This is a genomic window from Streptomyces sp. NPDC054849 (genome assembly GCF_053610945.1).
In genome coordinates, this window is the sequence record NZ_JBSGZI010000035.1 from 4630 (window position 1) to 60259 (window position 55630).

At 72.2% G+C, this 55630-nt stretch carries 53 protein-coding genes and 1 pseudogene (1 of these 54 cut by a window edge); 28 read left to right on the forward strand and 26 right to left on the reverse strand.

Features of this window, described 5'->3' with window-relative positions; genetic code table 11:
- Positions 1 to 214: 214 nt before the first annotated feature.
- From ACWGIF_RS17595 to ACWGIF_RS17605, 3 genes are all read left to right on the forward strand, one after another.
- Complete coding sequence (locus tag ACWGIF_RS17595; protein ID WP_453497913.1) at positions 215 to 517, forward strand: Tn3 family transposase; 303 nt, start codon at positions 215 to 217, stop codon at positions 515 to 517.
- Positions 518 to 778: 261 nt separating this feature from the next.
- Complete coding sequence (locus ACWGIF_RS17600) at positions 779 to 1141, forward strand: CU044_2847 family protein (RefSeq protein WP_453497916.1); 363 nt, start codon at positions 779 to 781, stop codon at positions 1139 to 1141.
- Positions 1142 to 1146: 5 nt separating this feature from the next.
- Entirely contained in the window at positions 1147 to 5292 is a 4146-nt protein-coding gene (locus tag ACWGIF_RS17605; RefSeq protein ID WP_453497919.1) for an nSTAND1 domain-containing NTPase, read from the forward strand.
- Between the two features lie 139 nt (positions 5293 to 5431).
- Here the strand turns inward: ACWGIF_RS17605 and ACWGIF_RS17610 are convergent, their stop codons facing one another.
- The 6 genes from ACWGIF_RS17610 to ACWGIF_RS17635 form a co-directional block, all read right to left on the reverse strand.
- Positions 5432 to 6025 carry a 2'-5' RNA ligase family protein gene (locus tag ACWGIF_RS17610; protein WP_453497922.1) on the reverse strand — a complete coding sequence of 198 codons (594 nt, stop codon included), beginning with the start codon at positions 6023 to 6025 and terminating at the stop codon, positions 5432 to 5434.
- Positions 6026 to 6323: 298 nt separating this feature from the next.
- The gene (locus tag ACWGIF_RS17615; protein WP_453497925.1) at positions 6324 to 6863 is read right to left on the reverse strand and encodes a hypothetical protein; all 540 of its coding nucleotides are present in this window, start codon (positions 6861 to 6863) and stop codon (positions 6324 to 6326) included.
- A 234-nt stretch (positions 6864 to 7097) separates the two neighbouring features.
- Positions 7098 to 7880: a class E sortase gene (locus ACWGIF_RS17620; protein WP_453497928.1), complete on the reverse strand. Its 783-nt coding sequence runs from the start codon at positions 7878 to 7880 to the stop codon at positions 7098 to 7100.
- Positions 7881 to 8295: 415 nt separating this feature from the next.
- Positions 8296 to 8526, reverse strand: coding sequence for a response regulator transcription factor (locus ACWGIF_RS17625; protein ID WP_453497931.1), 231 nt, complete (start codon positions 8524 to 8526; stop codon positions 8296 to 8298).
- 176 nt (positions 8527 to 8702) lie between these two features.
- A complete protein-coding gene (locus tag ACWGIF_RS17630) occupies positions 8703 to 9458 on the reverse strand; it encodes a crotonase/enoyl-CoA hydratase family protein (RefSeq protein ID WP_453498063.1) in 756 nt (251 codons plus the stop codon).
- Between the two features lie 372 nt (positions 9459 to 9830).
- Positions 9831 to 10787, reverse strand: coding sequence for an alpha/beta fold hydrolase (locus ACWGIF_RS17635; protein WP_453497934.1), 957 nt, complete (start codon positions 10785 to 10787; stop codon positions 9831 to 9833).
- 125 nt (positions 10788 to 10912) lie between these two features.
- Between ACWGIF_RS17635 and ACWGIF_RS17640 the strand changes: the two genes are divergently transcribed.
- The gene (locus tag ACWGIF_RS17640; protein WP_453497936.1) at positions 10913 to 11539 is read left to right on the forward strand and encodes a TetR/AcrR family transcriptional regulator; all 627 of its coding nucleotides are present in this window, start codon (positions 10913 to 10915) and stop codon (positions 11537 to 11539) included.
- A gap of 76 nt (positions 11540 to 11615) precedes the next feature.
- Here the strand turns inward: ACWGIF_RS17640 and ligA are convergent, their stop codons facing one another.
- Complete coding sequence (gene ligA / locus ACWGIF_RS17645; protein ID WP_453497939.1) at positions 11616 to 13685, reverse strand: NAD-dependent DNA ligase LigA; 2070 nt, start codon at positions 13683 to 13685, stop codon at positions 11616 to 11618.
- Positions 13686 to 13941: 256 nt separating this feature from the next.
- Between ligA and ACWGIF_RS17650 the strand changes: the two genes are divergently transcribed.
- Positions 13942 to 14376: a hypothetical protein gene (locus ACWGIF_RS17650; RefSeq protein WP_453497942.1), complete on the forward strand. Its 435-nt coding sequence runs from the start codon at positions 13942 to 13944 to the stop codon at positions 14374 to 14376.
- Positions 14377 to 14407: 31 nt separating this feature from the next.
- Here ACWGIF_RS17650 and ACWGIF_RS17655 read toward each other — a convergent pair whose 3' ends face one another.
- Positions 14408 to 15169, reverse strand: a complete 762-nt coding sequence (locus ACWGIF_RS17655; RefSeq protein WP_453497945.1) for a GNAT family N-acetyltransferase — start codon at positions 15167 to 15169, stop codon at positions 14408 to 14410.
- Between the two features lie 349 nt (positions 15170 to 15518).
- Between ACWGIF_RS17655 and ACWGIF_RS17660 the strand changes: the two genes are divergently transcribed.
- Complete coding sequence (locus ACWGIF_RS17660) at positions 15519 to 15791, forward strand: hypothetical protein (RefSeq protein WP_453497948.1); 273 nt, start codon at positions 15519 to 15521, stop codon at positions 15789 to 15791.
- 127 nt (positions 15792 to 15918) lie between these two features.
- On the opposite strand, the gene ACWGIF_RS17665 is transcribed toward ACWGIF_RS17660, so the two are convergent.
- Entirely contained in the window at positions 15919 to 16446 is a 528-nt protein-coding gene (locus tag ACWGIF_RS17665; protein ID WP_453497951.1) for a DinB family protein, read from the reverse strand.
- 429 nt (positions 16447 to 16875) lie between these two features.
- On the opposite strand from ACWGIF_RS17665, the gene ACWGIF_RS17670 reads away from it, so the two are divergent.
- The 11 genes from ACWGIF_RS17670 (at position 16876) to ACWGIF_RS17720 (ending at position 28881) form a co-directional block, all read left to right on the forward strand.
- The gene (locus ACWGIF_RS17670; protein WP_453497954.1) at positions 16876 to 18159 is read left to right on the forward strand and encodes a phenylacetate--CoA ligase family protein; all 1284 of its coding nucleotides are present in this window, start codon (positions 16876 to 16878) and stop codon (positions 18157 to 18159) included.
- Between the two features lie 71 nt (positions 18160 to 18230).
- Complete coding sequence (locus ACWGIF_RS17675; RefSeq protein WP_453497957.1) at positions 18231 to 19709, forward strand: MFS transporter; 1479 nt, start codon at positions 18231 to 18233, stop codon at positions 19707 to 19709.
- Entirely contained in the window at positions 19706 to 20851 is a 1146-nt protein-coding gene (locus ACWGIF_RS17680; RefSeq protein ID WP_453497960.1) for a GNAT family N-acetyltransferase, read from the forward strand. Before ACWGIF_RS17675 ends, ACWGIF_RS17680 begins: the two co-directional genes overlap by 4 nt.
- A gap of 5 nt (positions 20852 to 20856) precedes the next feature.
- Entirely contained in the window at positions 20857 to 22005 is a 1149-nt protein-coding gene (locus tag ACWGIF_RS17685; protein WP_453498066.1) for a LuxE/PaaK family acyltransferase, read from the forward strand.
- Positions 22006 to 22007: 2 nt separating this feature from the next.
- Positions 22008 to 24518, forward strand: a complete 2511-nt coding sequence (locus tag ACWGIF_RS17690) for an acyl-CoA reductase (protein ID WP_453498068.1) — start codon at positions 22008 to 22010, stop codon at positions 24516 to 24518.
- Between the two features lie 505 nt (positions 24519 to 25023).
- Positions 25024 to 25671: a sortase domain-containing protein gene (locus ACWGIF_RS17695; protein WP_453497963.1), complete on the forward strand. Its 648-nt coding sequence runs from the start codon at positions 25024 to 25026 to the stop codon at positions 25669 to 25671.
- 294 nt (positions 25672 to 25965) lie between these two features.
- Complete coding sequence (locus ACWGIF_RS17700; RefSeq protein WP_453497965.1) at positions 25966 to 26232, forward strand: hypothetical protein; 267 nt, start codon at positions 25966 to 25968, stop codon at positions 26230 to 26232.
- Positions 26233 to 26450: 218 nt separating this feature from the next.
- On the forward strand, positions 26451 to 27434 hold the full coding sequence (locus ACWGIF_RS17705) for a cyanobactin maturation protease PatG family protein (protein ID WP_453497968.1): 984 nt from the start codon (positions 26451 to 26453) through the stop codon (positions 27432 to 27434).
- A 30-nt stretch (positions 27435 to 27464) separates the two neighbouring features.
- The gene (locus ACWGIF_RS17710; RefSeq protein WP_453497970.1) at positions 27465 to 27653 is read left to right on the forward strand and encodes a hypothetical protein; all 189 of its coding nucleotides are present in this window, start codon (positions 27465 to 27467) and stop codon (positions 27651 to 27653) included.
- Positions 27654 to 27779: 126 nt separating this feature from the next.
- A complete protein-coding gene (locus ACWGIF_RS17715) occupies positions 27780 to 27971 on the forward strand; it encodes a hypothetical protein (RefSeq protein ID WP_453497973.1) in 192 nt (63 codons plus the stop codon).
- A 58-nt stretch (positions 27972 to 28029) separates the two neighbouring features.
- Positions 28030 to 28881, forward strand: a complete 852-nt coding sequence (locus ACWGIF_RS17720) for a S8 family peptidase (protein WP_453497976.1) — start codon at positions 28030 to 28032, stop codon at positions 28879 to 28881.
- A 49-nt stretch (positions 28882 to 28930) separates the two neighbouring features.
- On the opposite strand, the gene ACWGIF_RS17725 is transcribed toward ACWGIF_RS17720, so the two are convergent.
- The 9 genes from ACWGIF_RS17725 to ACWGIF_RS17765 form a co-directional block, all read right to left on the reverse strand.
- On the reverse strand, positions 28931 to 29290 hold the full coding sequence (locus ACWGIF_RS17725; RefSeq protein WP_453497979.1) for a hypothetical protein: 360 nt from the start codon (positions 29288 to 29290) through the stop codon (positions 28931 to 28933).
- Between the two features lie 140 nt (positions 29291 to 29430).
- Positions 29431 to 30840 carry a sensor histidine kinase gene (locus ACWGIF_RS17730; RefSeq protein ID WP_453497982.1) on the reverse strand — a complete coding sequence of 470 codons (1410 nt, stop codon included), beginning with the start codon at positions 30838 to 30840 and terminating at the stop codon, positions 29431 to 29433.
- Positions 30837 to 31577: a response regulator transcription factor gene (locus tag ACWGIF_RS17735; protein WP_453497985.1), complete on the reverse strand. Its 741-nt coding sequence runs from the start codon at positions 31575 to 31577 to the stop codon at positions 30837 to 30839. The genes ACWGIF_RS17730 and ACWGIF_RS17735 overlap by 4 nt, the downstream gene beginning before the upstream one ends.
- A gap of 68 nt (positions 31578 to 31645) precedes the next feature.
- Complete coding sequence (locus ACWGIF_RS17740) at positions 31646 to 32233, reverse strand: hypothetical protein (RefSeq protein ID WP_453497987.1); 588 nt, start codon at positions 32231 to 32233, stop codon at positions 31646 to 31648.
- 112 nt (positions 32234 to 32345) lie between these two features.
- Entirely contained in the window at positions 32346 to 33128 is a 783-nt protein-coding gene (locus ACWGIF_RS17745) for a cytochrome c biogenesis CcdA family protein (RefSeq protein ID WP_453497990.1), read from the reverse strand.
- Positions 33125 to 33727, reverse strand: coding sequence for a TlpA family protein disulfide reductase (locus tag ACWGIF_RS17750; RefSeq protein WP_453497993.1), 603 nt, complete (start codon positions 33725 to 33727; stop codon positions 33125 to 33127). The genes ACWGIF_RS17745 and ACWGIF_RS17750 overlap by 4 nt, the downstream gene beginning before the upstream one ends.
- Positions 33728 to 33798: 71 nt before the next feature.
- On the reverse strand, positions 33799 to 34569 hold the full coding sequence (locus tag ACWGIF_RS17755; protein ID WP_453497995.1) for a thioredoxin family protein: 771 nt from the start codon (positions 34567 to 34569) through the stop codon (positions 33799 to 33801).
- Between the two features lie 306 nt (positions 34570 to 34875).
- Positions 34876 to 35433, reverse strand: a complete 558-nt coding sequence (locus ACWGIF_RS17760; protein ID WP_453497998.1) for a hypothetical protein — start codon at positions 35431 to 35433, stop codon at positions 34876 to 34878.
- 330 nt (positions 35434 to 35763) lie between these two features.
- Positions 35764 to 36597: a CAP domain-containing protein gene (locus ACWGIF_RS17765; RefSeq protein ID WP_453498001.1), complete on the reverse strand. Its 834-nt coding sequence runs from the start codon at positions 36595 to 36597 to the stop codon at positions 35764 to 35766.
- A 275-nt stretch (positions 36598 to 36872) separates the two neighbouring features.
- Between ACWGIF_RS17765 and ACWGIF_RS17770 the strand changes: the two genes are divergently transcribed.
- From ACWGIF_RS17770 to ACWGIF_RS17780, 3 genes are all read left to right on the forward strand, one after another.
- Complete coding sequence (locus tag ACWGIF_RS17770) at positions 36873 to 37598, forward strand: hypothetical protein (protein WP_453498004.1); 726 nt, start codon at positions 36873 to 36875, stop codon at positions 37596 to 37598.
- A gap of 110 nt (positions 37599 to 37708) precedes the next feature.
- Positions 37709 to 38047, forward strand: coding sequence for a PadR family transcriptional regulator (locus tag ACWGIF_RS17775; protein ID WP_453498007.1), 339 nt, complete (start codon positions 37709 to 37711; stop codon positions 38045 to 38047).
- Positions 38044 to 38937 (forward strand): hypothetical protein, encoded by an 894-nt coding sequence (locus ACWGIF_RS17780; protein WP_453498010.1) that lies wholly within the window; start codon positions 38044 to 38046, stop codon positions 38935 to 38937. The genes ACWGIF_RS17775 and ACWGIF_RS17780 overlap by 4 nt, the downstream gene beginning before the upstream one ends.
- Positions 38938 to 39004: 67 nt before the next feature.
- Here the strand turns inward: ACWGIF_RS17780 and ACWGIF_RS17785 are convergent, their stop codons facing one another.
- From ACWGIF_RS17785 to ACWGIF_RS17795, 3 genes are all read right to left on the reverse strand, one after another.
- Positions 39005 to 39805, reverse strand: coding sequence for a class I SAM-dependent methyltransferase (locus tag ACWGIF_RS17785; RefSeq protein WP_453498013.1), 801 nt, complete (start codon positions 39803 to 39805; stop codon positions 39005 to 39007).
- 230 nt (positions 39806 to 40035) lie between these two features.
- Positions 40036 to 40455: a DUF6841 family protein gene (locus ACWGIF_RS17790; protein WP_453498016.1), complete on the reverse strand. Its 420-nt coding sequence runs from the start codon at positions 40453 to 40455 to the stop codon at positions 40036 to 40038.
- A gap of 347 nt (positions 40456 to 40802) precedes the next feature.
- Positions 40803 to 41642, reverse strand: coding sequence for a dienelactone hydrolase family protein (locus ACWGIF_RS17795; protein ID WP_453498019.1), 840 nt, complete (start codon positions 41640 to 41642; stop codon positions 40803 to 40805).
- Positions 41643 to 41880: 238 nt separating this feature from the next.
- On the opposite strand from ACWGIF_RS17795, the gene ACWGIF_RS17800 reads away from it, so the two are divergent.
- The 4 genes and pseudogenes from ACWGIF_RS17800 to nadE all read left to right on the forward strand — a co-directional run bounded on the left by ACWGIF_RS17800 (position 41881) and on the right by nadE (position 44210).
- Positions 41881 to 42366 (forward strand): VOC family protein, encoded by a 486-nt coding sequence (locus tag ACWGIF_RS17800; protein WP_453498022.1) that lies wholly within the window; start codon positions 41881 to 41883, stop codon positions 42364 to 42366.
- Positions 42367 to 42384: 18 nt separating this feature from the next.
- Positions 42385 to 42606: pseudogene (locus ACWGIF_RS17805) on the forward strand (HAD-IA family hydrolase); the annotation flags it as partial.
- 45 nt (positions 42607 to 42651) lie between these two features.
- The gene (locus ACWGIF_RS17810; protein ID WP_453498025.1) at positions 42652 to 43155 is read left to right on the forward strand and encodes a hypothetical protein; all 504 of its coding nucleotides are present in this window, start codon (positions 42652 to 42654) and stop codon (positions 43153 to 43155) included.
- A gap of 224 nt (positions 43156 to 43379) precedes the next feature.
- A complete protein-coding gene (nadE, locus tag ACWGIF_RS17815) occupies positions 43380 to 44210 on the forward strand; it encodes an ammonia-dependent NAD(+) synthetase (RefSeq protein WP_453498028.1) in 831 nt (276 codons plus the stop codon).
- A gap of 174 nt (positions 44211 to 44384) precedes the next feature.
- Here nadE and ACWGIF_RS17820 read toward each other — a convergent pair whose 3' ends face one another.
- The gene (locus ACWGIF_RS17820; protein ID WP_453498071.1) at positions 44385 to 45215 is read right to left on the reverse strand and encodes an IclR family transcriptional regulator domain-containing protein; all 831 of its coding nucleotides are present in this window, start codon (positions 45213 to 45215) and stop codon (positions 44385 to 44387) included.
- Positions 45216 to 46087: 872 nt separating this feature from the next.
- Positions 46088 to 46666, reverse strand: coding sequence for an RNA polymerase sigma factor (locus tag ACWGIF_RS17825; protein ID WP_453498031.1), 579 nt, complete (start codon positions 46664 to 46666; stop codon positions 46088 to 46090).
- A gap of 590 nt (positions 46667 to 47256) precedes the next feature.
- On the opposite strand from ACWGIF_RS17825, the gene ACWGIF_RS17830 reads away from it, so the two are divergent.
- Positions 47257 to 49164, forward strand: a complete 1908-nt coding sequence (locus ACWGIF_RS17830) for a hypothetical protein (RefSeq protein WP_453498034.1) — start codon at positions 47257 to 47259, stop codon at positions 49162 to 49164.
- Positions 49165 to 49335: 171 nt separating this feature from the next.
- Here ACWGIF_RS17830 and ACWGIF_RS17835 read toward each other — a convergent pair whose 3' ends face one another.
- Complete coding sequence (locus ACWGIF_RS17835; RefSeq protein WP_453498037.1) at positions 49336 to 49938, reverse strand: hypothetical protein; 603 nt, start codon at positions 49936 to 49938, stop codon at positions 49336 to 49338.
- Positions 49939 to 50073: 135 nt separating this feature from the next.
- On the opposite strand from ACWGIF_RS17835, the gene ACWGIF_RS17840 reads away from it, so the two are divergent.
- Both ACWGIF_RS17840 and ACWGIF_RS17845 read left to right on the forward strand, forming a co-directional pair.
- Entirely contained in the window at positions 50074 to 50751 is a 678-nt protein-coding gene (locus ACWGIF_RS17840) for a response regulator transcription factor (RefSeq protein WP_453498040.1), read from the forward strand.
- Between the two features lie 85 nt (positions 50752 to 50836).
- Positions 50837 to 52195 (forward strand): sensor histidine kinase, encoded by a 1359-nt coding sequence (locus tag ACWGIF_RS17845; RefSeq protein WP_453498074.1) that lies wholly within the window; start codon positions 50837 to 50839, stop codon positions 52193 to 52195.
- Between the two features lie 22 nt (positions 52196 to 52217).
- Here the strand turns inward: ACWGIF_RS17845 and ACWGIF_RS17850 are convergent, their stop codons facing one another.
- Positions 52218 to 52529 (reverse strand): NIPSNAP family protein, encoded by a 312-nt coding sequence (locus ACWGIF_RS17850; RefSeq protein WP_453498043.1) that lies wholly within the window; start codon positions 52527 to 52529, stop codon positions 52218 to 52220.
- Positions 52530 to 52635: 106 nt separating this feature from the next.
- Positions 52636 to 53511 (reverse strand): thermonuclease family protein, encoded by an 876-nt coding sequence (locus ACWGIF_RS17855; RefSeq protein ID WP_453498046.1) that lies wholly within the window; start codon positions 53509 to 53511, stop codon positions 52636 to 52638.
- A 788-nt stretch (positions 53512 to 54299) separates the two neighbouring features.
- Between ACWGIF_RS17855 and fusA the strand changes: the two genes are divergently transcribed.
- Positions 54300 to 55630: the 5' portion of an elongation factor G gene (gene fusA / locus ACWGIF_RS17860; RefSeq protein WP_453498049.1), read on the forward strand. The gene runs 742 nt beyond the window's last position; 1331 of the gene's 2073 nt are visible here — the first part of the coding sequence; its start codon is at positions 54300 to 54302; its stop codon lies off the right edge, out of view.

Below are 55630 nucleotides of genomic sequence, written 5' to 3' on the forward strand. Positions count from 1 at the left end.
CGCGTCTTTTGTTTATACCACACACCCCCCCGGGGTACTTTGCGCCGCGGCCCACTGCGGGGGGGGTCCCCCGGCCACCCCCCGGGGCCACGCCATGCCCATGCCGTGCAGAAGGACAGCCGAAGGCTACTCGCGGCAATTCCCATCCTCGCCACGTCGGTGCTGCTGACCAGTTGCTCCTCATACGCCCCAGTGCAGGCATCGGCATGGCAACGTGACTATTGCGTCAAGCCGACCGCCTGACAGAGCGCCAGAGACGTCCGCCCTCCACTTGCTCCAGCCCGCCCTGGTCCACGTCAACACGCTGGGGCTGCAGCAGGTCCTCGCCGATCCGAAGGGGCCGACACCCTACGCCGACTGGCGGGCGCTGTCCCCGCTGCTCTGGACGCGTGGGAACCCCTACGGCCTGTTCGAGCTGGACATGAACAGCCGCCTCGACCTGGTCCTGACCGCCCGGGCGGCGACGGTAACCGACCCGCGCATCCCACACGGCGAAACCACTGCGGCCTCCACGTGACCGGCCCGGACGTACGGTGGAGGCATGATCGGCGGGTACGCCGCTGCGCGCGCTGCTGGAAGCCGTTGAGCCGATCCGTGCGTCTCCGTACCCGCCGCTCGCGCCCTCTCACGGTCGTACTTCGCCGCTCACCTGCCGAGGTGAACGGCGGTACACGTCAGGAGGGAACTCTCATATGGACCGCTCGGGGTGCGGCACAGGTCCCCGCGGTGAAGCCTGGTGGCGTTCCTATGGCGAGCCGGATCGAGAGGCGGGCGAGACGTGGCGACACCCGTGACGCGGATTCCGCTGGACGGCGGTGGCTTCATTCTGGTCGAGGAACCGGGCGCCGTGTGGCGGGAGGGGCCGGTGAAGGCCGGCCGCATCGGCGATGCCGTGCGCGAACTGCCGGTGACGCTGGAAGCCGCGCTGGCGCCGGTCACGGCCGTCGCACGCGCCGCCCTCGACCAGCTGCGCAAGGCGGGCCCCGACCAGATCGCCGTCGAGTTCGGCATCGACCTCGCGTTCGAAGCCGGGGCCGTGATCACGAAGAGCCAGGCCGGCTGCCATCTGAAGGTGACCGTGTCCTGGAACGGCGACGGCGGCGGCCCCGCCCGCCGAGGCGCAGAGGCCGCGGGGAGCTGATCCGGATGACCGGCACAGGGCAGGACACCAGCGGCGGCACCTCCGCGGATCTGGTCGCGGCGGTCGCGCAGATCCTCACCCCGGACGGGACGGTGGCCGGGGCGGGCTTCCTGGTCGCCGAGACCGTGGTGGTCACGTGTGCGCACGTCGTCGAGGCGGCCGGGAGCGGCCCGGGCGGCGCGGTCCTGCTGGCCTTCCCGCGCGTCGAAGGCGCGGAACGCGTGCAGGGGCAGGTGTCGGCCGAGCTGTGGCGCGGAGCCGAGCGCGAGGACGTGGCGTTCATCCGGCTCGGCAGCACGCCGACCGGTGCACGGCCGCTCCCGCTCGGTTCCGCGGACGGGTGCCGGGGGCATGAGGTGCGCTCGTACGGGTTTCCCGCGCAGGCCCCACCGGAAGGGCACTACGGATCCGGCGTCGCCAGCGATGTGCTCCCGGCCACGGACGGCCGGAGCGCCCTCCTGCAGCTGACCGACGCCAACGACCTGACCACTGGCTTCAGCGGCGGGCCCGTACTGGACGAGATGACCGGCCTGGTCGTCGGCATGCTGACCGAGATCACCGCGCCCGACCGGTTGGAACGGGGCCAGAACATCGCGTACGTCACGCCGACGCAGGTACTGCGGGAGGTGCTGCCGAAGCTGGCGGAGCAGGCGGTGTGCCCGTATCGGGACCTGGAGCCGTTCAAGGAGGAGCACGCCCGATGGTTCCAGGGCCGGGAGGACGCAGTCCGGCAGGTCGTGGCCAACCTGGCGCGCCAGCAGCGGCTGACGCTGCTGCTCGGCCCGTCGGGATCGGGGAAGTCATCGCTGATGCAGGCGGGGGTACTGCGTGCGCTGGCAGAGGGAGAGGTGCCGGGCGGTGACCGCTGGCTGACCGTGCTCGCGCGGCCGCGGCAGGATCTGACAGCGGAGATCGAACGGGCAGGGCTGCCCGGCGCAGGCACCGATGGGATCGGTGCGGCCGTCTCCCAACGGCTCCTGGCCGAACCGGGCCACCAGCGCATCTTGCTGGTCATCGACCAGTTCGAGGAGCTCTTCACCCATGCGGCCGATGGCCACGGGACGGTCGACGGCCGACGGATCAACCCCTCCGCCGTCGCGGACCAGATCGTCGAAGCGGTCGACTCGCATACCGGACTCAGCGTGATCCTGGTCATGCGCGACGACTTCTATCCCCAGCTGGCCGCTCTCGCCCCCGGTCTGCTGGCAGCGGCGACGCCGGGACTCCTCAACGTTCCAGGCACCTTGAGCGACCGGGACCTGCACGACATCATCGCCCTCCCCGCCGGGGACGTGGGCCTTCGGTTTCAGCCCGGGCTGCCGGAGCGGATCGTCTCCGACGTCCTCGCGGTCACCCCCGAGGAAGCGTCCGCCCGACAGGCACCCGCGACCGTGCTCCCCCTGCTGGAGCTGACCCTCAGCCAACTGTGGCGCCAGCGGAAGGACGGATACCTCACCCACGAGGCCTACCGTCGGATCGGAGCGGTCAGCGGCAGCCTGACGACCTGGTGCGACAGCGCCCTCGACGAGTTGTCACCCGCTCAACGGCCCATCGCCCGCCGTATCCTGACCTCCCTGGTACACCCCGCCGACCCCAGCCGTCGTATCCCGGCCGTCCGCGCCCAGGTCCCCTTGAGTGAACTGCGCGAGCTGGCCGTTGAACCCGACGAGACACCGGGCACTGACGTCGACAGCGTCATCGCCACGCTCACGCGCCACCGGATCATCATCACCCAGACACTGCGCGACCCGCGAAAAGCGGACGCACCTCCTGGCGAACCGGTGGCCGAACTGATCCACGACGCGCTCATCCGTGACTGGGGCACACTGCGCGAATGGGCGGCGCAGGACCGCCGCTTCCACGAGTGGCTCGACGCCACGAAAAAGCGGCAGGCCCGCTGGGCAGAGACGGCCGACCAGGGCGACCTGCTCGGCGGCACGGCACTGGCGGAAGGTCTCGAACTGGCGCAGAAACACCGCCTCCCCGGCGACATCGCGGCTTTCCTCACCGCCAGCCGAGACCGCCAACGGGCCGTCATCCGACGCAGCCGACGGCTCAACACGATCCTGGCCGCGTTGCTCGCTCTCGCTCTCATCGCCGGGGTCGGCGTCCTATGGCAGTGGCGGTCAGCGGTGACCGCACGTGAGGCAGCCCAGTCCCGTCAGCTCGCGGCCCAGTCCAACACCCTCATCACCTCGAACCCCGAGCTGGCCTCGCTCCTGGCCATCCAGGCGTACCGCGCGAGCCACACGCCCGAAGCGCAGGAGAGCCTGAGCAACGCCGCGGCTCTGCCACTGCACCGGCGTCTGTCGGGCCATGGCAGCGGCGTATACGCGGTGGCGTTCAGCCCGGACGGACACACCCTCGCGAGCGGAAGCGCAGACGGCACCGCACGGCTGTGGGACACGGCTACGGGGAAGGCCGGCATCCCACTCGACCACGTTTCCGTGGCCGTGGTTTCACTGGTTTTCAGCCCCGACGGCAGCGTCCTCGCCACCGGCAGCAACGAAGGGCCGGTGCGGCTGTGGAACGTGGCCACCGGCAAGCCCCTCGCCACGTTGACGGGGCATAGCAGCCAGGTGAATGCAGTGGCGTTCAGCCCCGACGGAAAGACGCTCGCCACCGGCAGCAACGACGCGACCGTGCGGCTGTGGGACGTTGCCGCCCGAAAGCCCCGCATCACCCTGCGTGAGCACACCGACATCGTGCACGCGGTGTCGTTCAGCCCCGACGGCCGCACGCTTGCCAGCGGCGGTGGCTCGACCGTGCGCATCTCGGACGTCGACAGCGGAGCGGCCCTCAGGACGCTGCCCGAGGGGGAAGGCCTCGTGGGCTCGGTGCTGTTCAGTCCCGACGGCCGCACCCTCGTCACCGAAAACGGCGACGGGTCGGTAGGGCTGTGGGACGTCGACACCTGGAAAACGCGCACCACGCTGTACGGCGATGGCAACCCCATCCACTCCATGGCGTACAGCCCTGACGGAACCATGCTCGTCATCGGAAGTGTCGATCACGGCGTGAAGATCTGGGACGTGGCCACGGGAGCGGTCCGCGCCACCCTCCTCGGGCACACCAACGAGGTGGAATCGGTGGCGTTCAGCCCCGACGGACGCACCGTCGCTTCCGGCAGTGTCGACTACAGCGTGCGCTTGTGGGATGTGGCAGACCGCAGCGTCTTGGCGGGGCACACCGGCGCGGTGCTGGCAGTGGCGTTCCGTCCCCACAGCAGTCTCCTGGCCACCGGCGAAGCCCTGGGGGCGGTCAAGCTGTGGGACGTGGTCTCCGGCAAGCCACACAGCACCCTCAACCACCGCGGCGCGGTGCTTTCGGCGGCCTTCACTTCCGACGGAGGCACCCTCGCCACCAGTCGCTGGGACAGCGAGGTACAGCTGTGGGACGTGGCCGGCGGCAAGGTCCGCAGCACCATCGCCGTCCCCGCGGACAAGGTGGACGCGGTGGCGTTCAGCCCTGACGGAAAGACCCTGGCGACCGGCGCGGACGACGGAGCGACAGCGCTGTGGAACGTGAAGACCGGGAAGGTCCAGACCGTCATGGGTGAGCACACCGCCTTCGTGGGTTCTCTGGCGTTCAGCCCCGACGGCCGCACCCTTGCCACCGGAAGCGGCGACCGTACGGCGCGCGTGTGGGACGTGGCCGCCGGCGAAACCCGCACCGCCCTCACCGGCCACACTGACGGGGTGACATCAGTGGCTTTCAGTCCGGACGGACGGACCGTCGCCACCGGCAGTTACGACCGCACCGTGCGGCTGTGGGACGCGGCAACGGGCAAGACGCGTCGCACACTGATCGGCCACACCAGCGACGTCAACGCGGTGGCGTTCAGCCCCGACGGCCGCACCATCGCCAGCGGAAGCACAGACGGCACCGTGCGGCTGTGGGACGTCGAGTCCGCCAAGACCCGCACCACACTGCTCGGGCACTCCGACAGGGTGGCGTCGTTGGCGTTCAGCCCCGACGGACGCACCGTCGCCTCCGGCAGCGACGACATGACGGCGCGGCTGTGGAAAGTCGCGCTCCCCGCGCCCGCCGCAGCCGTCAAGAAGATCTGCCAGTCCGTCAACCGCGACCTCACCCCGGACGAACGGACGGCGTACCTGCGGGGCCAAGCGGTCGGCCCCGTGTGCCCCTGAGCCGCGGGGTGCGCAGGGTGGTTCCACCGGGCGCGGTGCGGCCCACGGCCAGAGCCGCGACGGCGTGGCCCCCTGCCCCCGGCGCCCGCGCCGGCCCTGTCGGGCCGCCCGGTGAGGCGCCGCGCCGGACCCGGAGGCGTCACTTCGCACGGGGGACATCGGTGTGGCCGGGGCCGTGTGAGGTGTCGGAGTCGGCGTGCCAGTGCAGTTCGCCCGTGCCCAGGCTGATCGTCACACGGGGTTGCATGGGCTCCTCGTCGCGCCGGGAGAGCACCGCGACCTCGTGGACCTGCGCCGACAGGCTGCCGAGGCGGGCGCCGCACTCCGCGGCCAGGCGCCGCGGGTCGTGGGTACGTCCGAGCGACAGGTGCGGCGTGAACGACGGGAACCGGCCGCGGCATCGGGGGAAGGGCTCCACCAGGGCCCCCTGGAGGGCCGTCCACGGGGACAGGCCGGCCGCGGCGGGGTCCAGCCACACGGTGGCGTAGCTGCGGTGGCGGAAGGCACGCACTCCGCTGAGGCGGGCGGAGAAGGGCTCGATGCCGGCGGCAGCGGCGGCCAGCAGCGGGGCCGCGCCGGCGAAGTCGGCCTCCGGGACGAAGCCGAAGATCAGGTTCACATGCGGAGGCCAGCGGCGGATCTGGGGGTCGTGCTCGGCACGGATGCTCTGGATGGGAGGCCACAGTCCGGCCGGAGGCAGCCATACGACGGCGGTCCGAGGTGTGGGAGCCACCTCGAAGAACCGTGGGACGCCGGCTCCTCCACCGGCGGCCGGACACACCCTCATATGGTCATCATGCCCGTGCAGACCGTCGGACGGCAGCGCCGGGGCCGACCGGTGCTGCTGCACCGCGTTCGGTCGGCCGCCTCCCGGGATGGGACGCGCAGGGTCCGGAGCAGGCCCTGGAGCTCAGGCCCGCCCCGCCCTGCATGCGGTGATCTGCCCATCACGCGGATCCCTGGGGCGCCGGCGGGCGTGCGCGCCGTCGGCAGGTGCCCGGGAGGCGGCCGTGGTGAGCAGGTCCGCCGGATCAGCGGAACAGCATGGGCGCGTCCCCGGCCGGGGTGGCGACCGAGCCCGGACACAGGAAGCTGCCCGAGGTCTTGGCGGCGGTGAAGGCCCGGTTGACGTACTTCCTGCTTGCCCCGTCGCGGTCCCACACGATGTTCGTCGCCTTGTATCGGCAGGAGATGAAGCTCTGCCTGCCGGTGATGTCGATCAGATCGGTCCGCGCCGTGCCGGCGGCGTCGTCGAAGGTGAAGGCAGGGTTGTTGTTGAGGCTGGCGGCGATGCCGCCGCCACAGGCCAGGTTGCCTCCCGGCGCGTTGATCGTGGTGCGGTCGACGGTGAGGGGGGCGGGGGCAGCGGCGCTGGTGCTCGCGTTGGTCCAGCTGCAGCTGTTGCCGGCGACCACGATCACGCCGTCGACCTTCTGGTCGGCAGCCGAGGCGCCGGGGCTGTGGGCGAGGGCGGTGCCGGTACCGGTGAAGGCCGCCGCGACGACCAGTGTCGCGATCCCGGTGAGGCGGGCGATGCGGGTGCCGCGGGTCCTGTGCACGATGTGCTTCATGAATCGCTCCTCCATGCCACGTGCTGGTGGGGGTGGGCGAGGCGCTGGGCCTCTCAGAGGGTGCGGAGTGCGTGCCGGGAGAGTCCCACAGGGACCTTGAAGTGTCAGGAGCATGCCAGGCCTGAGCCGAGAATTGGCTGGAATTACCGGTCGGTACGCGTAGCGGCCGGGAGCCCACCAGCCAGGCGGCGGCTGGCCGAGCCGGGCGCCGGCGCGATCCCCACGGTCCGTGCGTCAGTGGGCGGACTCGGCGACGGAGGTCTTGCGCAGGACGCCGACCTTGTCGATGCGATGCTCGGGGTTGCCCTGGACATCGCTCCAGAAGTTGCCCTCGGCGTGGTCCTCCGGTGTGGCGCAGGTGGAGATCGTGATCATGGCCTGGCTCGGGGCCGCCCCGGGCTTTCCGGGCACCGCCGCGCGCTGTTCGCTCAGCGAGCGCTCCGACCGGAAGGACGTCTTACGGGTTGCGACGATCTCGTAGGTGTACTCGACCCCGCCCACGGTCACCAGGACCGTGTCGCCCTTGTCCACCGCGGGCAGGTCGCGCAGCGGACCTCCTGCCGACAGACGGTGCGCGGTGATCAGGAAATTGCCCACCTGACCGGGTCCGACCCCGCCTCGCTGCCCGTACGGGCTGGCCGCCAGGCCGCGGTCCTGGATGCGGGTCCCCGGCACGTCGTCGGTGGTGCCCTCGTACGGCTCCACGCGCAGCCCGGAGATGCCCACGGAGGGTATGGACAGCATCGAGGCCTGGGTCCGGACGTCGGCGTCCGGGGCGGCGGACGCCGACGCGGCGGGAGCGGTGGGGGCGGTGGGGGCTGCGGGGGAAGGTTCCCGGGTGGGTGTGGGCTCCGCAGAGACCGCAGGCGGGGCGGCGGCAGAAGAGGCGGGTACCGGCGCCGACTGCGGCCGGGCCGCAGCGCCGGCGGCTACCGAGGGGGCGCACGCCACCAGCAGGGCGGTCACGGCGCCGGCCAGTACGGCGGGCAGGGCGCGGGACGGGAACGGCAGAGACATGGGCGTTTTCCGTGTCGGTCGGTCGTCCGGGTCGTGCGGCAGGCGGGTGACCCGATTCACCGGTCAGGGTGACATACGGAGCAAGAGGAGCATAAGGGTCCAGGCCTGTGACCTCCCTCCCGCGCCCGGGCGTTCTGCCGGTTGTACTCGCCCTCCCACTCCCCCCTCCTCACCCTCCGGCAACGCCGGGGTGCGGGGGGCGGCTACAGCCGTCAGGCTCGATCGGCGGGAGCGCACGGCAGGCGGGCGGCGGGCGAGCGCTCGCGAGGCTTCCCGGCCGGCTTCGCCGGCGGCCTAAGGGAAGAACAGGCCGAGTTCGCTCAGTGCGGCGGGAATCAGCTCACCAAAGCTGCTGTTCAGCCACCCGCCCCTATGGGCGGGTGGAAACGCGGTGCGAACGCTCTGCGACCGACTGTCACAGTCCGAGGGTCATGGCCAGTCGGGTGAGCTCGGCGGTGGTGTGGACGTTCAGCTTGGCGCGGATGCGGCGGAGGTAGGCGTCGACGGTGTGCTTGGAGAGTCCCATGTGGCGGGCCGTCTGCAGGTAGGTGCGGCCGGCGGCGATGTGGCGCAGGGCCTCCTGCTCACGCGGGGCCAGGGTGGCTGCGGGGGCCTGGGTGTGCGGCGTGGTGAGGGTGAGGCTCATGGGATTTGCTCCGCCGGATCGGCTCGGTAATCGCTGCTCACGCCTTCGGAAGCAGAGGGCTGAATGCCCTGGTTTGTTCCTATATGAAGAGCCTGGCCGAGTGACTTCGCGAGCGTGTCCGCCGACTGTCACAGGCGTGTGACAGGCCACGCCGCATCGTGCGCGCACCGGTGGGCTCAGCCGGTGAAGGAGCCGTGGCGGCCGGCTCCGTCCGCGAACCGGTCGGCGCCGGCCTGGGTCTCCCCCGCGGTGAGCGGAACGAGGCCGTGCCGATACTCGGCGGCCAGGGCCTCCCGCTCGCCCAGACCGTGCTGTTCCCGTACGGAGAGCCGGTCGGATCGCAGGCACAGCTGCGGGAACCCGGCGATCTCGAGGGCGAGGCGCTCGGCCGCCCTGCGGGCTTCCCCGGGCGGCACCAGGCGGTTGACGAGGCCGATCTTGTACGCCTCGGAGGCGGTCACGGGGCGTCCGGTGAGGATCAGGTCCATCGCGCGGCTCTCGCCGATCAGGCGCGGCAGCCGCACCGTACCTCCGTCGATCAGCGGCACGCCCCAGCGGCGGCAGAACACGCCGAACGTGGCGTCTTCCTCGGCCACCCTCAGATCGCACCAGAGGGCCAGCTCGAGTCCGCCCGCCACCGCGTGGCCGCTGACCGCGGCGATCACCGGTTTGGTCAGGCTCATCCGCGTGGGGCCCATCGGCCCGTCGCCCTCGGCGAGCACCTGGTTGCCACGGTCGGTGCCGACGGCCTTGAGGTCCGCACCCGCGCAGAACGTACCGCCCTCCCCCCACAACACGGCCACGGACGCGTCCTCGTCCTCCTCGAATCTGCGGAACGCCTCGGCGAGTCGGGCCGCCGTCGGGCCATCGACCGCGTTGCGGACCGAGGGGCGGCTCAGGATCACCGTACGGACGGGGCCATCCCGTTCGATCCGGACGACAGACGGGTCGGCAGGCGTCGTCCGGGGTGTTCCGGCGTGCTTCGTCCCGGGTGTTTCAGAGGCCTTGGCCACAGCGGAACTCCAGGGTCCAGTGGTGCGGTCGGATGCGTAGGAGGCACGAACGACCACCACTCTGCAGGAATTGCAGAGGCGGCACGAGAGGCGAAGCGGACACGCCGGGGGCGTGGACGCGAGGGCGCGCCAGCTGTGGTGCTCGCCTTGGAAGACTCCGTCGGGCAGCCGGAAGGCCCATACCTCTGCCCGACACCGCTCCCCCCTCCTGCCCCCTCCATGCGATGCGATGCGATGCGATGGGATGCGATGCGGAACAGCGCCTTGTCGGTGCCTTCGGCCCTACGGGGTCTACGCGTCGACAGGGCCGCGGGCTGTGGCGGGGTCGAGGGAGTCGACGTCCTCCATGAAGCTCAGCATCCGGGCGTTGACCAGGTCGGGGTGATCGATCTGCGGTCCGTGGCCGGTCGCGGCGACGATCTCGGCGCGGGCCCCCGGGATCAGGCGCGGCACGCGGTCCAGCTGCCGCTTCGGGTGCACGAGCAGGCTGCGCTTGCCCATGATCAGGTAGAACGGCGTCCGGATGGAGCCCAGTTCCCCGTCGGACAGCGGCAGCGGGGCGGGGCGGCGAATCCGGAACGCCCGGACGCTCGCCTGGATCATCGCGCGGAGCTCGGGGACGACGATGACCGGCTGCTCCAGCCAGGAGGCGAGGCGCGGGCGCAGCGCCTTGGGGGCGTAGGTGGCGAAGAGGCTGGCGAAGATCCAGACGAAGAAGCGCAGGCCCACCTTCTCCAGGCCGCCCGGGTCGAGGGCGGTGACCGAAGCGAGCCGACCGGGCCGCCGGTGCACCTGGTTGATGACCAGCCAGCCGCCGTAGGAGGAGCCGACGAGGTGGACCCGGTCCAGGCCGAGGGCGTCGAGGGCCTCGTCCATCCACTGGGCCGCACGCTCCGGCTGCCACATGGGCTCGCTCTGGACGCTGCGGCCGGGGTCGCCGGGGGTGTCGAGGGCATAGACGGGGCGTTCGGCGCTGAGCGCGCGGGTGTTGGGATACCACTGGGCGGAGCAGCCGCCCGAACCGTGGATCAGGACGATGGGGGTGCGGGCTTCGGCGGCCGGGTCGGTGGGGCCGTACCGGTAGACGTGCGTGGTGCCGAAGCTGGTCTCGACGTCCCTTTCGGCGCGGGCGGGCGCCCCCTTCGCGTAGAGCGCGTCGCAGGCGGCGAAGTACCGGTCGCGCAGGGCGTCGTTCACGTAGCGGCCGATGTCTCGGCGCGCGCGGGTTCGGGTCGTGTTCTCGGGCACGGGCACCTCCGGGAAGATCCGTTTTTCGTAATACGAACGTACCATATAGATGGTACGGCGGTACCATGAAGAGGTCCGGCGAGCCCGGACAGCGAACACCCCACCGACGGGCGGAGACACGACACATGCCGAAGCGCGTGGACCACGAGGAGCGGCGAACCCAGATCGCCGAGGCGCTCGTCCGGGTCGCCGGACGGCGCGGACTGCACGCCGTGGGCATGCGCGACGTGGCCGCCGAGGCCGGAGTGTCGCTCCGGCTCGTGCAGTACTACTTCCAGACCAAGGAGAAGCTGCTCTTCTACGGTCTCCAGCACCTGACCGACCGCTTCACGGCACGGGTGGGCGCCCGCCTCGCCGCCGCCGGCCGGAACCCCGGCCCACGCGCGACGATCGAGGCACTGCTCCTGGCCTCCCTCCCCACCGATGAGGAGAGCCGGACCTTCCACCTCCTCTACAGCTCCTACTCCATCCTGTCGGTGACCGACGAGGCTCTGGCCGCCCAACCCTTCATCGACAACCCGGACGCCGCGGAGAACGCCCTGGCCGGCCTCCTCCAGCAGGCGCAGGAAGCCGGTCTGGCCGACCCCCGCACCGACGCGCGCACGGAGGCGATCAGCCTGCTCGCCATGACGGCGACCATGGGCACCAGCATCCTCGTGGGCCAGCGGGGGCCCGAGTCCGCCGTCGCGGTACTCCACCACCACCTCGACCGGATCTTCACCCCCACCGAGCCCTCCACACCGCCCGCCTGACCAGTGCGACGTGAGGGTCAGCGGCCGGCCGTGCCCGGCGGCCCGCCCGCTGCGGCCGGTGAGGTGGCGGCCGCGGTCAGGCCAGGTAGTCGGTGACGAGTTCGGCGAAGGCCTCCGGGGTGAGGACCGTGACACCCAGGTCCGTGGCCTTCACGGCCTTGGAGCTCGGCTTCCCGCTCGGGGACGGCGCGCAGACCAGGTAGGTGGTCTTGGAGTTGACACTGCCGCCCGCCCGGCCGCCGGCCTTCTCGATCAGCGCGTTCATCTCCGAGCGCCCCATGTGCTCCAGCGGGCCGCTCATCTTGCCGGTGACCACGACGGTGTTGCCCGCCAGTGGGCCTTCGCCCACTGCCTGAGGCTGCTGCGGCTCCTGCATGTTGACCCCCGCCGCGATCAGCTTGTCGATGACCTGGGACAGGGAGGCGAGCTGTTCGACGATGACGGGGGCCTTCTCCCCGCCGATGCCGTCGACTTCCTGCATCTGCGATGCGTCAGCCTGCCGGATGGCATCCATCGTGCCGAAGTGCGCGGCGATGCGGCGGGACATACTGCGACCGGTGCCGAGCACGCCCAGAGCGCAGAAGACGCGGCTGAGCGGACGGGCCTTGGCGGCCGCTATCTGCTCGGCCAGCCTCGCCCCGCGCTTGGCACTGCCGGAGGCGGTGGTGAGCTGCTCCTCGGTGAGGGTGAAAAGGTCGGCGACGTCGGTGACGTCACCTGACTCGATCAGGGCCTTGACGTACGTCTTGCCCAGGCCGTCGATGTCGAGCATGTCGCGTCCGGAGGCGTACTCGATCAGGGCGGGCAGCGCGCACGCCGTTCCCTTCGCGCAGCGCCAGCGCTCCTGGTCCTTGTTGATCTCTCCGCCGCAGTGGGGGCATGCGGTGGGCAGCGGCACCTCCGGTGCGCCGTCCGGACGGCGTTCGACGACGGCCGCCTGGACGCGGGGGATGATGTCGCCCGCCTTGTAGACCGTCACGGTGTCGCCGAGGTGGAGGTCCCGGCGGCGGATGTCTGCGGGATTGTGCAGGGTGGCGCGCGTGACCGTGGATCCGTCGATGTCCACCGGCTCGAGGATGGCCGTCGGCGCCAGGACGCCGGTACGGCCGACGTCCCAGACCACGTCCTTCAGCACGGTCTGCCGCTCGACGGCCGGAAGCTTGAAGGCGATCGCCCAGTACGGGAATCTGCTGCCGAATCCGGCCGCCGCCTGCTCGGCCGCGTCGTTCGCCTTGATCACGACGCCGTCGATACCGAACGGCAGGGCGGGGCGCAGTGCGGCGATCTCATCGACCTTCTGCTGCGCCTCGGCGAGGGTCGCGACCACGTGCAGACCGGCGGGTGTGGCGGCCGTGGTCTGCACCCCGGCCTCGGCGACGGCGGCCAGGGCCTCGGCGTGCGTGGCCCCGGAGGGCGCGACGGCGGCGCCGTCCAGCTCGACCGCTCCGTACGCCCAGAACGTCATCGCGAGCCGGTACGGACGGTCCTTCGCGCGCAACGTGCCGGCCGTGCCGTTGCGCGGGTTCGCGAAGACCTGCGCGCCGTGTGCGGTGCGGACCTCGTTCGCGGTCTCGAACTGCGCTTGCGTGAACAGGACCTCACCGCGCACCTCGAACGTGGCCGGCACGGGCAGTTGCTCGGGCAGGCCCTCGATGGTGCCGATGACGTGGCTGACGTCCTCGCCGTGAGTGCCGTTGCCGCGGGTGATGATCTGCTCCAGCCGCCCGGAACGGTAGCGGGCGGCGACGGCCGCTCCGTCCATCTTCGGCTCGACCGTGAAGCCGCCCGTGGGCGCGTGGCCCAGGCGGCGCTCGAGGGAGGCTCCCCACGAGGCGAGACCGGCCGGGTCGAAGACGTTGTCGAGGCTGAGCAGTCGGGTGGTGTGCGCTATGTCGCCGACCGGGGCGGCGCCGTCCCCGACCAGGCCGGTCGGGGAGTCCTGTGCGACCTCGTCGGGGTGCACGGCCTCCCAGGCGAGCACGGACAGGCGCAGCCGGTCGTAACCGGCGTCGTCCAGCGAGCTGTTCTCGCCGCCGTAGTACGCCTGCGAGGCCTCGCGCAACTGCTGGAGCGCGGCATTGTATGCGGCACGGCTGGACAGGGCGGGCAGGCTGGACAGCGCCTCATCGGCGGGGGTGATCGTCATGAGAACGATCCTCTCCCATGGGTCTGACAACGCCCGGCCGCCGGTTCGGGACCGCCCGCCGTCCGGGGCCGGGTCCGGCGCTGTTCGCGCAGGCCAAGGCCTCGTTGCGGACGGACGACCGCCCCTGCGGGTGCGAGCTTCGGCCGGATGGGGGAAGCTGGGCATGGTCTCAGCGCCGACGGTGGGACCGACAGCCTAGGAGGGCCTCGTGAAAGCATCAGACGACGGCCGACGCGTTCGTTCACCCTGGTCCAGAGTGCGGACAGCCACCCTGCTGTGCGCGGCGGCGGCCCTGGTGGCGGCCACCGTCCCGGCCTCCGCCCAGACCCATGCGGTACCGGCTCCGGTGCCGGATCCGGTCGTGGTCGTCGACTGCTTCTCGAAGGCCCAAGTACGCCCCGAGGAGTACCTGCTGGCCTGTGGGGACGGCAACAACCGCCTCGTCGAACTCCGCTGGAACACCTGGGGGCCGCAGACGGCGACGGCCACGGGCACCGACATGGTGAACGACTGCAACCCCTACTGCGCGGCGGGCCGCTTCCGGGCCTACCCGGTGACGGTGACCCTCAGCAGTCCGGAGCCGTGGCCGGACCACCCCGACGTCCGCCGCTTCACCGTGATCCGGCTCCTGTACACGGACACCGCACCGGCCCCGGTCCCGAAGGACGTCACCTACAAGCTGGTGTACTGACGGGCAGGCAGGGCCCCGGCAGATCTCGCCGTCAGCCGCGCTCGAAGCTGTGCATCCGGCCGGCGACGGAGAAGCCGCGGCGCTCATACCAGTGCCGCGGCCAGTCCATCGCGTCGGCGGTCAGGAACCGGATGTCACAGTCCCGCTCGACGGCCATGTTCAAGGCGGTGGCCAGGACGGCGTCGGCGTAACCGCGCTTGAGGTGGGCCTCCGAGGTGACCAGGTCCTCGATCTGGGCGATGCCGGTCGACGGGTCGAGGTAGAGGTCGGCCCATGAGGCGACCTCCCCTTCCTCCGTGCGGGCACCGATGAAGTGCACGACGTCGGCCCCGCGTCTGCGCGCCTCGCGTCGGTCGACGAGGTGGCGCAGGACCTCCTCGCCGACGTCCGGGAGGAAGCCCCGCCAGCGCCGGGTCAAGGGGATGCGCAGTGCGTCGAGGTCCACCTCCTCCGCGGGCCCGCCGGCCGGTACCGGGCCTGTGTGCAGCATGACCACATAGGTGGAATGGGTGTATCCGGCCCGGAGCAGCGGTTCCGCGCACGCCGTTCCGGTCTCGTCGTCGAAGAAGGAGATCAGGCGGTGCGGCAGATGCCGCAGTGCTTCCTCGGCGATGGCCGGCACTGTCTGGGGGTCGACGGCCGCATCGATGACGACCTGGTTGTTCGCGTGGGAGTGCGCGAACGCGTCGTCGTACGCGGCGAACCCACCGGGGACCTCAACGGTGCGTGCGGCCTGGCGGCGGGTGAAGGCGGAAAGAAAAGCGCTGATCCGCTGCATCTCTGAACTCGGCATGAGGGGAAGCCTATGCATCCCGGGTGCCTGCGGGCCTGCGAATTAGCCGCGGGCACCTGGTAGGCCATCAGCCCTTCTACGCAGGCCGGCGGTGGCCTGCGGTGACATGCACGCCGAGAACCGGTGGGCCTCGCCGGCTGCGAACGCGCTCGAAGCCCCAGCGGGTGCGTGGGGCAGGGGGCTGCTCTAGCGTCGAAGGAGGGAGGGAAGGCCTTGCCGAGCCGGTCCGATTCGGGGCCCGGACCCGGCGGCTGCACGTCGGCCGCGGGCGCTCGGCGCCGTTTCCACGCGGATCCGGGACGCGAACAGGTACCGGGCCGCACGACGATCCCGGAAAGCAGGTGCGTCCATGCGCACGTCGACCCGTATCGCAGGTGTCCTGACCGGCCTGACCCTCGCACTCGGCGGCGCGGCCTTCACGGCCCCCGCCGCCCGCGCAGATGTCACGGCCTGTATCAACCAGGTCGAGCGGGAGCTACAGGGTGGCGAGGCCCCGGCCTCCGTCCGGACGGCGTGTACCGCCGGCTTGAACGGCGACCACGAGCAGTGCGTGTCCGGCCTGACCAAGGGTGGTGTGACCAACGGGACCGCGGTGAGCGCCTGCCGGGTGGCCGTCTCCTAGACCACAGGTGTGCCGGGGTGCAGGGCTCTTGCCTGCCACACGGGCCTGGATTGCTCTGCGCTTTGATGCGTACGCCTCCGCGTCGCCCGACTCGGCGTCGCCCGCCTCGGCAGCGGATGTCCGCGCGTCAAGCAGACTGGACGGTGTCCTGGTCGCCGGTCGTGCCGTCGAGCATCTCGCGCAGGATGTCCAAGTGGCCGTTGTGGCGGGCCGTCTCCTCGGTGAGGTGAAGGAGGATCCAGCGCAGGTCGACGTGGAGGCCGTTGCGCACGGCGCGCTCGGCCCGGTCGTTCAGGCCGCTCCGGGCGACCAGTTCGCGGTAGCGGGCGCTCTGTTCGCCGTATTCGTCGAGCAACTGCGCGAGGGGGAAGTCGACGGCGATGCGCATCTCGCGGTCGGGATCCTCCTCGGTCCAGGGGCCCTGGTCCTCCTCCCCGAGGAAGACCACTTGGAACCAGTAGTACTCGACCCAGCGGAGGTGGTTGATCACTCCGCTCATGGTCATCAGGGGTGAGCCGGGCAGGAGCGCCTTGCGTGCGTTCTCCGCGGAGACGCCCCGGCACTTGGTGCGGGCGGTGTCACGTGTGTAGTCGAGGAACGTGGTGAGCTGAGTTCGCTCGTCCCACGCGGGAGGCGTGTCGTCGCTTCTGGTCATCGCGCGAGCATCCCCGATCACGCGGCCGATGTCGAAGCGTTTACGGACGGTAACCCGCGAACGGGCACGAGGGGAAACCCCCGCGCGAGCGCAGCCACCGGAGCCCGGCGCCCTCGGTTCGCGGTCGGCATAGAGGGCCGGCCGGTCTCCCGGGACGCCGACCCGGGAGTGCGGCCTGAGACGGGCCCGCGCCGCAAGTTCCCACGGATACGGCCGCGTTGGCTGGAAATATCTGGCCAATTTGGTAATAAGTGCACTGATGTTCCATCATCGTGACTGCACGTCAGGTCTTGGCGTGCGTTGTGGGAGGCGGGGGCGCCGGGGGGTCCCCCGGTCGTACCGGCTCGGTCCGCAGGCGAGTTCTTGCTCTCGTCGCGCCCCGCCGTGGCTCCCGTCCCGTTCCCGTTCCCGTCACCTAGGCAAAGGCCCATGTCCGCCCAGCAGCTCTCGGACCTCATACGTTTCGCCCGCCACAACTCGCCCTTCTACCGGGATCTCTACGCGTCCCTGCCGCCGCACGTCGACCGCCTCACCGACCTGCCGGTGGTCGGCCAGCGGGAGTTCTGGGCGGCCAACACCCTTCGCGACAGCCGGGTGCTGACCGGCCCGCTCAGCGAGGCCACGGTGTACAAGACCGGCGGCACCACCGGCTCCCCGAAGTTCTCCGTCTACACCCGCGACGAGTGGCGCACGTTCGTCACCTCGTTCGGCCAGGGGCTCGTGGACACGGGCCTGCGCCCGGGACACCGCGTCGCCGACCTCTTCTACGCCGGGGAGCTGTACGCCAGCTTCCTCTTCATCCTGGACTCGCTCGCCCACGCGCCCGTGGACAACGTCCGCCTGCCCATCGGCGGAGGCGCGCCGCTGGAGTCGACGATCCCGACGCTGCGCGATCTCGCCGCGCAGGTGCTGACGGGCACGCCCACGACCCTGTGCCGGCTCGCCGAGCAGGTCGTCTCGTCCGGCGTCCGGCTCGGCTCGGTGGAGTTGCTCCTCTTCGGCGGCGAGGCCCTCTTCGACGACCAACGGCGGCTGCTGGCGGCCGCGTTCCCGTGCGCCGAGGTCCGTTCCGTCGGGTACGCCAGCGTCGACGCCGGACTGCTCGGCCGGCCCGTACCCGGCTCCGACGCCCGCGTGCACCGGGCGTTCACCCCGTACGCGGTCGTCGAGATCCTCGACGACTCCACCGACGAGCCCATCACCGAACCGGGGCGGCCCGGCCGGGTCGTCGTCACCAGCCTCTTCCGCCGCCTCATGCCGATCATCCGCTACCCCGCCGGTGACCGGGCCGAATGGACCGGCACCGGGCCCGGACACTTCCGGATCCTCGGCCGCGCCGAGGAAGGCGTACGGGTGGGCCCCGTCTCCCTCTACACGCAGGACGCCCAGGACGCCGTGGCCGCGGCGGACACCGCGGGTCACGTGGTGGGCATGCAGCTCGTCGTCCGCCGCTGGGACGGCCGCGACGGGCTCGTCCTGCGGCTGGCGACGGCCCCCGGCGACGATGCCTCCGGCGAGGCCGCGGGAGGCCGGGAGGCGCTGGCCGAGGCCGTCGTCGCGGAGCTGGAGGCCGTACGGCCCCTGTATCCGGACAGCGTGCGCGCCGGGTTCGTGCACCCGATGTCCGTGGAGTGGGCACGCCACCGCGACCTCACCGTCAACCCTCGCTCGGGCAAGCTCGTCCGGGTCCTCGACGAGAGGCCGACCGCATGACCGCCTCACCCTCACCCTCACCCTCACCCTCACCCTCACCCTCACCCTTGCCCTCGTCTTCGCCCTCAGCCATGACCACGAGTGAGACCCGGGCCGAGACCGGAGCCGGGGCCGCTGCCGGAGCCGCCGCCAGGGCCGGACGGCGGCGTGCTCCGCTGATCCTGCGCAACCGCGCCTTCGGCGCCGTATGGCTCGGCCAGGTCCTCGCCCAGGCCGCCGTGCGCATGTTCCAGGTCGGTGTGTCCTGGTGGATCGTCGCCTACGCCGTGCGCGAGGCCCCGGGTCTGGCCTCCGGGCTGTTCATGGCGGCCTGCACGCTGCCCGCCGTGGCGCTGGCGCCCGTCGTGGCCGGGACCATCGCCCGGTTCGCCCACCGTTCCGTTCTGCGGACGGCGGCCGGACTGGCAGGGGCCGCCTCGGGCGCCCTCGCGTTGTGGGCCCACGGCGACGTCCCGCCGCTCATCGCCGTGTACGCCGCCGCCCTCGCGCTGGCCACCTGCCAGGCGTTCTTCGACCCCTGTCTGACCACGTCGGTACCCGAACTCGTCGACGACGCCGACATCGAGACGGCCACCGGCTTCGAGCTGTCCACCCAGTCCCTGGCCGGCCTCGGCGGAGCGCTGCTCGGCGCGCTGACCGTCGACCGGGCGGGCGTGGCCGGACTGGCCGCAGGATGCGCGGCCGCGTACCTCGGCGCCGCCCTCCTCGTCGCGAGCGCGCGCTTCCGCACCGCAGGGACCGCAGGGACGGGCGCAGCCACCGGGACCGCTGCGGCCGACCCGCCCGCCGGGCCGGACCCGTCCGACCCGTGCGCCCCGTCCGACCCGTCCGCGGCCGGGCCCAGGCGGCGCCCGCTCCGCCGCATCCTCGCCGAACTGCCCTACGTACGGCGGATCCTGATCTGCTTCACCGCGGCGAACCTCTTCACGACCGCCGTGTTCGTCGTCATCCCCCTCTACACCCGCTCGGTCCTCCACGGCGGCGGCGGAACCGTGGCGCTCCTGGAGGCCTCCCTCGGCCTCGGCGCGCTCATCGGCGCCTTCACCGGGGCCCGCGTGCCCGGGCGCCCCACGGTCGCCGGCGCCTACTGCCTCGGCGTGATGGCCCTCGCCCTGGCGCTGCCCGGCCTGGTCGCGCACCGTCCGGCCGTCGCGGGCTGCCTGGGCGTGGCCGGCTGGTGCGCGGGGGCCGTCAGCGTCCGGTTCGTGGCGCTCTTCCAGCGGATGGTGCCCACAGCGGACAAGCCCGGCTTCTTCGCCGTGATGCAGGCCGTCCTCGGTGCCTCGCTGCCCGTGGCGTCCCTGCTGTTCGGCTTCGCCGGCGACTTCCTCTCGCCTCAGACGCTGTGCCTCGTGCAGGGCGTCGGCCTGGCCCCCGCCGCCTGCGCGCTGGCCCTGCTCGGGTCCCGCACTCCCACACCACCCGCCGCGGACCTGAACTCGCACGCAGGCAAGGGCACAGGCACGGACGCGGGCACGGACGCGCGCACGGCCACAACCTCGGGCACAGGCAGGGGCCGGGACCCGGAATCCGTCGGGACCGAGCGGTGAACCCCGTCATCACACCGGCCGCCTGCCCGGACATCGCCGAATTGCGCCAGCTCTACTACGCCGTCTATGGGCCGCACTACCCCGTGGCGCTCGGCACCGACCCGGCCGAGATGGCCCGGCTCATCGAGGACCCGCACTCGCTGTGGCTCGTCGCCCGCTGCGCCCGCACCGGGGCCCTCACCGCGTCCGCCGCCATCCACGGCGAGGCGGGCAGCCGCATCGGCCGACTGGAGGGCATCGCCGTACACCCCGGGCACCGCTCGGCGGGCCTTGCCGCCGCCCTGACCGAGGCCCTGTGCGCCGGGATGCTGGACACAGGGCGGCTGGACTCGGTGTACGCGACCGTACGCACCGTCAGCGCCGGTCCGCAGCGCGTCGTCGCCCGCAACGGCTTCCGTCCGCTGGGCATCCTGCCCAACGCGGTGGATCTCAGCAGCCGCGAGAGCCTCGCGCTCTACGCGCGTCACTCCACCGGCGTACTCGAACGCCGGATCCCCGTCACCGAAGTGCCCGCCCCACTGATGCCGTTGCTGCGCACGTCCGAGTCCGCGCTCGGCATCGGCTACCCCGGGGTCCGGGCGGCCGCCGCCCCGCTCCCGGCGCCGCCGCCGCAAGGGGCCGTCGAACGGCTGGAGATGATCGAGGCGCCGGCCTTCGTGCGCCGCCGCTTCCGCGAGCGGTTCCCCGGGGCCGAGGGCTGGTTCTACCCCCTGCACACCCCGAACGTGCTGCTCACCCCCGAGGACGGCCGGTTCGAGGTCTACGCCTACCTCAACCGCGCGGGCGGGTACGGCTCCCTGCTGACCGTCCACCCCGACCCGGCCGCCGCGGCCACCCACCTCGAACCCGTCACCCGGGCCCTGGCCCGCGCGGGCGCCGGCTACGTCGAGGCCCTGGTGCCGCTCGCGCACCAGGAGGCCCTGTCGGCCTTCCTCGCGCAGGGGTTCGTCGCCGGGGCCCTCTACCCGGCGATGCGTGCGGACGGTGACGGGTTCCACGACTACGCCGTCCTGTCCCGCTCCAGCGAGCGGATCGACTTCCGCGGCGTCGCCGTCGAACCGCCCCTCCAGCCCTATCTGGACTGCTACGTGTCGGCCTGGGCGTCGACACACCTGCCCACATCTTCCGAGGTTGCCTCATGAGCCCGATGAACCCCCATCTCGCGCCGGTCGCCGTACCCGACCCGGCCCTGCTGCCGCACGTGCAACAGCTGTGCGACCTGGCGGACCCGTACGCCTTCGGCCCCGCGGAGGACGAACTGTTCTCCGCGGCCATGGCGGAGACCAACGCCTGGCACGCCGAGCGCTCCCCGTTCTTCCGCTCGCTGTACGAGGCCACGCCCGTCGCGGAGCCGTACCGCACGCCGCTCGTCCACGCGAACTTCTTCAAGCGGCACGAGGTGCTGTCCATTCCCCGCGAGGACGTCGAGCTGCACCTGACCTCCTCCGGCACCACCGGCCAGAAGTCGCAGATGTTCTTCGACCACTGGACCATCCGCTCCGCCCAGCGCATGGTCGCCCGGATCTTCGAGCGCAACGGCTGGATCACGCCGGACCAGGAGGTCAACTACCTCCTCTACAGCTACGAGCCGTCCCCCTCCCTGAATCTGGGGACCGCCTTCACCGACAACTACCTGTGCGACTTCGCCCCCGCGCGCAGCGTCGCGTACGCGCTGCGCAACACCGGCGGCGAGCACGAGTTCGACCCCTTCGGCTGCATCGCCGCCCTGCGCCGCTTCGAGGGTGAGGACGCCCCGGTGCGCATCCTGGGCTTCCCCGCCTTCCTCTTCTTCACCCTGGAGCGGATGCGGGCCATGGGCCTGCCTCCGCTGCGCCTGCCCGAGGGATCCCTCGTCGTCCTCGGCGGCGGCTGGAAGGGGCACGCGGACCGGCGCATCGGCAAGGAGGAGCTGTACGCCCGCGTCACCGAGCAGCTCGGCATCCCGGGTGAGCGGATCCGGGACACCTTCGGCTCGGTCGAGCACTGCATCCCGTACATCGAGTGCGCACACCACCGGCTGCACGCCCCCGTCTGGTCCCGGGTGACGATCCGCTCGACCCGCACGCTCGAACCCCTGCCGTACGGGGAGCGGGGCTACCTGCACCTCGTGTCGCCGTACATCACCTCGGTGCCGGCGCAGAGCGTGGTCATGGGTGATCTCGCCTCCCTCCAGCCGGGCGACGCCTGCGGGTGCGAGCTTCAGACCCCTTGGTTCACCGTCCACGGTCGTGCCGGCGTGAGCCGCAACCGCAGCTGCGCGGTGGCCGCAGCGGAACTGATGAAGGGAATGGCGTGACCATGAATGTGCACCACCACTACTGGCAGGGTGAGTTCATCGGCGACGAGGAGGCCGGGCGCCGCCTCGCCGGCCTGCCGGCCGCCGTCGAGGACGCGCTGGCCTCGGTGCTGGAGACCGAGACCGTCCTGGCCGCTTGCGACGCCCTCGCAACGGCCCTGCGCGACCCGGGCCACCCGGTGCACGCCAGGCTCGCTCCGCACCTGCCCGAAGGGGAGGACCCGGCCGTCCTGGTCGAGCTCGGCGGCCTCCTCGGCCGGCGCGAGCTGACCCGCAAGCTGCGCCGGGAACTGGGCAGTGCGACGCCCGGCAGGCTGAACCGGGCCGATCCGCGCGAGACGGTCTACGAGGCGTGGGCGCCGGTCGGCCTGGTCGCCCACATCGCGCCGGGCAACGCCGCGACGGTCGCACCGTTGAGCATCGTCGAGGGCCTGCTCGCCGGAAACGTCAACGTCCTCAAGACCAGCAGCGCCGACACGCTCCTGACCCAGCACCTGATGGCCGAGCTCGCGGCCCTGGACCCCGGCGGCGCCCTGGCCGCGCGGATCGTCGTCCTGCGCTTCCCGTCCTCCCGGCACGAGTGGCTGGGCCTGATGTGCGCGCCGGCGGACGCCGTCGCCGTATGGGGCGGGGAAGGCGCCGTCGAGGGGGTGGCGGCCCATGTGCCGGCCGGCTGCCGGCTGGTGGAGTGGGGCCACCGCATCTCCTTCGCATACCTGACGGGTGACGCCTGGTCGGACGCCGGTACGCTCGACGCCCTGGCGGGCGATGTGTGCCTGCACGAGCAGCAGGCGTGTTCCAGCCCTCAGGTGGTCTACCTCGACACCGAGGACGAGGACGAGGTGTTCGCCTTCGCGGAGCGGTTCGCCGCGGTCCTCGCGGCACGGCCGCCGGCCGCGGCCGGCGCTTCGGAGGGCGAGCCGGATCCCGCCGAGGACGCCGAGCTCACCACGACCGAGCTGGTCGCCCGGCTCGAGGAACGCCTGGGCTTGACCCGCGTGTTCGCCGCGCCCGACGGTTCGTGGCGGGTCATGGCCGACACCCGGTCGCCGCTGACCGCCTCCCCGCTGCACCGCAGCGTGTGGGTCAAGCCGCTGCCCCGCAAGCGGCTGATCGCCACCCTGCGCCCGATGCGCCGCTACCTGCAGACGGCGGGGCTCGCGGGCGGCCGGACCGACATCGCCGAGCTGTCCCGCACCGTCCTGGCCGCGGGCGTCACCCGCGTCACGCCGGTCGGGGCCATGCTGGAGAGCTACGCGGGAGAGCCGCACGACGGCGTCTACGCCCTGCAGCGCTACAGCCGCCGCGTCGCCGTCCAGGCCGACCCGGCCCGCTTCGCCACCACCGCCTGTCTGGACGACCTGGCCAGGCCCGTGGTCCTGCCGCAGCCCGCGGGGCCGCTGCTGGGCAAGGAGGACGTGCAGGAGCCGGGCCGGCAGCTGGCACGGGCCGATGCCGAGCTGTACTTCCGCAGCGGCGGCAGCACCGGCGCACCCGCGCTGTCGGTCTTCAGTTACGACGACTACGACACGCAGATGCACGCCGCCGCTCGCGGCCTGCTGGCCGCCGGCTACGACCCGGTCGGGGACCGCACCGCCAACCTCTTCTACTGCGGCGCCATGTACGGCAGCTTCATCAGCTTCTTCTCCGTACTGGAGCGGCTCGGAGGTGTGCAGCTGCCGCTGTCCGCGGGCCCGGACCACCGCGCCACGGCGCAGGCGCTGATCGACCACCGGGCAGACACCCTCTTCGGCATGCCCTCCTACCTGTGGCAGCTGCTGCACGCGGAGGCGGACGCGCTGCGGGCGTACGGAGGTCTGCGGAAGGTCTTCTACGGCGGCGAGCACTTCACCGAGGAGCAGCAGCGGACCCTGAAGGACGACTTCGGCATCGAGGTCGTCCGCTCGATCACCTACGGCAGCACCGACCTCGGCCCGCTGGGGTACCAGTGCACCGAGAGCGCCGGCGGCGTCCACCATCTGCACGCCGACCTGCACACGATGGAGATCCTGGACCTGGCCGAGGACCGGCCGGTGGTCCCGGGTGAGACGGGCCGGCTGGTGTTCACCACGCACGCCCGGCGCGGCCAGCACCTGGGCCGGTACGTGATAGGCGACCTCGGCCGGGAGGTTCCGGGACGCTGCCCGTGCGGCCGGCACTCGCCCCGCTTCGAGCTCAGGGGGCGTACCGGTGACGTGATGCGGGTGGCGACGTACTTCCTCAACCACCGGCGTTTCCTGGACCTGGCCGGGGAACGCGGCGGCCTCCGGGGGGAGTTGCAGGTGCGGCTCGACGGCACGGACGCGCGCGAACGGCTGACCGTACGGGTGGATCGGGCCGGAGCGACGGATCCGGAACGCTTGCGGGAAGTCTTCCTGGCCGGCTATCCGGAGCTCCGCTCGGCGGTGACGGAGGGGCTGCTGGACCTGGTGGTCGAGGCGGTCGACGGGGCGTCGCTGGACCGTAGCCCGACCAGCGGCAAGCTCCTCGCCGTGGTGGACGCACGCCGCTAGGTGGTGGCACCGCCTGCTGCTCCACAGGATGGGCGCGACTCGAATGTCCAGACCTCTCGGTCCGGACATTCGATCGGCCCTGCCCTGCCGCGATCGCCCTCGGCCCTGGTCACCGGACCAGGGCCGAGGGCGCCCGCGGCGACCCGCCCCCGCGTCCATCCGGGCTGCCGTGCCGACGCCCCGCTTCCCGGCCGTTCCGGGCCCGGGAGCGTGGCCTCCTGTAGGTCAAGTCCGGTGGGAGGCAGGTCACATGCTCACCGGCGCACAACGGCGCACCGGCCACCGGCCCAGCCGTGACACCCCCTTCGGCTACCTGTGCAGCCCTGCAACCCGCCGAGGAAGCGTCCACGTCGTCGTCACGCGTCCGGGCGAGCGGCGAGCGGTGGCGGCGCCGGGCGTGGTGTTGCCCGACAGGCCCTGCCGCATGCGCTCCCCTGTGCGAGGCTGGAAGAGGCAACAGGGCCGGACTGACCCGCGCGGCCCCGGCCGACCCATGGACACCGCCATGACCCACCATCCTCTTCTCTCCTCCCGTACAGCGCCGATGGCGCTCGCCGGCGCCGCCCTCGCCGTCCTGCTGACTGCCCCCGGCGCGCCCGCGGCTTCGTCCCATGCGCCTGCGGCCCGCGTCCAGGCAGCCGCCGGCATCCAGGCGGCCACGCTGTCGATGCCCGCGATCGGCGTATCGGGGCTGTCCGTGATCCCGTACCAGGGCAGTCCCGACGACGCGCCGGGCACCCGGATCCAGGACCAGGGGGTCGCCGCCAGCCCGCACGGACCCCGCGGCGGGGTCGGCCCCGGCGACGTGGGCAACTACATCGTGACCGGGCACCGCGTATCGGCCGGCGGACCGTTGAGGAACCTGCCGTCGCTGCCCACGGGTGCGTCCGTGTTCGTGAAGGCCGGCGGCGTGACTTACGAGTACGTGATCACCACGACCCGGACGACGTCCTTCCGGTCGCAGGCTTCCATCGACGCGCAGCGCGCGGCGGTTCCCGGCTCGCCCGGCGCCGCCCCGACCCGCGCGATGATCACTGTGACCACCTGCCTCACGCCCGAGGACGACGCGGCGGGCAACTTCTGGCGGGACGCGCAGAACAATCCCGAGCACCGCCTGGACAAGATCGGCGTCCTCACCTCCACGAAGCCTTGACCCGGTATCCCTACGCGGATGTTTCGCCGCGCAGCGGGCCGGCCGCGACAGCTGCCCGGCCGGAGCGGTCGGTTACGCGGTCAGCTGCTCGTAACGGGCGCTGGGACGGGATCGTGCCGGGTGGAGTCCGCTGCCGGGACGCTCGGAGTCACCTTCCGGGCCGGCATCACCCTCCCCGTCGCCCGACAGGTCGGGAATCCAGCGTGCAGCCTGCGCCCGCGGGGAGGAAAATCGAAAGGGGCGTCGGCGTCCGAGTGGCGCCGGGTGAAGGGTTCAACACCGGATGTGAGCAGCATGGTTGACGGCGCAACGAGTGGTCGGGCTGCGGCCCCGGAATCGGCGAAAGGCGGCTCCCACGGTGCGCGTCGCACCCGCCGCAACGACAAGTCCCGCCACCGGGTCCGCATCCCCGGCTTCGCGCGCGAGGGCGCGGAGATCGGGCTGGGAGACGCCGTGGCCCGGGTGACCACCTCGGTGGGTGTCCGGCCCTGCGGCGGCTGCAACCGCCGAGCCGAGGCGCTGAACCGCTGGATGACGATCGGCGGCGGGCCGGACCGCTGAGGCGTCGCGCTCAGTGCCCCGCTCAGCGTGTTCACAGGTGCGGGTACGAGTGCGGGGCGCACGGGCACCCCACACGCGCGGGCCGGGGAGGCCGGGGAGGCCGGGAAGGGAAACGCCCGGAGGGGGCGCTGGCGAGCACAGCGGATCCGGTCCAGGGACCACGGGAGCGGCCACGAGCCGGCCTGACAGCCCGACAAGGCGTGTGTGAGGAGTGAGCGATGGACCCCCAGACCACAGACACCGTCACCGCCATGAGCGCCTCGCCGGAGGCCGAGGTTCGGCCTCCGCCCCCCGCGCCCACACCTGCAGCCGCGCTCCCCGCGGAGTACCCCCGCCCCGCGCCCGCCGAGCCCACCGTCACCCAGGCCGGCTGCGGCTGCGCCGCGGCGGCCTGCCAGGGCGGAGGCGAGGGCGGCAACGGCGACGCCGCCCCGGGCTACGTCTATGTTCTCGGCCGCGTCCACGCCGTCTTCCCGGACCTCTCCGTCCAACGTGAGTTCCTGCAGGTGGCGAGCGCCGACGGGGACGCCGACACCACGGAAGCCCATGCGCTCTACCGCGTCCTCTCCGACCCGGACAACTCCTACATCGCCCGGCAGATGTGCTACGTCCTCTCCGTCCAGGGCGTCGACACCTACATCCTGGAGCCCGCCGACCCCACCGAGCTGAGCGCCCTCGTAGAGGCACTGCGCCCGGTCGGCAACCAACGCGACCTCGCCGTGATCGTCGGTTATCTGGGCCCGGTCTCCCACCCGAGCGCGTGTCAGGGGCTCTCCGTCCCGGTCGTCCGCGTCGAGAAGATCTGGGCCTTCGACAGCAAGGAGCTGATCCAGGCGATCGACCGCCCCGACGGCACCTCCCGCAAGGAATTCGAGAAGGGGGCCGGAGCCCTGCTGGACCGGCTCCTCCAGCTCAGCGACAACGCGGGTACCGACCCGACCGACCGGGCCCTCAACTACCTGACGGTGAGGAACCAGGAGATCTACCAGAAGACCGACGAGAGGAGAACCGGCGGCTACACCCTCTCCGCGGTGGAAGCCGGGCCGTCCCGGCTCAGCGCCGGGTCGCAGACCGTCATCACGGTCGTCTTCTCCTACACCCACCGCCAGACCAATGTCACAGAGAAGTGGTTCGTCCGCGTCGGTCTGGCCGGGCTGTTCCCCTTCCTCGTGACTCCGCTCCAGCCGTACTACACCCGATAGCCGACGAGAGAGGAAAGAAGGCGAACGGACATGCGCATCCCCGGATTCGCCGTCAAGCCGCCGGCACGCGGAGTGACCGCCGGCGACCTGCTCCTCCCCCAGCAGTTCACCTGTCAGGAGGAACTGGCTCCGGTCTGCCGCCACCAGTGCCGGGGCGCCTACAACTACTCCACTTGTGTGCGGAGGTGCCTGACGACGCTGTGCTCGAAGCAGGCGTAGCGCCTGGGGCCGAAGCCCCGAAACGACCGTGGGAGAAGGGCAGTTCGCCGGTTCATCCGCTCGGCGCCGGTGATCTGCCCGGAGGAGTACCGGAAGTCGCGCTGCCAGGGAAGGAGGTGACTTCAGATGGGTATCCCCGGATTCGCGCGGGCGCGCCCGGTCCCGGAAGCACCCGGCGACCGATTCGTCGCCCAGCACATCACCTGCGCGGAGGAAGTCGGGCCCCTCTGCGACGACGCATGCGAGGGCTCCTGGAATCGCAACTGCTACCGCGACTGCGTCGACGACTACTGTTCCGGCCCTTACGAGCCGGGATGACCCCGTCTGGACCCGTCTGCCACCGCCCCGGGGTCCGGGGGACGGGAAGGGGGTGACCATGGACCCCCTGGATCTGGTCGGTCTCAGGCCGCTCATGGCTCGGACCTCGGGCCGCTCCTCGATCGTGGTCGGCCTGATCGACGGCCGCGTCGCCTTGGACCACCCCGCCTTCGCGGGCCACCCGGTCCGGGAACTGCACGACGCCGCCGGTACGGGAACCTGCCGCCGCGGTGACGTCTGCTGCGCGCACGGCACCGCCGTCGCCGGGATCATCGCGGCGGGCGACGGCGTCTGCCCCGGCTGCACCCTGCTGTCCCGGCCCCTCTTCACGGATCGTCCGGCCGGCGGCGGGCCCGCGACCTGCCTCTCCGGTGTACGGACGGGAGAACTGGCCGAGGCGATCACGGAGGCCGTCGATGCGGGCGCCCACGTCCTGAACCTCAGCATGGCCCAGCCCGCGCCCTCCGGGGTCCGCGACTCCGCGCTGGAGACGGCCCTCGGTCACGCCGCCGACCGGGGCGTGATCCTCGTCGTCGCCGCCGGGAACCAGGGCCGGGTGGGCTCCTCCGTCCTCACCGACCATCCGTGGGTCATCCCGGTGACCGCGTACGACCGGGCCGGGCACCCCATGCCCCAGTCCAATCTGGGCGCCTCCATCGGCCGCCACGGAGTCGGCGCCCCCGGCGACCGCATCCCCGGCCCGGGACTCGACGGCAGCCCCTTCACCCTGAGCGGTACGAGCGCCGCCGCGCCCTTCGTCACGGGTACGGTCGCCCTCCTCCGCTCGGCCTTCCCGGCGGCCACCCCGGCGGCCATACGGTACGCGGTCACCCACGGCCCCGGCCGGCGGCGGTCAGTGACCCCGCCGCTGCTGGACGCGTGGGCCGCGTACACGGCACTCGGTGGCTGACGCGTGCCGTCCGGAGCCTGCCGGGTGGCCGTCGGACGATGGGGGGACGTCAGTGGATCACGCTGAAGCTGCGCCAGGGCCGGCTGGCGGGGGCCGTCACGTCCGAGAGGGTCGTGGCCACGTAGATGCCGTCAGCCTGGTCGGTCTTGCGGCAGTTCTCCGTCCGGTACAGGACGACGTCGACGAGGGTGTTGTTCTCGACGTGGGTGGCGCCCCTCGGGATGCCGATCTTGTGGCAGCCTTTGACCAGGGTGTTGGAGTAGCTCAGCTCGATCGGCGAGTCGTGGCCACGGAAGCTGAGCATGCCGACGGTGGTCCGGCCCATCCCCGAGCAGGCGGTGGCGCTCAGCAGCACTGCTGCGGCCCCCGCGATGATGCTGATACGTCGGATGCGTCGGCTGTAGGGCATGGCGCGGTCCTCGTCTGTGCGGTGGTGACGATCCTTGCCCACAGCCTGACCCGGCCGGACGCGGGTGGCTTGCGTTGCTCGGCCGACCGGATGAACGCGGGCGGCGCAGGGCGGGGAGGGGCCCGAAAGGGGGAGCCCCGTCAAGACCGCCGGCGTGGCCAGGCCGGCCGCCGTCGGGACATGCGTGGTCTGCGCTCGGACGGCAGCGACGGGGCGAGTGCGAAGGCCACGGTGATGTGTGCGCCTCCTCGGGGACCGTGCGCGATGTGCATCGAGCCTCCCGTGACGGCGGCGGCCCGGCGGGCGATGTCGAGGCCCAGTCCCGAGGAGCCGGTGCTGCTCCCGCGGGAGAGGGCCCGCTCCGGTTCGGGGATGCCCGGCCCGGCGTCCTCAACGACCAGCTCCACGGCCTGGGCGGTACGGACGACGCGGACGCCGAACGCGGTGCCGGGCGCGGTGTGGCGGAAGACGTTGCCGATGAGCGCGTCCACGACGGCGGCGATGTCGTCGTCGGAGAGGCTGACGGCCGTGGGCTCCTGGGTGACGTCGAGGGAGCAGGTCCGGTTCTGCTGCTCCGCCAGGACCGCCCAGAAGGAGGTCCGGCGCCGGACGACGTCGGCGGCTTCGCAGCGCGGCCCGGCCGGTACCGCGCCGGGCGGCGCGTGGTGGACCGTACTCGTGTCCGCGCTGCGCATGCCGTGACCCATGGGGCTGACCGCGAGGGGGGTCCGTGCCGCGGTGATGATGGCCTGGAGCTCCGTCTCCAAGGCATGCACCGCCGCCTCGACCCTGGCCGACTCCGGTGTGCCGGCCATCCGCTCCGACGCCAGGTGCAGGGCGGTCAGCGGCGTGCGCAGCCGGTGGGACAGGTCGGCGACCAGCTCGCGTTCGATGGCGAGCAACTCGGTCATGCGGTGGGCCATGGCGTTGAAGGCGACGCCCGCGTCACGCAGTTCCTTGGGGCCCATGGGGTCCACACGGGTGTCCAGGTTGCCCTCCCCCAGCGTGCGCGAGGCCTGCGCGAGCCGCTGGGAGGACCGGACGACCTTCGCGCCGAGGCGGTCTGCGACCAGTACCGAGCCGCCGATCAGACCCACGGCGAGGAGGAGCATGACCGCCCAGGAGGCCTTGACCCCGCGGGTCAGCTCCTCCTCCGGGACGAAGTTCTCGATGACGGCGACCCGGTCTCCGGGAAGCACCACCGGCTGCAGGCAGATCCAGCCGCTGGGAATCTGCCGGGAGATGGACTCGCGTCCCTGTTGCGCCCGTTCGAGCAGTGCCTTGGGGGCTTGGGAGTTGCCGAGGGGCTGGGCGTCCGGCAGATGGACGACCAGGTGCTCGGTGGCGTCCAGGCTGGCGGCGGATTCCCGTAGGGCGGACGGATCCGTGGTCAGCGTGAGGACGGGTGCCAGGGCTGCGGCGCGCTGCTCGGCCGCGGTGACGCTCTGCTCCTTGACCAGCGACATCACCAGTGCGGCCAGGGGTATGAGGAAGGAGAGGGCGACCATGGACGTGACGGCGAGCGCCACTCCTGCCAGTGAACGTCTCAACGCGGGGCCACCAGTTTGATGCCGACGCCGCGGACCGTCAGCAGGTAGCGCGGGGCCGCCGCGCGTTCGCCGAGCTTGCGGCGCAGGGACGACAGGTGGACGTCGACGGTCTGGTCGTCCACGTACGGCTCGCGCCAGACCTCGGTCAGCAGGCGGCGTTTGGAGACGACCTGGCCGGTGTGGTGGGCGAGGAAGGCCAGGAGGTCGAACTCCCGGCGCGTGAGGCGGAGCTCGCGGCCGGCCAGGTGCGCGGTGCGCGCACCGGGGTCCACCGCCAGCTCGCCCACGGTGGTGGGGCGCAGCGGTTCGGCTGCCGGCGCCGGCCCCGAGCCTTGCGTGGCGTGGGCGGCGTGCGCGGTGCGGGAGGCGGGAGCGTGGCTGGTGCGCCGCAGGACGGCGGAGAGGCGTGCGATGAGCTGTCCCCCGGAGAAGGGCTTGACCAGGTAGTCGTCGGCGCCCGCGTTGAGGAGCTTGATGATTTCCGTTTCGTCGTCGCGGGCGGTGGCCACCAGGACGGGAACGGAGGAGATGCCCCGGATCATGCGCAGGGCGTCGCCCCCGTCCAGATCGGGCAGCCCCAGGTCGAGGACCACGGCGTCGACGGGCATCTGGGTGACCTCGCGGAGCGCGCCGAACCCGTCGCCCACGCTGCGTACGGCATACCCGTGCTCCGACAGGACCTCGATCAGAGACTGGCGGATGCTGGGGTCGTCTTCCACGACCAGGACGCTGGGCATGGGGACACCTTAGGGGCTCGGTTCGGGGCGGTCGCGGACAGGTGACGGACGACCGACGCTGCTGCGCCCTAGGGGGCGCCGAAGGTCGGGCCGTCGTCGGTGATGCGCAGGTGGACGGGGCGGTCGGCGACCGGAATCGTGCAGCCCTCCTCCGTACTGCAGCTCGCGTACCCGAGCAGCACCGTCGCGTCCCCCTTGCCGTCGGCGAGTATGGGCAGGGTGGCGGTGACCGGGCCGTCCGGGTAGACGGGGACCGGGGCTCCGACGCCGGGCAGGCTGATCGTCCGTACGTCCGCGGCGGCCGTCAGTTTCCCGTCCGCCTTGAGGACGCCGGTGACGTCCACGGCGGTCGGCCGGCCGACGCCCTCGATTCCGGTGAGCGGCAGGTCGGTGCTGTAGAGGTGGAAGCCCTTCTCCTCGGGGGTGAAGACGGCGGTCAGCGTGCCCTTCGAGGCCTGCCAGCCGGACACCGAGAGTGTGACGGTCACCCCGTTCTCGCTGAAGCGCGTCGTGGGCGCGGTGTCCGCGGCGGCGCCTTCGGCGGGCTGCTCGCCACAGGCCGCGAGCGCGGCCAGGGAGAGGAGGGCGGCGGCGATGCGGGCCTTCCGGGAACGCCTGGCGTATGGCATGTCCGGCTTGTTCGGGTTCTGCGGCATGTGTGGCATGCCTGGCGCGGGCAGGGAATCGTTCATTTTCATCTGTGCCTCTGTATCAGGGGGTCGAGCGGTCTGTTTTCCCGGTCTGCAGGGCGAAGGGCGAACGCCGTTCCTAGAAGGCGATGGTGAAGCCCGCGCTCCACAACTGCAGGCGGTACACCATGTCGTTCCACACGCCCGTGGCCAGGAGCACGCCGACCAGCACGAGCATGCCGCCGCCGATCCGCAGAACCCACTGGTAGTGGCGTTTGACCAGGCCGAAGGCGCCCAGCGCCCGGCGGAAGGCCAGCGCGGCCAGGATGAACGGCAGGCCCAGCCCCAGGCAGTAGGCCGCCATCAGCAGCGCCCCGCGGGCCGCACTCGCCTCGCTCCAGGCCAGCGCCTGTACGGCGGCCAGCGTCGGGCCGATGCAGGGGGTCCAGCCGACGGCGAACACCGCCCCCAGCACCGGGGCGCCGGCCAGTCCGAGCGCGGGTGGCCGGTGACTGCGGAACTCCCGCTGCGCGAAGCCCGGCAGGAAACCCATGAACGACAGGCCCATCAGGACGGTGAAGACGCCGAGCACCTGGGTGACCGCCTCCTGGTGGGCCAGCAGGGTGCGGCCGAAGTACCCGAACAGGGCGCCTCCGGAGACGAGGACGGCCGTGAAGCCGAGCACGAACAGCGCCGCGCCGGCCGCCATGCGGCTGCGGCGCCCGCCGTGGGCGTCCGCCAGCTCGGAGACCGACAGGCTGGTCACATAGCTGAGGTAGCCCGGTACGAGCGGCAGTACGCACGGCGAGAGGAAGGAGACGAGTCCCGCGACGAACGCCACGGGGGCGGCGACTGCCAGGGTTCCCTGAAGGAGGGAGGGGGCGTCCGCGGCGGCGAGCGTCCAGCCCGTGACCGGCGTCATGATTCCTCCTCCACCACGCGTGCGAGCAGGGGCCGCAGCTCTTCGTCGGTGATCGCTCCCCCGATGCTGACGGCGATGCGTCCGCGGCGGTCGATCACGAGGGTCGAGGGAACGGCCTGCGCGTTGAGGAGCGCGGGCGGGAAGCGGAGCAGAAGTTCCCCGTCCGGGTCGTGAAGGCTGGGAAAGCTCAGGCTGTGCGCGCGTACGAAGGACCGCGCTGCCGAGCGGTCCCGGTCGCGGGTGTTGATCCCGAGGAACCGGACCTCGTCGGCCCGCGTCTGCAGGCTGAGCCGCTCCAGGTCGTCGGCCTCCGCGCGGCAGGGGGCGCACCACGACCCCCACACGTTGAGTACGACGACGTGGCCCCGGAATTCGGCGAGGCTGACCGGCTTCCCGTCCAGGTCGTCGCCCGCCAGTACGGGCGCGGGCGGCCGCGCGCCGGAGTCCACGACCGTGGCGGCGGCCGCCGCCTTGACTCCGCCCGCCTTCCCGGCCGGCGCGCCGGGACCACTGCCTGCGTCGACTCCGGTGACGACGGCGGCGAGGACGCAGCCGGCCGCGGCCGCGAGCCCGGCCAGTACCGCGGTGCGCGCCCGCATCCTGCGCCATCCTGCCGACAGGGGGCGGGGGCCGGCGGGCTCCGCCGCCGGGCCTCCCTGGCACGGTCGTCTCATGACGCCCACTGGCGAAGGAAGGAGTTGATCCCGTCCGAGGTCAGGGATGGGTTGCCCGTGAGGTGGGTGTCGGTGCGCACCGTGCCCGACGGCGTGACGACGATCAGGACGGGCATCTTGTAGCTCCCGCCCGAGGGACTGTACTTGCGCAGGAGTGCGGAGTTGGCGGAGCTGTTGCCGCCGATGTCGACCTTGACCAGGTGGTACGAGGCTCCGAGGATCGCCGCCGTCTGCGGCTGGGCGAACACCTTGTCGGCCGCCTTGCAGTTGCCGCACCAATTGGCTCCGAAGTCGAGCAGCACCATCCTCCCGTCGGCCTTGGCCGCCGCCAGGGCCGCGTCGATCTGCTTCTGCGCATCGGTCGAACTGTCGTAGCCGGGCCCGGGTATCCGTGCCGGCGCGGGCGCGGCGGACGTACGGGACGGCTTGGGGGCGGCCGAACCGGTCTGGGCACGTGAGGGCGTCGGCGAGGAGGCGGACGGGGCGGCACCGGCGGACGCCGACGGCGAGGCGGACGCGCTCGGGGACGTCTCGGCGGACGCCGACGCGGATGCGGACGCCGTCGCGGAGGGGAAGGCCGACGACGACTGCCCGGCTGCGGACGGTGCGGCGGACCCGGCGGGCTGGGTGGACGGTCCGCACGCGGTCGTCAGCCCCGCCGCGACCACGGCCGCGGCGACCAGCGGCAGCCGCACCCCGAGGGGCGCGGCGGAGCGGGGCTGGGCACGGCGGTCGGCACGGACGGGTCGGAGTATGCGAGAAGTCATGGCGAAGACACCCCAAGGCACGGTTAGGACGACGGGAAGGGCGAAACGCCTCCCGGCTCGGTGAAGCCGACGGCCCGACAGTTCGCCGGGGCCACCGGGCCCGGCGCCGAGGGCCGCTCGGCTGACGCGAGCATAGGACCGCTCCGGGCCGTCCGAACCGTCTGAGCGTGATCTTGAGGTTCCCCTAAGGAACAGCTCACCTTCCGCTTCGCCGGAACCCGGACGATGAGCATGCGTAAGGAGATGAATCCGACAAAAGGGAACAGGAGGGGCGGGTAGTACAGACCGGCGGTATGCGCCGGGACCTCAGAAGGATGTCTCGCGGACGCTGGCCTTCGCCGTCGGTTCGATCGTCGCGGTGACGACCGAGCGGTGGTCCGCGCTGGTGAACGTGACCGTCAGGGTGTCGTCCGCGGTCTGTGACGTGGTGGCCTTAAAGCCTCGGCTGGGAATCGCGGAGATCAGGCAGACGCCTCGGCTCCCGTACCGCACGGTGACCTTGCCGCCCTGCGCGGGGACGGTGTGCAGACCCGGGCCGCCCTCCTCGCAGTCGACGGCGGGTTTGGGCGCGGCGGTCCGCGTGCTTCCCGAAGGCGACTTCGAAGGCGCGGGCGTCGACGCCGACGGAGACGGTCGGTCCGTCGGGGTCGGCGAGGCGCTCGCGGACGGGGCCGACGGGCTCGGCGACCCGCCCTGGCCCGCCAGCCACGCAGGCGGCGAATCGAAGACCATCGGGGCGGACCGCGCGACGGGAGGCGTATGCCGGGTCGAGCCGACCACGAACTGGACCGTGGCGAGCACGGCGGTCACGCTGGTGGCCGTGCACGACAGCCAGATGAACAGGTAGCGCGGAATTCGAGGCACGGCCCCATAGTGGCCGACGGGTCAAGCCGCCCGTCACTCCCTCCCCCACAACCGCCTGTGCGCCCCCGCGCGCCGGTCCTCGGGCGGACATGGAAGGCTGCGGCGACGTCGGGGGCCCTCAGCGCGCCGGGGCGGCGGGACGCCGGGGCACGCTACGGCGGTGGGCCGCAGAACGCAGACGTCCTCCTGACCCGCGTACGGGTCGGAGGACGTGTGCCACTCGCGGCCGGTCCCGGCGGCGGGCGTTGCCGGCGGACGAGCTCAGCGGACGAGCCCGGCCGACGGAACTGCCCGTTCCGTGGAATCACGGGGAGTTGCCGGGGGCGGGTTCTACTTCGGCGCCCCGAAGTTCTGCGTCCACCAGGGGCCGCCGTCGCCCTTGTGGACGCCGATGCCGATCTCACGGAAGGCGCAGTTGAGGATGTTGGCCCTGTGGCCGGAGCTGTTCATCCATGCCTTCATGACCGCGTCCGCGTCGGACTGGCCCCGGGCTATGTTCTCCCCGAGGCGCGACCACGCGTATCCGGCGGCCTCCACCCGGCTGGTCATGGTGGACCCGTCGGGTCCCGTGTGGGACATGACGCCGCTGCGGGCCATGGTGTCGCTGTACGACCGCGCCGCGGCGCTCAGCTTGGCGTTCGCCGTCAGGGGACCGCACCCGGCCGTGGCCCGCTCCTTGTTGACCAGGGCGAGCACCGCGGACTCCGCGTCGCCGGAGCCACCGCCGGAGTCCCCGGAACCGCCGCCGGTGGTCGCGGCAGGCGTACGCGTGGGCTTGGCGGGCTGGGTCGACGCCGGCTTGGCCGGACTGCTCTCCTCGGCCGCGGGCTTCGTGGGGGTGGCCGATCCGGTGGCGCCGTCGCCGGGCGTTTCGGACGGCATCACGCCCGGCGCGGCGGCGGCGTCCGCGGCGAGCGTGGGGAGGGGCGCAGTGGGGGTCGCCGTCGCGGCCCCGTCGCCGGAGTCCGCGGTCCCGGACTTCGGGCCGGTGCCGCCGTCGGCGCGCTGGTCCACGCGGGCACCACCGTCGGAGTCGGCCACGGCCACCCCGACCGCCACCGCCGCGGCAGCCGCGGTGAGCGAGAGCACGATGCGCGTGCGCATCGCCTTCTTCCGCCGCGCCTCGACGCGGGACGGCATTCCGGGAGTTCGGCTGCGACTCATGCCTGTAGCACCTCACAGAGAAGGGGACGAGGGGGTCTGACCGAGCCTAGGGTGGCGACCAGCCAAAAGATCGCTTTGGAGGCGTTCTTCAAGGTCCCTTAAGGAAACCCGCAGGGTCGACACAGGGACGAGCCGGGACAATCGCCCCGACTCGCATAGGCAGAGAGCGCCGAGTACGGCCTTCAAGGGGGCGGCGAGCGGTCGGACCGGGTCCGGTGCGCACCAGCCGCTCGTGTGATCATGACGTCGGCACATCCGCACCTCATGGGGGGACCATGCGCACCCGCACCACCACCGCCACGACCCGCCTCGTCGCCGGGCTCGCAGCGCTGCTCGTCCTGACCGGCTGCAGCACAGCGGGAGAGAGCCGGTCCGGGCCCGCGACCTCCGGCGCTTCCGCTGCCTCTTCCGCTGCCGCGCCCGCTCAGGGCGGTGGGTCCGGGTTCGAGGGACCCCGGCCGCAGGATCAGAACCTGTTGGCGTGGACCGGTGACCCCAACGACGCGGGGCATGTCACGGCGCAGTCGGCCGCCGGGGTCGGCGGGCGGGTCACCCTGGTACGGATCGTCCTGCGCGAACAGATCACCTGGTCGAACATCTGGCTGGGCCTGGCCGGCATCGACCCGAACGCCCAGCTCGCCAACTGCTACCTCGGCGTGTACGACGCCCACGGCAAGCTCGTCGCGGCCACGCCGGACATCTCCTCCCAGCTGATGACCGACGCGATCGCCAAGCCGCTGGCCCTCGGCAAGCCGTTCACCGCCGCCCCCGGGACCTACTTCATCGCTCTCCTGCTCAACGGGAACTGGGCCACGAACCTCCTCACCCTGAAGTCCACCGGCGCCGGCATCTCGGTCAACGCCGGCCTGACGCCGCCGCAGCTCCGGTACAGCACCGTCCTGACCGGCCAGACCTCCCTGCCGGCCACCGTGAACCTCGCCGAGCAGTCCACGAGCACCATCAACACGGGCTGGGCCAGTCAGTGGTACGCCATCTCGTGAAGCGGGGGCCACGGGCCAAGAGGCGTCCGCACCAAGCCCTGCCGACGGACCCCTCCCCTGGAGGGAGGACAGGCAACGACATATGCCGGTGAGTGACTTACCATGCAGGCATGAGTGATCGCGCGATGCAGGAACCGACCCTCCTCCTCCTGACCGCCCTCGCGGACGAGCCCCGCCACGGGTACGCGATCGCGCGCGAGGTGGAGCTCATCTCGGGCGGCCGCGTCACGATGCGGACGGGCACTCTGTACGGGGCCCTGGAACGCCTCCTGGGTCAGGGGCTGATCGAAGTCCACGAAGAGCAGATCGTCGACAGTCGCCTGCGGCGCACCTACAGCCTCACGACCACCGGCCGCCAGAGCCTGGCAGCCGAGGCGGAGCGGATCGCCGCCACCGCGCGCGAGGCCGCGCGCCGCCTGGGCGTCTCCGGCGAGACGGCCACGGCGTGAACCCTCGCCTGCTGGGCCTGTATCCGGCCGATTTCCGCCGCGCCTTCGGCGACGAGATAGCCGAGGCCTACCGGGAGGCGACCGAGGGCGCCGGGCCGCTCGCCCGCCTGCGGGAAGCCGGCGACATCGTGGCGCACGCGCTGCGCCTTCGCCTGCGGGTGGGGTCCGCGCACCGCGGCGGGCGCCTCTTCGCGGCCGCGGCGCCGTTCGCACTGGCCGCGACGGGCGCGCACGCCGCCTTCCTCCTGGCCTCGACGGTCAACCTCGCGTACGTCACGGGACAACCCGACTTCGCAGATCCCCTCGGCTACGCGATCAACGGCTGCCATCTGCTCACCCTCATCGGCGCCGTCGTGGCCCTGAGTGGACGCTTCGCCGCAGGCGCGCGGTGCGCCTTCGCCGGAGCGGGGGGAACCGCGGCCTGCCTGCTCGTCGCGGTGCTGCCGGGCGCCCTCGACATGCCGCTGGAGCACGCGGCCTACCTGGCACCGCCCCTGGTCGTCGCCGCCCTCCCCCTGGTCTGCCCTCCGGACCTGCGCCCACCGGGCCGGATCAGGAGCGCCGCGGGTCTCGTCGCGCTCCTGATCTGGACTCCGCTGGCCGTGGTGATCCTCGCCCTGCTCGATGCGGACGGGCTCGGCATGATCGTGGTGTGGCGCTTCACCGTGACCGTGGCCGCAGCGCTGGCCCTGGCGGGCCGGCCCGCCCTGTCCGGTGTCCACACCACAGGCCGATTCGCCCTGGCCGCCGCACCGTTCCTCGTCACCGGCCACTTCGCCGGTGTGGTGGGCGAGGACACCGCGCTCCCATGCCTCGCGTTGCTCGCGTGCACGGCCCTGGCCATGCGTCTGTGGCACCGCAGGAGCTCCGACACGGCCGGGCGCGCCTGAACCGGGGCCGCGGGGGACCACGCCCAGGCGCGGCGGGCGCCGGGACGCGGTCCTCGTCGCGGGGCGGTCAGGCGCCGTGCCCGTGGACGCCGACGCCGACCCCGACGCGGATCTTGGACTGGCCGTGGCCGAGTTCCTCCCAGTCGTCCATGAAGCGCGCGGCCAGCCCGTGCTTCGCGGCGAGGTCGACGAGGGTCTGGGTGCGGTAGTAGAAGTCCTCGCGCAGCACGTGGTGTTCGGTGCCGGTGGTGCGGTCGAAGGTGAAGTCGAAGTAGCCCCCGGGAGCCAGGACGCGACCCACGTGGGCGAGGCACTCGTCGATGACGTCGATCGGCGAGTGCGAGAACACGCTGTGGGCGTGGACCACGTCGAAGTAGTCGTCGGGGAGGAAGTCGAGCTTCAGGTTCTTGGTGATGGTCAGGTGCGGGACCTTGGCCTGCAGCCCCCGGTCGGTCAGGGTCTGCTTCGCGGCGATGAGGATGTCGGGCGAGATGTCGATGCCGTAGTAGTGGCCCGGTTCGAGGTAGTCGATGAAGCGCCAGCCGGCGCGGAGATTTCCGCAGCCGATGTCCAGCATGCGCGCGTCGGGCTTCAGGCCGTGCGCGATGAGGTAGTCGAACTGCATCCGCCCCAGCGCGAGCCAGCGCTCGTGGGTCTGGCTGCCGACGGCGGCCTCGGGGTTGCGGCGCGTGTCCGAGGCCATCACGGCCCGGTAGTAGCTCACGTGGTCCGGGTGCTTGAAGGCCAGCCACCGGTCACGGGCGGCCCGCTTCAGGTACGGGGCGATGCGGTGCGGGCGGCTCGCGGCGTAGCGGACCTTGTGGAGGAGGGATTCCCGGTTCGCGGTGAGGTTCTTCCTGGTGGCCATGAGCACTCCATCTCCGTCGCAGCGAATCTCCGGCCGCAGGCAGGTGCAGCTGCCGCCGGGAAGGATCTTCAGGTCTCCACCATACGTCGGTGACCGACATATATAAACCACCTGAGTGTCGCGGGTGGGAGACACGGCAGTGGGTGCGCAACGACCCGCCCGCGGCGCGCCGTTGCGAAGGAGCCCTCGCGCGCGAGGTGGCGGCCGCCCGGTGGGCGGTGGGCTCCCGGTCAGGGGGAGAGGATCGCGGAGGCCGTGGTCCTCCACCCGGCGACCGTCCTGGCCGCGAGGTACAGCACGCGTACGCGCTGGAACTCTCGGCCGCTGCTGTCGTTGCGCGCCCAGGTCACCTCGATCAGCGCGGACCGCTCGTTCAGGGCGCGGACTTCGGGGTCGAGCGCCGTGCTGCCGCCGTAGCCCGCGTCCCGCAGGGTCTGCAGCTCGTGGGCGAGGCCCGCGGCGAGGGCCGCCTCGGAGGCGAGCACCACATGGGCGGCGTCCGTGGTCATGGTGATCGGTACGGAGAAGTAGTCGAGCAGCGGCGCCGGGTCGGTACGACCGCCCGCGGCCAGGCCGATGAACGTGCTCACGTACTGGTCGAACCAGGCCCTGACATCCGTTTCGACTGTGGAGAGATCGGTATGCGGCATGAGCTTCCTTGCTCTCGTGCAGGGCCGGGCCGGCCGTCGACCACCTCGGCGCCCACCGTGCCCACGACGACGCCCACGGCGCCCACGACGCCCACGACCGGTCGCGGTCGCCCCTGCAGAGAGTCCGTGAACGTGCGGACTGTGGCGATATGCCCCAGATTGCCACTTGCTTCTCCACCGGCCAACGCAACGCGCCCACCAGCCGCGCCCCAACGGGCGCACAGTGCGCGAGCCGGCAGTCCCCTGACCCGTCTCACCGTCAGGTGCCGTCGGGCCCGCCCTGACGAGATGAAGAAGGGCACGGCCGACGTGGGGGCCATTCCTCCGGCAGCCGCGCCACCGGCCGCTCACGCGGACGCGGACGGCTCCTCTCCGAGGAGCCGGGTGCGGAACAGGTCGAGGACCGTGTCGAGCGCCTGCCGTGTGGGCTGCCCGGGTTCGTCGATGAGATGCTCCGTCAGAACGGAGTGGGGCGCGAGGGGGCTCGCCGGGTTCGCCGCGGCGGCGTCCAGCTCGACGGCGACGAAGGCGTCGCCGAGCTCGCGCCGCAGGTACGCGAACCGGTCGCCGGGTACGAGCCGGTCACCTTGGAAGCGCAGCCCCAGGACCTGGAGCCCGTCGCGCTCGCAGCGTCGACGGACGACCGCGAGCTCCCCGGGGCTGATGTCCATGGCGCCCGCGCGACTTCGGGTACAGGCCAGCGGCAGCGACGGCTGGGACAGGACGGGAGCCACGAGACGTTCGTCCGTGGCCATGGCCAGGGCGAATCCGCCGGTCAGGCACATGCCGACGGCGCCGACCCCGGGGCCGCCGCAGCGCTCGTGTTCGGCGGCGGCCAGAGCGCGCAGCCACCGTACGACGCGGGAACTCCGCCCCGTGGCCAGCAGCGTGAACTCCCGGCTCACGCAGACCTGCCACAGCGACGAGGCGAAGGAGCGGCCGACGCTCGGCCAGCCGGCGGCGGCGGGGTCCGTGTCGCGTCCGGGCTCACCGAAGAGCACCGGGAGTACGGCCGTACAGCCGGACGCGGCCACCTGTTCGGCGAAGCCGAGGACCTTGGGGGTGACGCCGGGGATCTCCGCCATGATGATCACTGCGGGACCCGTGCCACGGCGCAGTAGCCGGCGGGTGGCACCGTCGTGGGTGAACGTGCTCTGCGCGAAGCCGGTCAGGTCGTGGTCTGCCATGCGCCCTGCTCCTACCCTCAGCTCTTCTGGACCGCCCAAGTTACCCACAAGTAGGGCGTCGGGGGGCGCGGTCGGCGAACTGCATGGAAGCACCCCTGCACCGCCTGGTCGCCGACCGGCGCCCGCCGGGCGACACCGACGCTTGACCTTCGACGCTTGACCTCGACCAAACCTGAGGTTCTACGTTCGTTCCAGAGCCGCAGGAACCCACCGGCGGTGCTTTTCCAGGAGGTTCGTCATGACCGAGCGCACTGCCCTCTCCGAGATCCCCGACCGCTACCGCTACGCCGTGATCCCGCACATCATGGTCGACGACGCCCCTGCGGCGATCGCTTTCTACCAGCGGGCGTTCGGCGCCCGCGAGGACTTCAGGCTCGACGCTCCGGGTGGCGGCGTCCTGCACGCCGAGATCAGCATCGGACGGTCGGTCCTGATGCTGGGCGATGCCGGCACGGACGGGGCGGAGGCCGACTCCTTCGCCGCGCCGGCCGCCCTCGGCGGAGGAACCTCGGTGACGCTGCATGTCTTCGTGCCGGACGTCGACAGCCTGGCGAAGCGCGCGGAGGCCGCCGGTGCCGAGATCCTCCAGCCGCCGACGGACACGTTCCACGGCGACCGCACCGTCATCCTCCGAGACCCTTCGGGCCACATGTGGGTCTTCCTGACCCACATGGAGGACATCTCGGAGGAGGAGATCCGGCGCCGCCTGGCCGCCATCGGGTGACGTCGTGGCTCGCGGAAGCCGGCCCCGCACTGGTTCCCGCACGCCTCACGGCAGATGGGTGTCGACCCCGCAGTAAGCGTGGTGGTCGAGGACAGCCTGCCGGGGGTCCAGGCCGCCCGCGCCGCCGGCATGCGAGCGTCGGCGACGCGGGCGCTGACCCCGGCCGAGCGGCTCGAAGGAGCCGACACCATCGTCTTCCACGACATGCGTGTCCTGCCCCATCTCCTCACCGAGGGGTGACAGCCGGCCGGACACGGACCGACGGCCTTCGGGCATGCTGTGACGGTGAACCACGACCCATCCGAGTGGCAGGCTTGGCTCAACACTCTGGACGCGCCCCGAAGGGCGGCCGCCCAGTCGCTGCGTGGCCGGTTCGATGCACTCGGAGCGGCCGATGCCGTCGACCTGGCGAGGTCCGAGATCCTCGAGAACCGACCGCATCTCGCACGCTTCCTGCTGCTGCGAAGCCTGTGGCGCGACCCGATCGACGGATGGGAGGATCCCGGCGCGTTCGACCAGCTTCCGGCTGCGCAGCGGCTCCTTGCCGCTGGGGCGAACAGGAACGACCTCGTTCGTTTCGCTCGCGCCGTCGCGTACGAGTCGGTTTTCGCGACGGTCGACGAACTCGACTCGGGCGGCGATGTGAACGTCTCGGGTGTCGACGTCGGCTGGGTCGTCATGGAGTCGGGCGAGGACGGCACTTCGACCGGCCGGCCCCTCACGGGGCTGCACGAAGACCTTCTGATGAGGGACCCGAGCGGGCGCGACGGAGCCGACCTCTGGCAGTAGCCGTGGCAGGAGGACCTGCCGAGTGCTTCCGGCTGAGCAGGTCTGCGGCTCTCAGGAGGGCTGACGGCCGTCGGCGCCGTCCCGCCCGCCTCCCCACCTCTTTACCCACATGCCCTGATCAGGGCTTCGGAGGCTTCCTCTAGAGTGCTTCCGTCCCTGTACGCGCCCGTGGCCCCGGCCCCGCGGCCCGTGCCGATCCCATCGCGCCCGACCGAGGAGCAGCTGTGACCGACCTGGCGTCCATATCCCTGCAGCAGGAGATCGCCCGGGATCTCCAAGTGAGCGCGTCCTTCGACGTACAGCAGGAGATCGAGCGCCGGGTGGCCTTCCTCGCCGGCCGGCTGACCTCCACGGGGCTGCGCTCGCTGGTCCTGGGCATCAGCGGCGGCGTGGACTCCACGACCGCGGGTCGGCTGTGCCAGCTCGCGGTCGAGCGCGTGCGGGCCGCCGGGCAGGACGCGACGTTCTTCGCGATGAGGCTCCCGTACGGCGCCCAGGCCGACGAGAAGGACGCACAGCTGGCGCTGGAGTTCATCCGGCCCGACCGGGTCCTGACGGTCGATGTGAAATCCGCCAGCGACGGCGCGCTGGACGCGGTGCTGGCCGGTGGAACGGTGTTCCGTGACGCGCATCACCAGGACTTCGTGCACGGCAACATCAAGGCTCGGCAGCGCATGATCGCCCAGTACGCGGTGGCGGGCGCGCACGAGGGTCTGGTGGTGGGCACCGACCACGCCGCCGAGGCGGTCTCCGGCTTCTTCACCAAGTTCGGCGACGGCGCGGCCGATGTGGTGCCGCTCACGGGCCTCACGAAGCGGCGCGTACGGGCCCTGGCGCAGGCTCTGGGCGCGCCGTCCACGCTCGTTCACAAGACGCCGACCGCGGATCTGGAGACGCTGAAGCCGGGCCTGCCCGACGAGGATGCGCTCGGCGTCACCTACGAGGACATCGACGACTTCCTCGAGGGGAAGCCGGTCGAGGAGGCCGCCCTCGGGGCCATCGTCCGCCGTTACCGGCTCACCGAGCACAAGCGACAACTGCCGATCGCCCCCTGAGTCGGCCATCGGGCCGGTTCGAGCCGGGCCGACGCTCGGGCCCGGGCACACCTTGCGCGTCCCCTCCCGGGCAGACGCCCCCGACCAGGCCCGCCGGGCGCAGAGGGCACGCCCGGCGGGCCTGGTCATCGCGAACGGACTTTCGGGGCGGCTGCCGGAGCGGGGCCGGCCGGTCTAGGCGGTGATGGACAGGATCGTGTTCTCCGGCGTGCGTGCCCTGGGTCGGGTACTGCCTGCGACGATCAGAGCGAGTAAGACCGCGGCCGCCTCGCTCTGCAGGATCCGGGCGGCCTGCTTCAACCGGCCGGGGTCGGGGACGGGGATGGACAGCGCCAAGCATTCCGGGTTCGAGCCCGCGGTGATCGGCACCGCCGCGCACACCGTGCCGAGCGCGTACTCCTGGAGGTCGAGGAGCGGGGCGTTGGGCGGGCGGGTGTCGAGCTGGTGGAAGAGGGACTGCTGGCTGGTCAGGGTGTGGGTGGTGAAGCGGGTGAGCCGGTGGCGGGCCAGGTGGTCCTTCCGGTCGTCGTAGTCGAGCTGGGTCAGCAGCGCCTTGCCCACCGCGGAGGCGTGGGCGGCGGCGCGGAAGTCGATCCATTCGTCGACGACCGGTGTGGCAGGGCCGTCGGCGTACTGGGTGATGGAGACCTCGCCGTCGGTGTAGCGGGCGATGTAGACGGCGGCGCCGACCGCGTCTCTCACCCACGCGAGGGTTTCGCGCAGGTGCCCGCGTCCCTCTCCGTTCGCCGATTCGGCCGGCAGGAGCGCGTTGCCGGCGACGTACGCGTCCGGTCCGATCGGTGTGGCGAGGTTGGCACGGATCAGCTGCTCCACGGCCCGGGCGAGGACCAGTTGCGGCAGTCGGGTCTCGCGGGCGATCTGCGTCAGGTTCACACCGCCCGAGTAGCGGTTGATGACCTCCAGGACGCGCAGTGCCTGGTGGACGGATTCCAGCGCGGCGGGCGCCGGACGTCCTTCGGGCGACTTGCGGGCGGCGTGCGTCAGGTGAGGCTGCTTGAGCGCTTCGAGGGCCCATGCTTTCGCCTCGTCCGTCAGGTACAGCGGGTTGAGCCGTGCGTTCTGCGCGACGGCGACCGCGACCTGCGGACCGGGGGTGAAGACCTCCCCCAGGTCGGGGTGTTCCCTGCGGGGTCGCGCCATGAGGGCCTGGCGCAGTCGCGCGGGGAGGCGCAGCGGCGGGCGCCCGGCGCCGCCCGGGCCGCCGGTGAGAGCGGTGAGGTCCTGGGTGGTGATGGGCGGGGACGTCCAGATGACCGAGGCCCCGAGGGCTTCTTCGAGGCGTTCCGGGATCGGCGGCAGAGGCGGCAGGTGCTCGTCGGGGGGCAGCGTCATGGCCTGACGTTTCCAGTAGCGGGCGGTCGCGACCTCGGCGCGGGACAGGTGGTGGAGGTAGAGGCAGCGGGCGGCGGTCTGCGAGCCCGCGCCCGCCGCGTACTGGAACCAGAACTGCGCGCCCTCCATCCGGTCGGCCAGGTGGAGCAGACAGCCGAACAGCAGCGCCGAATCCACACCGTGGGGCCAGGAGTCGGCGTCCAGGGCGAGTTCGGCGAAGGACCGGCTCTCCACGAGCGACCAGGTGAGGTCGTCCAGGCCGCGGGCGGCCCGTACATGGCAGGCGGCGTCCAGGACCAGGTCGTCGGTCGCTGCGGACCCGCCCGCCTGCCGCCGCGCAGGTACGGCTGCGCCGCAGGTGGTTCCCCTCGCCGAGCGGGCGCGGTCGGCGACGATCCGGCGGGCGATCCGGCGCCGGGCGGCGCCCTCGTCGTATCCGGCGTACTCCTCCGCGAGCACCGTCGCGTCCTCCAGGGCCGCGTCCAGTTCACACAGCGGCATGTCTCGGTTGCAGGGCATGTCGCTCACTGGTCCTTCTCCTCTCCGGGGATCCAGTCCACCCCGAGCTTGCGGGACAGGGTTCGGCGTGCGCCGCGGATGTGCGAGCGGACCGTCGCGGGGGTGATCCCCATCATCCGGGCGACCGTGTCGGAGTCGTTGCCCAGGAGGAAGGCCAGCAACACCACGTCGTACTGCCGCTCGGACAGGCCTGCGATGGCCGCGTACAGCCCGAGCTTCGACTCCAGCAACTCCAGCCGTTCTCTGGAGGAACGGCGCAGCGCGGCGAACCACGCGGTCTCCACCATCGCCACCTGCCGGCCCAGAACAGCCAGTCTCCTCTCGACGTGCTCGCGCAGCACCGCCCAGGCGAAGCCGTGGAGGCTCGCCTCCTTCAGCGCCTGGCGCCACACCTTCAGTAGGAAGGTGAACACGTCGTCGACGACCTCTTCGGCGTCCTTGGGGTTCCCGAGCTGCAGGTGGGCATAGCGCAGGTAGGCGCGATGCTGCTGGGAGTGGAAAGCGGTGAACTCCACCGGCAGGACGCCGGCCAGCTCGCTGGAGACCGCCTGGTCCCCCGATGGATCGAATTCGCCGTCACTCATACGCTCCCCCACAGCTGTTCGCCGCCGCGCGCCGGGGCGGCGGGGACGTCACGGATACGGATGACGGGCAAACGGACCGCGGTGGCGACTAACGGCGCGAGGGGGACCATCTCGGCAACATTCACGTCGGTGGAAACCTTCCAAGTGGAGTGTGCAAGCGGCATGCCTGCCCCCGGACCAGCAGCCGCGGAGCGCCAAGCGCTCCCACTCACCACCCCATCGGAAAACGAACCCGATCGTGCAAGCCGGTCTCCGGAAATCTTCGAAAGGAAGCGCATCCGCTTCGCTGCGCGCCCCAGTCCGCCCGCGCACGCCCCCGGCTCAACGGCCTCCCCGGCCGGCCCGGCCCCCGCCGACGGTTGCGTGAACCTGCCCGAGGAGCCCCGCGCGCCCCGGTGAGACCCTCGATCACGGCCTCGGCCGACGCCACTGTTTCCGTCACACGATCGGATGTCGATACGGCCCCATCCGGTGGCACACGACCCGACTCCCCCACCCGCCCGTCCGGATGCCTGCATGGTGGGTCCAGCATTCGGCGCCCCGGCACTTCCCGCCCCGCGCGCCCGTCTCACTGGAAGGGCCTGATCCGCATGGCGTTCGCGAGGACCCTGCCCGCCCTGCTCTCGTTGGCACTGACCGGTGTTCCCGCCGCGCTGCCGGACACCGCCGGCGCCGTGCCGTACGAGGGGCAGGTCCGCCACGAGACCGCGCTGTTCAGCGTGAAGTCCACGAACAACGCGGCGGCCCAGGCGTTCACGGTGGACGGCACCCGGCTCTCCCGGGTGAGCGTCTGGCTGGGCAGCGGCGCGTCGACGGGCACCGTGACCGCCCAGGTCCGCCGGGTGCGCGCGGACGCGGGGTCGGTGATCGCCTCGAAGACCCTGGACCTCGCCGCCCTGGGTGGTGCCGGGGCCGGCTGGGTCGAGTTCCCGGTCAGCGCCTCCGTCACCGCGGGCGCCACCTACTACCTGTTCGTGCAGGCGACCACCGCGGAGAAGGGGCCGGTCGCCTGGTACGGCACGCGCCAGGCCGTGCCCGGCTCGCCGGCCAGCTGGAACTACGACCGGGCGTACTGGGGTGGCTGGCACGCCGACGACTCCCGGCTGGCCTTCCACGTCAATCCCGCCGGCAGTGAGCGCTGCGGGGAGACCGAACCCTGCTACGTACCCGCTTCCGCACTCGCAGCCCGTACGTCGGGCCTGCTGGCCAACCGGGTCGGCGATACCGAGGCGGTCCTGCCCTCCTTCGCCGTGGGCGCCTCCTACATGGAGGGGAGCAACGTGCTGCGCCTGCCCTCCGGCCGGTTGCGGTACCTGCCCGACGGGGCCTCGGCGTCGGTCGTGGTCGCGGCGGACGACCCGGGCGCGCTGGCGCAGGCCGAGGAGAGCCGCGCGTGGCTGGCCGCGGGCCGGGTGCCGGGCGCGACCGCCCGGCACCGGGACGCGGCGCAGCGCTCCCTGCTGTCGATGCGGGCGCTGCTGAAGCCCAACGGCGCGTTCGCCGCGGGGTGGTCGCCGCCCTGGGAGTACTCCTGGCCCCGGGACGGCGCCTTCGCCGCGGCCGCGTTCGCCGCCACCGGGCACGACGAGGAGGCGTACCGGATCCTGGGCTACGACGCCCGTACCCAGCGGGCCGACGGTACGTGGGAGGCCCGTACCAAGCTGGACGGCAGCGGACCGCCGGACGGGCGGAAGTGGCAGCTGGACGGCAACGGCTGGGTGCCCTGGGCCACGTGGCAGTGGTACCAGGCGGCGCCTTCCGCAGAGCGGAACCAACGGCTGCGCGAGCTCTACCCGATGGTACGGAAGGCGGCCGACCACGCCGCGCGGTCCCTCGGGCCGGACGGACTGCCTCCGGCGTCACCGGACTACTGGGAGCTGGACACGACGACCGCGAACATCGGTACCGCCGCTCCCCTGCTGGCCGGACTCAACGCCTCGGCCGACCTGGCCGCCCGGCTGGGCGCGGACGGGGACGCGGAGCGCTGGGCCGACGCGGCGCGGCGGCTGTCCGCCGGGATCGCCGCCGCCTTCGCCCCGCTGGGGTACCAGCGGACCGTCGACGGCAAGCACGGCCGGGACAGCGCGGTGGCGTTCATGGCCCCTCCGTTCAACGCGGCCCCGCCCGGTCTCGGCGAGGCGCTGGACTCCACCTACCGGGCGCTGCTGCTGCCCAACGGCGGCGTCTCGCCCGGCAACGACCCCGCTTTCAGCTGGGGATCGTACGCCTGGACGGCCAGCACCTCCTTCTTCGCCCTCGCCTGGGCGGGTACGGGTGAGCAGGCGAAGGCCGGCAGGGTGCTCGACTGGGTGCTGTCCAAGCGGAACGGTCTGGGGGAGCTGCCCGAAACCGTGAACGGAGCCGGTCTGCCGTCCTCGGTCGCGCCACTGGGCTGGACGAACTCACTGGTCGTGCTGACGGCGCTGGCCCTCCAGGGCTCTGCGCAGCCCACCCCTCCGACGCGGACGGGCGCAGCGTCGCCTGGCACCTCGGGTTAGCGTCGCCGGGCACCTCGGGGGAGGAGTGGTGGCAGGGGCAGCTCGGCGGGGCGCCGGGCATCGGGGGCGGGGCCATGACGCCGTAGGCGCCGGGCCGCACGCCGTCCCGCCGCACCGCCGCCCCTGGCCCCGCCGCACCGCCGCCGCACCGCCGCCCCGTGGCCCGTGCGGCTACCGGCCGATGGCGGTGTTACTGGTGACCGTGCCGTCCGTGCCGGACACGGTGACCGCGTGCCGGACACCGTCCGGTCCGAGGACCACGGCCAGCCAGGCACTGCCACCGCCCTCCTGCCCGACCACGCGCAGGCTCTCCACTTTCCCGCCCGTCACCGCGGCGGCAGCCTTATCGGCGGCATCTCCGATGGCCAGGGAGGGCAGGGGCGCGGGCGCCGCCTTGCGCAGTCCCCCCGGCTCGCCGGGTCCGGCGGGCCCGCCGAGCTCCTCGCGCAGCTTGGGCCCCATCTGACCGGGGCGGTCTGCCTGCTTGCGGTCGTGGGGCGGTTCCGCAGCCTGGGGCCCGCGCTTGAAGCCGCCCTTGTCGCCGGGTTCGGCCCAGACGATGTGCGGGCCCCGGTCCGCGCGCTGGTGGTCGTGGTGGTGGTCGGCCACGGCCACCACCGCCAGTCCACCGCCCACGACCACCACGGCCGCGCCGGCCGCCACCCAGCGGGCGCGCTTGCCGCGGGGTACCAGGCGGCCCAGGGCCGCGCGCTTGGGGGATCCGGCCTCGGGGCTCTTCTCGGGCTGCTCGGTCGGCGGGACAGAATCAGACATACAGGCACTCCTCAGGACAACCGGGCGTTGTGCTCGGCTCATTGCAGAGCATGCTGAGCGGAACCTGAAGCCCCGCTGAAGCCACCTGAAGACCTCTTCAGCCGACCGTGCAGTGGTCCTGAGATGCTGTCGGGCATGCGCGTACTGGTGGTGGAGGACGAACGGCGACTGGCGGTGGCCCTGCAGCGAGGGCTGCAGTCGGAGGGCTTCTCGGTGGACGTGGCCCTCGACGGGCCCCAGGGCCTGTGGATGGCCACCGAGCACGACTACGACCTCATCGTGCTCGACATCATGCTGCCCGGTCTGAACGGCTACCGGCTCTGCGCGAAGCTGCGCGCGGCCGGCAACGAGTCGGGGATACTGATGCTCACGGCGAAGGACGGCGAGTACGACGAGGCGGAGGCCCTGGACACCGGCGCCGACGACTTCCTGTCCAAGCCGTTCTCCTATCTCGTCCTGGTCGCCCGGCTGCGCGCGCTCGGACGCCGTACGGGCCGCCGTCGCCCCCAGGTGTTGCAGTTCGGCGACCTGCTGCTCGACCCCGCCCGGCACTCCTGCTCCCGCGGCGGAACGGAGATCCGGCTGACCGCACGGGAGTTCGCGGTCCTGGAGTACCTGGCCCGGCGCTCGGGCGAGGTGGTGCCCAAACGGGACATCCTGGAGCAGGTGTGGGACAGCGCCTTCGACGGCGATCCCAATGTGGTCGAGGTCCACGTCAGCGCCGTTCGCCGCAAGATCGACGCCCCGTTCGGCCGCGCCGCGCTGGAGACCGTACGCGGCGCCGGGTACCGGCTGGCGGCCGACGGTGGCTGAGCGCGTCCGCCTCCACCGTCGTACCGGCGCCGCCTTCGGGGCGCTCGCCGGCGCGGCCCTCCACCGGTGGCCGGCTCTGCGCCGGATGTGGCCCACCACCGTGCGGGCGCGGGCCACCGTGGGTGCGAGCGTCGTGGTGGCTGCCGCCCTGGCCCTCGCCTCGTTCGCGCTGCTCGGACTGCTGGAGGCCAACCTGCTCCACAACGCGGAGAAGGACGCCCGGCGGCAGGCCGAGACCGTGGCCCAGCTCGCCGCCACCGGGAAGCTGGGCCGTGCCCGTCTGCCGGCCCGCGGGGTCGAGTTCGTCCAGGTGGTGAGCGCCGACGGGCGCATCCTGTTCGCCAGCCCGAACCTGCCCGGCGTGCCCGCCCTCCCGCCGGCCGGCCCGGGGGCGCCCGCGGCCCGCTCCCACACCTGGAACGTCCGCCCGCTCGACGGCGAGCACCGCCAGCGGGTCGTCCAGGTCATCACCGACACGCCGGACGGCATGGCCACCGTCTACGCCGGTGCCTCGCTGCGTGAGGTGGACGCGGCCGACGACACCACCACCGCCGCCCTCGTCATCGGCATGCCCCTGCTGCTGGCCACCGTCGCCCTCGTGACCTGGCGGGTCACCGGCCACGCGCTGAGGCCGGTGGAGGAGATCCGCGCCGAGGTCGCCGCGATCTCCGACCGCGACCTGCACCGCCGGGTGCCGGTGCCGGCCACCCGCGACGAGGTCGCCCGCCTCGCCGAGACCATGAACGCCACCCTGGACCGGCTGGAGGCGTCGGGCATGCGCCAGCGGCAGTTCATCGCCGACGCCTCCCATGAACTGCGCAGCCCCATCACCGTCCTGCGCACGCAGTTGGAGGTCGCCCTCGCCGTCCGGGACCCGGAACTGTGGCCCGAGCTGATCGGCGGGGCCCTCGAGGACATCGAACGCCTTCAGCACCTCGCTGCCGACCTGCTGCTGCTCGCCCGCATCGACGCGGCCCAGCCGGTGACGGCCCAGCCGCTGGACCTCACCGCCCTGGTACGCGAGGTGGTGGACACCCGCCTCGGTGACCGGGTCCCCGTGCGCGTGCGGCTCGACCCCGGTGTCGAGGTCACCGCGAACGCACTGTGGCTGGGCCGCGTCGTCACCAACCTCGTCGACAACGCACAGCGCTACGCCGACCGGCGCGTGGACGTCACCCTGCGGGCCACGGGCGGTCCACGGCAGCGCGTCGCCGTGCTGGAGGTCGCCGACGACGGGCCCGGCGTCCCCGCGGCCGACCGGGAGCGGATCTTCGAGCGCTTCACCCGCCTCGACGACTCGCGCAGCCGTGACCACGGCGGAGCCGGGCTGGGCCTCGCCATCGCCCGCGACCTGAGCACTCACCACGGCGGAACGCTGACGGCCGAGGACTCCGCACGAGGCGCCCGACTGGTACTCCGGTTGCCGACGACGCATCAGCCCTGACGACGGTTCGGGTGAGCCCTGCCTAGGGGGTGGTGTCGAGCGGCCGGAGGAAGCGGCGTTCGTACCGCTTGATGCACCGGGTGCGACGGGCGAGCTCGAACGCAGCCTGGCATTCCGGATCCGACATGCTGTCCGTGCGGTACTGCTCGTAGGCGGCGAAGCTGGGGAAGGAGAAGAGGGCGTAGGCGATGTCGCTGTCGCCCTCACTCGGCAGGAAGTAGCCGTGATGGGTACCGCCGAAGCCGTTGACGAGCTTGACCCAGCGCCGCCCGTACTCCTCGAAGTCCTCGAGCCTGTCGGGGTCGATCTCGTACTTCAGATGAATGGTGATCACGCCCACATCATGCCGTGCGCCGCTCCAGGATCCACTCGGCGCCCGTTGCTGAGGGAGTTTTCCGGGGGGCACGGCACGAGCCGTGGCCGGGGCTACTCGTGCGCCCTCACTTCTCGTCGAAGAGGATCTCTTCGCAGGGGTGCGTCATCCGCAGGGTGTGGCCGTTGGTGATCTCCACCACGCGGTGCAGGCCGGTGATGAGGTCGTCGTCCGGAAGGATGCGGAACTGGTCGGCGGCGCCCGCCAGGAAGGCGGGGAATCCGGCCAGGGACGCGTAGGCGGGGTCGAAGTCCAGGTAGTCCTTCAGCCGGCGGAACAGCTTGGGGAGGATCACCGCATCGTCCGTGATCGAGGAGATGTCGGTGATCTTCGCACCCTTGACGGTCACGTCCTCGGCCCACACTCCCTTGGAGGCGGCCCGCGCCGACAGGGCTGCGGCCTTGAGGACTTCGCGCAGGTGGGCGGGCAGGCCGGCGTAGAAGGCCGGGTAGGCCAGGCCGTTCGAGAGGAGGTGGTGGTTGACGGTCTTCTTCAGCAGATCCTCGCCGACGCCGATCTCGTAGCCGCTGTACGCGGGCGGGGTCCGGCGGCCGACCAGGGCCACACAGCGGCCGTAGGCGTCGGCGCCACGGGTGAGGATGAAGCCCGGAACGCTGTCGGGGGTGGTGGTCACGCACTCGTCCGAGTGCCGCTCGATGCTGATGAAGCCGAGCCAGTTCAGCAACGCGTCGGCGGCCTTGTGCGCGAGCTTCAGCGGCTGGTGCCGCTCCGGTCCGTAGCTGCCGTTGGTGTAGTGGGTCTCCAGCGTGTCGACGCCTTCCAGACGCACGCCGGCACGGCCGTCCGCCTTGGGCCGGATCCCGGTGCACCCCGGCACGAGCTTCCAGTCCTCCACGTTGTCCGGGATGAACGGGATGGTGTCGCCGTCCGGCTTGGAACCGCCGTTGACGCGGAACGACCCTCTGATCAGCAACATGGACATGGCGACTCCCAGCGACGTCGGGGCGATCACTTTCAGTAGCAGGTGGTCACTCACCGTACACGTCACCGTGGTCACCGTCGGACGGCGCGCCGACCGGCGATCGCCGTGACGGCCCCCGACGACTCCTTGACCGGCTGACAACTACCGCCCATTCAAGTGGAGTTAGGTCATCCCGGCGTCCACCACGGCCTTCACGACGATCGCAAGGCGGAAGCGCACGTGCGAAGGAGGCGCCGGAGTCGGCCGTGCGCCCTCCCGTCGGGGCCCCCACTCCGTTCCCCGACCCACCGGGTGTCTTCGTCGGCCACGGCCGTCTTCGCCGCCGGACGGGTGGCCCACGGTGGCTCAGCGCCCTGGCGCAGCCACCCCGCACCGCGCTTCGTGGCGCAGCCACATGGCCCACCCCCGGATAATCCGGTGACGGCGAGCAACCCGCTTCTCTAGACTCGCCGTGCGCGCTGCCGACAGGGCACCGCGCGCCTCATGCCGAGTGAAGAGAAGGGGAGCCGCGCCATGTGCATGCACCGCACCGCCGCCTTCGCTCCCCCGTCCCGGTACGACGTGATCCCGGTGTCTCGCAGCGCGCGGTGCCGGCTGCGCGGCCGTCACCGTATGCCCGTGACGCACCTTTAGGTTCCGTCCGCTTGCCGTTGCTCCCCGTACGCCACCTGCCCGGACCTGTTCCGCGCCGGCCGGCGGCGGTGTCGCTGCGGCTGCCCGCGGGACCGAGGGTGCCGTCCGGGGAATCGCGCCGCCCCTTTCTCTCATCACTCGAAAGGCCTCGGGCCATGCGCGCCAACCGGCGACCCTTCACCACCACTTCCCCTGCCGCCGTCCGCAATCTGGGCATCCTTGCCCACGTCGACGCCGGCAAGACCACGATCACCGAGCGCATCCTGTTCGCGACCGGCGCCATCCACAAGCGGGGCGAGGTGCACAACGGCACGACCGTCACCGACTTCGACGCCCAGGAACGCGATCGCGGCATCACCATCTTCGCCGCGGCCGTCAGCTGCACGTGGGGCGGACATCGCGTCAACCTGATCGACACCCCGGGACACGTCGACTTCTCCGACGAGGTCGAGCGTTCCCTGCGGGTGCTGGACGGGGCGGTCGCGGTGTTCGACGCCGTCGCCGGGGTCGAGCCGCAGAGCGAGACGGTGTGGCGGCAGGCGGACCGGCACGGTGTGCCGCGGATCGCGTTCGTCAACAAGCTCGACCGGGCGGGCGCCGACCTCGACACGGCGGTCGCGTCGATCCGCGACCGCCTCGGCGCCGTCCCCCTGGTGGTCCAGCTGCCCATCGGATCGGAGGACTCGTTCACCGGCGTCGTCGACCTGCTGCGGATGCGCGCGCTGCGCTGGCACGCCGGCGCCGACACCTACGAGGAGGGGCCCGTCCCCGGGCCGCTGCGCGAGGAGGCGCAGCGACGGCGCCGGCTCCTGGAGGAGACGGTGGCGGAACTGCACGCCGACGCCCTGGAGGAGTTCTGCGCGACGTCGGCGCTGGCCGAGGAGACCCTGGCCCGCGCCCTGCGGGAGCTGACCCTCCGTGGGGACGGCGTCGTGGTGCTGTGCGGCTCGGCCTACCGCAACCGCGGGATCGAGCCGCTGCTCGACGCCGTCCTGGCGTACCTGCCGTCGCCCGCCGACATGCCGCCCGTACGGGGGATGGCGGACGGCGCGGAGCAGGAGCGCGCCCCCGATCCGGCGGAGCCGTTCGCGGCCCTCGCCTTCAAGGTGACGGCGACGGCGACCGGGCGGCTCACCTACCTGCGGGTCTACGCGGGCACCCTGAGGAAGGGTGCGACCGTCCTGGATGCGGCCACGGGCCGTACGGAGCGGGTCGGCCGGATCCTGCGGGTCCAGGCCGACCGGCACGAGGAACGGGAGGAGGCGGTGGCCGGTGACATCGTCGCCGTGGTCGGGCTGAAGGCCGCCCGGGCGGGCACGACCCTGTGCACGCCGGAGGCGCCGCTGGTGCTCGAACCGCCCTCGGTGGCCGAACCGGTGGTGTCGGTGGCGGTCGAGGCCCGTCGCAGCGGCGACACCGGCCGGCTTTCGTCCGCTCTGGCGCGACTCGTCGAGGAGGACCCGTCGCTGGTGGTGCGGTCGGACGC

What these genes read in the sequence shown, in the direction of transcription:
- ACWGIF_RS17705 (WP_453497968.1), top strand. Translation starts at nt 26,451, where the DNA reads ATGGACCCCCAGACCACAGACACCGTCACCGCCATGAGCGCCTCGCCG.
- ACWGIF_RS17840 (WP_453498040.1), top strand. Translation starts at nt 50,074, where the DNA reads ATGCGCGTACTGGTGGTGGAGGACGAACGGCGACTGGCGGTGGCCCTG.
- ACWGIF_RS17720 (WP_453497976.1), top strand. Translation starts at nt 28,030, where the DNA reads ATGGACCCCCTGGATCTGGTCGGTCTCAGGCCGCTCATGGCTCGGACC.
- ligA (WP_453497939.1), bottom strand. Translation starts at nt 13,685, where the DNA reads ATGACGATCACCCCCGCCGATGAGGCGCTGTCCAGCCTGCCCGCCCTG.
- ACWGIF_RS17605 (WP_453497919.1), top strand. Translation starts at nt 1,147, where the DNA reads ATGACCGGCACAGGGCAGGACACCAGCGGCGGCACCTCCGCGGATCTG.
- ACWGIF_RS17845 (WP_453498074.1), top strand. Translation starts at nt 50,837, where the DNA reads ATGTGGCCCACCACCGTGCGGGCGCGGGCCACCGTGGGTGCGAGCGTC.
- ACWGIF_RS17855 (WP_453498046.1), bottom strand. Translation starts at nt 53,511, where the DNA reads ATGTCCATGTTGCTGATCAGAGGGTCGTTCCGCGTCAACGGCGGTTCC.
- ACWGIF_RS17745 (WP_453497990.1), bottom strand. Translation starts at nt 33,128, where the DNA reads ATGACGCCGGTCACGGGCTGGACGCTCGCCGCCGCGGACGCCCCCTCC.
- ACWGIF_RS17700 (WP_453497965.1), top strand. Translation starts at nt 25,966, where the DNA reads ATGGTTGACGGCGCAACGAGTGGTCGGGCTGCGGCCCCGGAATCGGCG.
- ACWGIF_RS17690 (WP_453498068.1), top strand. Translation starts at nt 22,008, where the DNA reads ATGAATGTGCACCACCACTACTGGCAGGGTGAGTTCATCGGCGACGAG.
- ACWGIF_RS17710 (WP_453497970.1), top strand. Translation starts at nt 27,465, where the DNA reads ATGCGCATCCCCGGATTCGCCGTCAAGCCGCCGGCACGCGGAGTGACC.
- ACWGIF_RS17750 (WP_453497993.1), bottom strand. Translation starts at nt 33,727, where the DNA reads ATGCGGGCGCGCACCGCGGTACTGGCCGGGCTCGCGGCCGCGGCCGGC.
- ACWGIF_RS17660 (WP_453497948.1), top strand. Translation starts at nt 15,519, where the DNA reads ATGCGCACGTCGACCCGTATCGCAGGTGTCCTGACCGGCCTGACCCTC.
- ACWGIF_RS17735 (WP_453497985.1), bottom strand. Translation starts at nt 31,577, where the DNA reads ATGCCCAGCGTCCTGGTCGTGGAAGACGACCCCAGCATCCGCCAGTCT.
- ACWGIF_RS17765 (WP_453498001.1), bottom strand. Translation starts at nt 36,597, where the DNA reads ATGAGTCGCAGCCGAACTCCCGGAATGCCGTCCCGCGTCGAGGCGCGG.
- ACWGIF_RS17620 (WP_453497928.1), bottom strand. Translation starts at nt 7,880, where the DNA reads ATGTCTCTGCCGTTCCCGTCCCGCGCCCTGCCCGCCGTACTGGCCGGC.
- ACWGIF_RS17675 (WP_453497957.1), top strand. Translation starts at nt 18,231, where the DNA reads ATGACCACGAGTGAGACCCGGGCCGAGACCGGAGCCGGGGCCGCTGCC.
- ACWGIF_RS17825 (WP_453498031.1), bottom strand. Translation starts at nt 46,666, where the DNA reads ATGAGTGACGGCGAATTCGATCCATCGGGGGACCAGGCGGTCTCCAGC.
- ACWGIF_RS17685 (WP_453498066.1), top strand. Translation starts at nt 20,857, where the DNA reads ATGAACCCCCATCTCGCGCCGGTCGCCGTACCCGACCCGGCCCTGCTG.
- ACWGIF_RS17640 (WP_453497936.1), top strand. Translation starts at nt 10,913, where the DNA reads ATGCCGAAGCGCGTGGACCACGAGGAGCGGCGAACCCAGATCGCCGAG.
- ACWGIF_RS17755 (WP_453497995.1), bottom strand. Translation starts at nt 34,569, where the DNA reads ATGACTTCTCGCATACTCCGACCCGTCCGTGCCGACCGCCGTGCCCAG.
- ACWGIF_RS17785 (WP_453498013.1), bottom strand. Translation starts at nt 39,805, where the DNA reads ATGGCCACCAGGAAGAACCTCACCGCGAACCGGGAATCCCTCCTCCAC.
- ACWGIF_RS17775 (WP_453498007.1), top strand. Translation starts at nt 37,709, where the DNA reads ATGAGTGATCGCGCGATGCAGGAACCGACCCTCCTCCTCCTGACCGCC.
- ACWGIF_RS17665 (WP_453497951.1), bottom strand. Translation starts at nt 16,446, where the DNA reads ATGACCAGAAGCGACGACACGCCTCCCGCGTGGGACGAGCGAACTCAG.
- ACWGIF_RS17740 (WP_453497987.1), bottom strand. Translation starts at nt 32,233, where the DNA reads ATGCCGCAGAACCCGAACAAGCCGGACATGCCATACGCCAGGCGTTCC.
- ACWGIF_RS17715 (WP_453497973.1), top strand. Translation starts at nt 27,780, where the DNA reads ATGGGTATCCCCGGATTCGCGCGGGCGCGCCCGGTCCCGGAAGCACCC.
- ACWGIF_RS17725 (WP_453497979.1), bottom strand. Translation starts at nt 29,290, where the DNA reads ATGCCCTACAGCCGACGCATCCGACGTATCAGCATCATCGCGGGGGCC.
- ACWGIF_RS17615 (WP_453497925.1), bottom strand. Translation starts at nt 6,863, where the DNA reads ATGAAGCACATCGTGCACAGGACCCGCGGCACCCGCATCGCCCGCCTC.
- ACWGIF_RS17800 (WP_453498022.1), top strand. Translation starts at nt 41,881, where the DNA reads ATGACCGAGCGCACTGCCCTCTCCGAGATCCCCGACCGCTACCGCTAC.
- ACWGIF_RS17770 (WP_453498004.1), top strand. Translation starts at nt 36,873, where the DNA reads ATGCGCACCCGCACCACCACCGCCACGACCCGCCTCGTCGCCGGGCTC.
- ACWGIF_RS17790 (WP_453498016.1), bottom strand. Translation starts at nt 40,455, where the DNA reads ATGCCGCATACCGATCTCTCCACAGTCGAAACGGATGTCAGGGCCTGG.
- ACWGIF_RS17625 (WP_453497931.1), bottom strand. Translation starts at nt 8,526, where the DNA reads ATGAGCCTCACCCTCACCACGCCGCACACCCAGGCCCCCGCAGCCACC.
- ACWGIF_RS17695 (WP_453497963.1), top strand. Translation starts at nt 25,024, where the DNA reads ATGACCCACCATCCTCTTCTCTCCTCCCGTACAGCGCCGATGGCGCTC.
- ACWGIF_RS17830 (WP_453498034.1), top strand. Translation starts at nt 47,257, where the DNA reads ATGGCGTTCGCGAGGACCCTGCCCGCCCTGCTCTCGTTGGCACTGACC.
- ACWGIF_RS17670 (WP_453497954.1), top strand. Translation starts at nt 16,876, where the DNA reads ATGTCCGCCCAGCAGCTCTCGGACCTCATACGTTTCGCCCGCCACAAC.
- ACWGIF_RS17835 (WP_453498037.1), bottom strand. Translation starts at nt 49,938, where the DNA reads ATGTCTGATTCTGTCCCGCCGACCGAGCAGCCCGAGAAGAGCCCCGAG.
- ACWGIF_RS17655 (WP_453497945.1), bottom strand. Translation starts at nt 15,169, where the DNA reads ATGCCGAGTTCAGAGATGCAGCGGATCAGCGCTTTTCTTTCCGCCTTC.
- ACWGIF_RS17795 (WP_453498019.1), bottom strand. Translation starts at nt 41,642, where the DNA reads ATGGCAGACCACGACCTGACCGGCTTCGCGCAGAGCACGTTCACCCAC.